The following is a 57396-nucleotide window of genomic DNA, read 5'->3' as shown; positions in this document are numbered from 1 at the left end:
TGGAGGAAGCGCAGCAGCGCACCGGCCTGTCCGACTGGTGCGACGATGGTTTCCCGGAACGCTTCGCCCTAGCCGTGAGCCACATCAACGGCATCGCCATGGACGAGGCAGGCCGCACGGCGGCTGCGGAAAACGTGCTCTGGCTGCTGACCGACCGCCTGCGCTTCTTCGAGGATCGCAAGCTCTACCCGCTGGCCGACGAAGTGATCGACCGCCCCATGTTCGTCAGCGGCGAACCACGTTCGGGCACGACCTTGATGCACGCCCTGCTAGCGGTCGATCCCGGCGCGCGCGCGCTGCGGTTCTGGGAGGTCATGCATCCCTCGCCTCCACCTTGCACTGTCAAGGGCACCGATCCCCGCATCCCGCGCGCTGACGCCGAATGGCGCGAGATCAATGCCAAGATGCCGCGCTGGCTGCACTGCCACCCTTACAACGACATGCTGGGTGACGGCCTGCCGGAGGACGAGCGCACCTGGGCTTTCGACTTCCGGGTGATGACGCCCACCGCATGGTGGCGCGTGCCGATGCAGAACCTTTCCTTCGGCCTGCCCACCGATCCGCCTGCGCAGTACCGCATCCACAAGGCCATGCTGCAAGCACTGCAATACAAGCGCCACACGCGTCACTGGGTGCTGAAGGGCTTCCACACCACGCGGCTGGACGCCTTCTTCGATGCCTATCCCGATGCCTCGCTGGTGTGGCTGCACCGCGATCCGGTGATGGTGGCCGCCAGTTCGACGATGATGATGGCGGACATCATGGACGGTATCGTCGGCAAGATCGATCTGGTGAAGGAAGCCCGCGCCCATCTGGAGCGTGTGCGCTGGTCGATCGGCAATACGATGGCCCATCCGCTGGCGAGCGATCCGCGCATCCATCACGTCCGTTACCGCGATTTCGTGGCCGATCCCATCGGCGTGATCCGCGACTACTACGCCTTCGCCGGCCGCCCATTCACGCCTGAGGCGGAAGGTGCGATGCGGCACTACCTTACCGAGAACAAAGGCGATCGCCACGGCAAGTTCCACTACTCGACGCAAGTGCTGGTCGACGCCGGCTACGATATCGACGCGCTGAACGCCGAGTTCGCCCCGTTCCGCGAACGCTTCGGCGTCGAGATCGAGCGGCGCTGATGCACCGCCGCGTCAGTCTGCACCAGGTGGCGATGGTGGACCGGGAAACCGGCCCATTTCTGGACTTTTGCTGCGAGATCGGGGTGCAGCATGCCACCCTCGTTTCGCCACGACTGCTCCAGGCGGGCGAGCGCCGTGCTGCACGCGAAGCCGTGCAGCATGGCCGCATAAGGATCGGCTGCATCAACCATCCCTTCGCGCTCCATCCCGACCTCGCGCGCGCCACCGGCACCGCCGCGCGCGACCTGATGCGGGTGATCGACATCGCCGCAGACCTCGGCGCGCCTTCGATCTATCTCATCACCGGCGGACGCGGCATGCTGTCGTGGGAGCAGGCGGCCGAGCGCTTCTCCGAACTGCTCGCCCCCTGCCGCGACCATGCGGCGCGGCAGGGCATTGCGCTGCTGGTCGAGAACGCCTCGCCGCTGACGGTGGACATCCACATCGCCCACACCTTGCCCGATGCCCTCCGCCTTGCCCGGCTTGCGCAGATCGGCCTCTGCGTGGACCTCCACGCCTGCTGGGTCGAGGCAGACCTCCGTGAAAAGCTGGCCGAAGTCTTGCCACTCACCGGCCTCCTGCAAGTGAGCGACCACGTCCCCGGCGACCGCACCACGCCCTGCCGCGCCGTACCGGGGGATGGCGCCGTTCCCTTGGAAGCGATCCTGCGCGACGTGCTGGACCTTGGCTACACCGGCCTGTTCGACCTAGAGCTGGTCGGCCAGCGTATCGAGGCGGAAGGCGCCGCCCAAGCCTGCACCCGCGCGGCGCGCACGCTTTCCAACCTCCTCACCCGACTGGGAGCCTGACACGATGGCCTATGGCGATGGACCCGACGACGCAGCGCTCAAGACAGCGTGGGACACGTTTTGCGAACAATTGAAGCACGCCGGCATGTCCGCCTTCAAGGACGCGAACCCAGCCAATCCGCTTCAGCGCGCCGACGCCTTCCGCTTTCTCACGCAGAACCTCGGCCAGGCCTTCGATCTCGCGCTGGAAACCCGCGATCCGGCGTTCCCACAGATCCACTGGTTCACTACGCCGACGATGAAGCTGGGCGGCGACCTGGCCGACTTCACTTACCGGCAGGCATGGATCTCCGGCGACCACGTCTACCGCCTCAGCGGCAAGCGCGGCACCGCCCGCTGGCTCAACGTGACGGCGCAAGGTCCGCGCCCGGAGACAATCCCCGGCACCGACTGGCCCAGCCTGCACGAACCCTTCGGGGACATCCCGGAAGCCAACCTGTTCGGCCACCAGATCCAAACCGATGCCGATGGCCGCTTCGAAGTGACGATTGGCGGCCCGCCGCAGGACAGGAACTGGCTCCCCACCACACCGGGCACGCGCAAGCTTTTCATTCGCGAAGCCTTCGATGCCTGGGGGGAGACGCCAACCACCCTCTCCATAGAGCGGATCGGCATGACCACGCCGCCGCCCCTCCCCTCGCTCGCCATGATGGCGGAAGCGATGGACTGGGCCGGCCAGTTCGTCACAGGCCTGATGCGCGACTGGCCCGAACATGCCTGGCTCACCTCCCGCGGGGTCTGCGATCCTGCCAGCGTGAATGCCTTTCCCGCGGACAAGGCTGCCAACGACGCCAGCGATGCCAAGCGCGGGCGCATGGCCGCGCACATGGTCTGGCACCTCGAAGCCGATGAGGCGCTGATCGTCGAGATGGACTGGCATGAAGGCTTCTGGCTCTTCGGCATGGGCGGTGCGCTAATGGGATCGATGGACTTCCTCTATCGCCCCGTAAGCTACACCCCTGCGCGAACGACAGTGGATGATGATGGCGTAGTCCGCCTGATTCTGTCGCACCGGGATCCGGGCCTTCACAACTGGCTGGACACGCAAGGCTTTTCGGATGGCAACCTCACCTATCGCAACCTGATGAGCCAGCAGCCGGCGACATTCCGCACGCATCTGGTAAAGGCGGCGGACTTGCCCGATCACCTGTCGAAATCCACCGTAAAGGCCGATCCCAACGCCCGTGCGATCATGCTGCGGGAGCGATATCGCGCGATCAAACAGCGCTACGACCTGTGACGGGAGAGAAATCCGAGAATGTTCATGGTCAGTGGTTGCAAAGCCCCTTGCGCGATCCTGCGGCGCTCGTTAAAGGCGCCCCTGCCCATGACCGGCTTGCCGGTTCATACAAGGCATGCCGCTTTAGCTCAGTTGGTAGAGCACATCATTCGTAATGATGGGGTCACGTGTTCGAGTCACGTAAGCGGCACCAGAATTCCCCTTTGTCAAGCGTTTTTTCGCTCAAAAAACCCCCGAAAATCAAGTATAATACGACATCGGCTTTCCGGTGGCGTCCCCCTCTGTCCATCTCCATCCAGATGAATTGGGGGCCTCGAATCGGGGGCCTTTTCGATCCTCTCGATTCGGGGCCCCCAGATGCTGACCACAACCCAGATCAACGCCCTCAAACCCCGCGAAAAAGCTTACAAAGTCGCGGATAGCAAAGGGCTTTACGTCCTCGTCAATCCCAACGGCTCGCTGCTCTGGCGGGTCAAATTCCGGTTCCACGGGATTGAAAAGAAGATGGCGCTTGGACGCTATCCGGATGTCGGCCTCAAGGAGGCCCGGGAAAAGCGAGATGAAGCCCGCGAGCAACTCGAAAGTGGCATCGACCCTGTCGCGGCCCGGACGCAGGCTAGGGTGGAAGCGGAGATCGCCGCTCGCACCACATTCCGTCTGGTGGCCGACGAACTGATCGAAAAGATGGAGTTGGAGGGTAAGGCCGCCTCGACACTCAAGAAGGCCCGTTGGTTCGTGGATGTCCTGGGCCCGGCCATTGGCAACCGCCCAATCGCCGACATAACTGCACATGAGCTACTCAAGGCTCTTAAGAGGCTCGAACGGAAGGGGCATCATGAATCGGCTATCCGCGCCCGATCGTTCGCGGGACGCATTTTTCGATATGCAGTCGCGACCCTGCGAGCTCAGCACAATCCCGCCGACATCCTTCGCGGAGCTCTGATTAACCCCAGGGTAAAGCATCACGCCGCGATTCTGGAGCCGGCTCAGTTTGGCGAGCTCTTGCGCGCAATTGATGGGTATGGCGGAAAGATCGAGACCAAGCTGGCACTACAGTTGCTGCCACATGTCTACCTTCGCCCGGGGGAACTCAGGAAGGCTGAGTGGCCGGAGATCGATTTTGAAGCTGCGGTGTGGCGCGTGCCTGCCGAGAGGACGAAGATGCGCAAGCTGCACACCGTGCCGCTCTCAACTCAGGCTCTCGCCCTCCTGAGACAGCTTAGGGCTTTCGGGAATTCCGGCACCTTTCTATTCCCTGCGAACAAGACCTTTTTGAAGCCTATCTGCGAAAATACCCTCAATGTTGCGCTCCGTCGGTTGGGCTACACCGGCGACCAGATGACCTCGCACGGTTTTCGCGCGACTGCGAGCACATTGCTCAATGAATGCGGGCTCTGGCACCCGGATGCGATCGAGCGGTCCCTTGCACACCGAGAACGCGATCAGGTGCGCGGTGCATATCACCGCGGTGCTCATTGGGAGGAGCGAGTCCGGATGGCGCAATGGTGGTCCGACCATCTCGTGGAGCTCAGGGACGGCGCCGAGGTTCTGCACCTCAAGTTCGGTACGTGATCGCAAGCTTGCTGGTCAGCGAGCGAAGATCCTTCATTGATGGCTGGTGCGCTTCGGTGGGGTAGTACCGCAGCGGCTTTTTCTTTGCGCATCGCTGGCTAGGATGGGCAGGGATCAGCAGCAGGAAACCCTGGATGGCCCGTACCTACTCTCGGCGTGAGTTCTACGATCTAGTCTGGTCCAAGCCCATCACTCACATCGCGAAGGATTTCGCGCTTTCGGATGTTGCGATCCACAAGATCTGTCGCAAGCACGAGATACCGACACCGCCACCCGGCTATTGGGCCAAGAAGAATGCAGGCAAGGCGGCTGTGCAAACCAAGTTGCCGAAGGCGTCGCGATTCACACCCGACAACATCACGATCGCTGCTCCCGAGTTGCGCGGTGAAACAGCTGCGGTAGCAGTGGCCCGAGAAACGGCTCGCGTGCGCGCCAGTGACGAGCCTGTCGGCGCAGTATCGCACCCCATTATTGAGAGAACCCTTGCGGGACTTCGTGCCGCTTCGCCCTCGCACAGGGGCCTCGTGAGCGTTGAAGGCCCTGACGTCATTCATTGCGAGATTTCTCCAGCCTCGATCGATCGCCTGGGTGAGATCCTCAAGCGGATCATGGCGGCGGTGGAGCAGCAGGACTTTCATCTCGAAGTTGGCGAGCGGCGTGCTCGCTTCCATGGAGATGGCGAAACGATCGGGCTGTCAGTCACCGAAACCTTCAAGCGCGAAAAGCATAAGCCGACGGCGGAGGAGGAGGCAGCGGAAGCGGCCTGGAGGCGAAAAACGGAGCGCCGGCGGGGAAACCTTTGGGACTGGGAGCACGTGCCATACCCGACTGTTCCCGAGTGGGATTACATCTGCACCGGGCAACTCGGCATCGAGATGGAAGGTACCTATGTCGCCAGCGGTCAGGAGCCCCGCAAGACCTTTCGAGACGGTAAGGTCCAGAAACTGGAGACCCTCGCAAGCGACATTGCCGTCGCTCTTGCAGTCCTTGCCGTAGTAAAGCGTGAAGGACGCGAGCGCCGTGCCGAAGAGGAGTTGGCGCGGCGGGCAGCCCAGCGAGAGCGAGAGCGGCCCTTTCGCGAGGAGTTCGTCGCCGAGCGGCGACGCGCGTGTCTCGACGGTCTGCTTGAGGATATGGCGCGGCTGGAGAGGCTGCGATCGCTGGAGCAAAGCCTGTCACGAATGGAGGCAAAGCCGGAACACGGCCGCGTCTCCACTTTCGTGCCGTGGGTTCGCGCTGAGATATTGCGGCGAGAAGCCATGCTCTCGCTCGACGGAATGGAGGCACGTTTCCAAGCCGAGCGCATCTTCGGTGAGGATGACGACCACGGTTTTCAGTCCAACACATGGCGGAGCCAATGGTCGGTTTCGGACGTCGGCTGAAGGCACGACCGTAAACTTTTCAATGAGGTAAAGCTGCCCGCACAAAGTCTGATGGGTTCGGGATCTCCACAATTGCAACGACCGGCACCGCGCGGCGTTCGGTCACAAGCACTTCTCCGGCTGCAGATTGTAAAGTCATGAAATGTTTGCAAGCCTGAGACCCACGGCACCGATGACGGTCGGGCGGCGCTCGGAAGAATACATGGACCAAGACATGGTAGAAAACAGGGCTCCCGAAGCAAGTCACTCGGTGCGCGTCTACACGCGGTGGCATCAGCTCGCCGTTCCGTTGGGCTTTTCCCTGGGCATTTTCATAGCAATCTTCGCGGTTTATCAGTACCATTTGGTGTTCGGCGCCATGGGCCTGGCGCTCTTGGGTATCGTTATCCCGCCGATGGTCGCAGGCCTCGGCTTTCCGACCCGCGACAGTCTGACCATCGATTCGCTGGGGCTGGAGTTCGCACGGCGCGGGCCGGTTTCGTTCGCGGCAATATCCGGATGGAGCGCGGAGGACTATCTGAGGCTCGGTCGCAAGAAAGGACCGACGCTGGTCATCGTGGCTCAGGATGCTCCCGCTCGCAGGCGCCTCCACGACGAATTCCGGACCGGGCTGCGACTTTGGCAGACAAGTCTAGCGGCCGGCGCCTCCAAGGCCGGAGAAGAGCGCTTCCATGGCGGTTGGCGCGGACGTGCGGTGGGAGCGGCGATCGTCGCGCTGTCGCTGGCGGTCATCGTGCTGTCGCTGGCGATGCGGGAGCCTGCCTATCACCTCGTCGCGGTCGGCGGTCTGGGCGGGGCATTCGGCGGCGTCATGCTGGCAGGCATCAGGCCTTCCTGAACGAGTTTGTAATAGTCGTTCGCAATAAGAGGGCGCACATGAAACGGGCCCAGATTTTCTCATGACTGCCATCCGAGACGCCGGCCAACATTACTCTGATAGGAATGAGCGGGCGTTGGCGGCCAACTTCAAGACGCTGGATGATCAACGGGCGCCTAGTAGGGAAATGCCGACAACGACCCTCGTCGACTGCCCAAAGGTCGACTTTCACTCGCGAGGTGCAGACCGGCAGCTTTCCCAATTTCAGCGCCCAGCACTGGCCGATTCCGGAAAGGCGGGTTTCGTCTGATCAGTGGAGGATAGCTGCCGGTTGTTAGCCGCCCCAACTAAGGCGTTCCAATGAACATTTGTGCTATCAGAAAGCAGACATGACAAATATGGAAAGGCCTTCCCTTCGTGTAGTCCTCTCTGGCTGCTCAGGCGGGAGTAAATCCACCCTTCTCGCTAAACTTGCGGATGTGGGTTTCAGGACAATTCCCGAGCCCGGTCGCCGCATCGTCGACGAGGCATTGCGCGGTGATGGCACCGCATTGCCTTGGGTAGATCTCGCGGCTTCTGCAAGGCGTGCCATCAACGTGGCCGCCGAGCATCTTCGAGTTGCCCGGGAAGAGAGGGGCTGGACATTCTTCGACCGTGGCCTGGTCGACGCGGCAGTGGCCCTTCAACACGCGACAAGTCGAGCGGCGTCGGTCACGCTCGCCGCGTTTCCACCTTATCATCGACGAGTCTTCTGACCCCTACGTGGCCCGAGATCTTCATTGAAGATCGGGAGCGTCAACAAGATATGGACGAAGCGATCGCTTAATACGAGCGCCTGCTGAACGCATACCGGCACCTAGGGTATGATCCAATCATTATTCCCAAGACCACGGTCAGCGAAAGGGCGCATTTTGTCTTGATTCACTTGAAATAAAGGAGACCGCTGCTTGCGCCTGCTTACTAGCAAAAGGTGTCCGAGAGCTAGCACCCGGAGGCGGATATGCGCGATGTTCCGCTCGCGGCGAATCAGGGTTGCCACACAAACTTGTCGCGGCTCCGAAGCGACCGTCGATAAAGTTCATTCGGTATCAGCGGCTCATTGGGCAGTGACCACCGAACATAGCCATCATGGGTCCGCACCATCCTCAATTCGTCGCCGAATTCACCGTTGAGGCCTTTCCCATCGCATGGCCCGCCGACCAATTTTATCCGGCTCAAAATGAGTTCTCCGCATCCGCGTTCGCTGAATAAAGGGTCAAGTGCTGCAGCGAGGCGAAGGTTGCAATGGGCGCCGTGGCATTTGCCGCCGGCGCCTTTCGGGTTCAATGCTTGCAAGGCTGCCACTCGGCTTCGGGGGTGTGCTCACCATCGCCAGCATAACCCGAGCGGGTGGTAACCGCCTGTCTGCATAAGCGGTGGAAGGGTGCATGCGACCTGTGGTTCGTGGAATACTGTAGGCAGCGACGCGTCCCGCAATGCAGTCGTTCCGTCGCTGGCAGTGGTGTCAAACGACGCCGGGAATTGGGCCGGGGGCAACACGTAAAACTGGGCCCCCTTTTCATACTCAAACGTTAACGGAATCAACCGCAAACTAGAGCTGTCGCCCCGGATGGTGATGACGTGGCTGTGGTGCAGGAGACGGTCGAGAAGGGCGGTAGTGACGGCGGGGTCGCCAAAGACCGTTCCCCATTCTCCCACGCTGCGGTTGGACGTGATCAGCATGGCACTTCGCTCGTAGCGCGAGATACCAGCTGGAAGAACGGGTAAGCAGCGTCGAAAGGCAGATAGCCAAGCTCATCAACGATCAGCAGCTCAGGTTTGGCAAGGAAAGGCAGTCGCTCTTGCAGGCGACCTTCGCCATGGGCCTTTACCAAGGCAGAGACTAGCGCCTTGGCGGTTGTGTACAGACGGTGTAATTCTGCCTGCTTCGGGAACGACATATAGGCCGTGATGTAAGAGGTTTGAGGCGATACACCGTATCCTAGCCCAGACTGCTGTCTTCTGAAATCAGAGCCTCGATCCGTTCGAGCATGGCGAGGATCATTGCCTGTTCCCAGCGCGGCAACCTGTCGAACCCTCGCCCAAAGCGCATCTGCAATGGAAAAGGCATGCTGTTTAACCGCTGAAGGCCTTCTTCGGTCGCCTGGACGAGGATCTGGCGCTTGTCGTTCTCGCTGCGGGTGCGAGTGACGAGACCGGCTGCAACCAGCTTGTCGACGATGTTGGTTATCGTCGCCTGTCCGAACCGGAGCGCGGCTGCGACAGCGCTGGGCGTCACGCTTTTTCCGGATCCGATCTGTCGCAAAACCAGGGCCTGCGACGGGGTCAGTCCGGTTGCCGCGGCCATCCTCCGATTTTCCAGATCCGCAGCGTCGAGAATTTTTCTCAGGGCCGAAAGTGCTGCTGGAGTGAGATCGCTGTCCATGCCCCGACAGCTAGCTTTCCTGCGGCTTTGCGCCAAGCTGCAAGATACTTCCAAATCCGAAATATTTCATTTCAGAGACGCGCATTAAGGGAACATATCTCGCGAAAGGTGGTTGCAATGAACCGCACGATCCGTATGTTATCGCGCAGAAGCAGTCATAACGAGGCAAATGCCAAGCACGCCAATGTGCTTCGGAGGGTGAAGTAATCTTTGATGAAGTCATGAGTAAAGCCGCCTTCTGGACGAATCCCGAGGGCACAATTCCGATGTATAAGACTACCTCGCCGGTCCTGCGCCGGCCCACTGCCGAAGACGGGCCTGCCGTCACTGCGCTGATCGCGGCGTCCGAGCCGCTCGATCCCAACTCGGCCTATTGCAATCTGCTTCAGTGCAGCGACTTCGCCGACACCTGCGTGCTCGCGGAGCGCGACGGCGAGGTTCTCGGGTGGATTTCCGCCTACCGTCCGCCTTCGCATCCGGAGCGCATCTTCGTGTGGCAGGTTGCCGTCGCGGCCTCCGCGCGCGGTGAAGGGCTGGGCGGGCGCATGCTCGACGAACTGGTCTCGCTGCCCGCCGTACAGGGCGCGACCGCGCTGACCACCACGATCACCGAGGCCAATCCGGCTTCCTGGGCGCTGTTCGGCGCCTTCGCGCGCCGCCATGGCGCCAGCCTCTCGAAATCCGAGCGCTTCGAGCGCGCCGCGCACTTCGCGGGGGCACACGACACGGAATGGCAGGCGACCATCGCGCCGCTGCCGTCCGTCCATACCTGAACAGGGGAACTCCCGAAATGACGAAGACTCCCATGCCGAGCGCCACCGCGCCGGATACGAAGATCTATGACCGCCGCGAATCCAGGGTGCGCAGCTATTCGCGTGCGATGCCTCGCCAGTTCGGCAAGGCGCAAGGGCCCTGGCTGCACGACAACGAGGGCGGGCGTTATCTCGATTTCCTGTCGGGCTGCTCCTCGCTGAACTACGGGCACAATCATCCGGTGCTGAAGGCGGCGCTGATGGATTACATCGCCAGCGACGGCGTGACCCACGCACTCGATTTGCACACCGACGCCAAGGCCGCTTTCCTGCGCACATTCGAGGACGTGATCCTTGAGCCGCGCGGGCTGGACTATCGCGCGATGTTCACCGGGCCGACCGGCACCAACGCAGTGGAAGCCGCGATCAAGTTGGCGCGCAAGGTCACGAGCCGCGAGCTGGTGGTCGCCTTCACCAACGGCTTCCACGGCATGACACTGGGCGCGCTGGCCTGCACCGGCAACGCCGGCAAGCGCGGCGGCGCGGGCGTTCCTCTCAGCCACGTCAGCCATGAGCCGTTCGACGGCTATTATGGGGACGAGGTCGATACGGCGGACCTGCTAGAACAGCGTCTTTCCGACCCCTCTAGCGGTCTCGATGCCCCGGCCGCCTTCCTCGTCGAGACGGTCCAGGGCGAAGGCGGGCTCAACGCTGCAAGCCCTGCGTGGCTGCGGCGCATCGCGGCGCTGGCGAAGAAGCACGGCGCGCTGATGATTGTCGACGACATCCAAGCCGGCTGCGGCCGCTCCGGCGGGTTCTTCAGCTTCGAGAACATGGGCTTCACGCCCGATATCGTCACGCTGGCGAAGTCGCTTTCGGGCATGGGCCTGCCTTTCGCGCTGACGCTCATGCGCCCCGACCTTGATGTCTGGAGCCCCGGCGAACACAACGGCACGTTTCGCGGCAACAACCACGCCTTCGTCACCGCCACCGCAGCGCTGCGCGAGTTCTGGGCCGACCCAGCCTTCATCGACGCAGTGGCGCGGCGCGGCGGCATCCTCGAACGGCGGCTTGAACGCATGGCCGAGCGCCATGGCCTGAACACGCGCGGGCGCGGCATGATGCGCGGCATCAATGTCGGCAGCGGCGAGGTCGCATCGCAGATCACGTCGGCCTGCTTCGACGAGGGCCTGATCATAGAGACCAGCGGCGCGCATGACGAGATCGTCAAGGTACTGGCCCCGCTGACCATCGAGGATGCGGTGCTCGAAGCCGGGCTCGACATTCTGGAAGAGGCGGTCGCAGACGCGATCGCCCCGGTGAAGCGGCCTCTGGTCGCCGCTTGAACCTTCCCCCGAATTCAAAGGAATACCCATATGATCGTTCGCAATCTCAACGACATCCGCAAGTCCGACCGTCACGTCGAATCCAATGGCTGGCACTCTGACCGCCTGCTGCTCAAGGACGACAAGATGGGCTTCTCGTTCCACGTCACCACGATGTTCGCGGGCGAGGAGCTGCACATGCATTATCAGAACCATCTCGAAGCGGTGCTGGTTATGCAGGGCGAGGGTACGATCGAGGACCTCGGCACCGGCCTGACGCACGAATTGAAGCCGGGCGTGATGTATGCCCTCAACGCCAACGACAGGCACATCGTGCGCCCGGTGAAGGATATCGTGTGCGCCTGCGTCTTCAACCCGCCGGTGACGGGCCGCGAGGTGCATGACGAGAACGGCGCCTACCCCGCCGATACCAGCGAACCCGCACTCGCGGACTAAGGAGAAAGGGGCACAAGATGCACGACCACTATCCTACCCGCAGCGCGGCCGAACCCCAGCTGTTCCCGCGCAGCGAACCTGTCGCCCGCCGCGCCTGGCAGCCGGGCGCGCCGTTGACCGCAGAGCAGATCGCCCAGTTCGACCGCGACGGCTATCTCGTGCTGAAGGATGTCTTCTCCGAAACGGAGATGGCCGCGCTACAGGCAGAAACCGGGCGCATGCTCGGTGATCCCGAGGGCCTGAAGGACGAGACAGTGATCGCCGAACCCGGCAGCCGCGAGATCCGCTCGATCTTCGAGATTCACGAACAGAGCGACACGATGGCGCGCCTTGCCGCCGACGAACGGCTGGCGGGCGTGGCCGGCTATCTGCTCGACGACGAGGTCTACGTCCACCAGTCCCGGCTAAACTACAAGCCGGGGTTCAAGGGCCGGGAGTTCTACTGGCACTCCGACTTCGAAACCTGGCACGCCGAGGACGGCATGCCGCGCATGCGCGCGCTGTCGATGTCGGTGCTGCTGGCGGAGAATACCCCAAACAACGGCCCGCTGATGGTGATCCCCGGATCGCAGCACGTGTTCATCGCCTGCGTCGGCGAAACACCGGACGACCATTACAGGGCGTCCTTGCGTAATCAGGAATACGGCGTGCCCGACGAGGACACGCTGGCCGAACTGGCGCACCGGCAGGGCATCGTCGCGCCCACCGGCAAGCCGGGCACGGTGATCGTGTTCGACTGCAACACGATGCATGGTTCCAACGGCAACATCACCCCGTTCCCGCGCGCCAATGCCTTCCTCGTCTACAACGCGGTGAGCAACCGGCTGGAGGCGCCGTTCGCCGCTGCCACCCCGCGCCCGGATTTCATCGCCGCGCGCGAGGTCAAGCCGGTGACGCCGGTATCCGGAACCTTCGAAGGAGTAGCCGCATGAAGACCCTGACCACCGGGGCCCATTCCGTGGAAAAGATCGGCGGCACTTCGATGGCTGCCACCTCGACGGTGTTCGACAATGTGCTGATCGCCGGACGCAAAGGCGCGGATCTCTACAACCGTATCTTCGTCGTCTCGGCCTATGCCGGGATGACCGACCTGCTGCTGGAGCACAAGAAGTCGGGCCGGCCCGGCGTCCATGCCCACTTCATCCGCAACGAAGTGCCCGGCGCCTGGCGCTCGGCGCTGGCCGACGTGACGGGCGCGATGTGGGCGCGCAATTCCGAGATGTTTGCGCGCGCCGAAAGCCGCGAGGAGGCCGACGCCTTCGTGGCAAGGCGCATCGCCGCTCTGGAGACCTGCCTCGACGATCTCGACCGGCTGCGCGCACACGGCCGCTTCTGCCTGAAGGAGCAGATGACCACCGTGCGCGAGATGCTGGCGGGTCTGGGCGAGGCGCATTCGGCGCACTCGACCGCCCTGATGCTGCGCGACCGGGGCGTGAACGCGGTCTTCGTCGACCTGACCTTGTGGAACCACGAGGACATGCGCAGCCTCGACGCGCGGATCGAGGAGGCGCTGGCGCCGATTGACCTTGCCACGCAGATGCCGATCATCACCGGCTATGCCGGGTGCGAGGGCGGCATGGTGCGCCGTTATGCGCGCGGATACTCGGAGATGACGTTCTCGCGCATCGCCGTGCTTACCGAGGCGCGCGAGGCGATCATTCACAAGGAATTTCACCTCTCCAGCGCCGACCCGCGCCTTGTCGGCGAGACGGTGGCGCGCAAGATCGGGCGGACCAACTACGACGTGGCCGATCAGCTCGCCAATCTCGGCATGGAGGCGATCCATCCGCGCGCCGGGCGAGGGCTGCGCCAGTCGGGCATTCCGCTCAGGGTGCGCAACACTTTCGACCGGCATGACGGCGGCACGCTGATTTGCGGCAACTACGTCTCCGAAGCCCCGCGCGTGGAGATCGTTACCGGCCTGTCTTCGGTCCAGGCGTTGCAGGTGTTCGAGCAGGACATGGTGGGGGAGAAAGGCTACGACGCCGCGATCCTTGACACCCTGACCCGGCACGGCGCCTGGATCGTCAGCAAGAGCTCCAACGCCAACACCATCACCCACTACCTGTCGGGTACCGACACCGCGCAGATGGCTGCGATCGTGGCGGACATCGAGGTGAAGTGGCCGGGCGCGGCGGTGACGGAGCAGCCGGTGGCGATGGTCTCGGTGATCGGCAGCGATCTGGGCGAGCCGGGTCTCGTCCCCCGCGCGCTCATGGCGCTGGCGGAAGCGGGCATCGGCATGGTCGCGATGCAGCACCAGATCCGCAACGTGGACGTGCAGTTCATCGTCGGCGTCGAGGACTTCGACCCGGCCGTGCGTGTGCTGCACAAGGCGCTGGTTGAAGGCGCGACGGCGTCCCACGAACGCGCGGCGGCCTGACGCCGGTTACACTTCGTCGATGCTGAACGCCATCCTTCCCGTGCGCAGCCTGCTGCTGGCCATCTTCATGCTGATGGCGGGCGGCGGGTTCATGAACACGCTCGTCAGCGTGCGGCTGGAACGCGCAGGAAGTGGCACGCTGGCGATCGGTCTTGTCGGCACCGCCTATTTCGCGGGGCTCGTCGCCGGATCGCTGCGCGCGCCCGCATTGCTGCGCCGGATCGGCCATATCCGCGCCTTCGCCGCCTTCGTCGCCGTTCTGAGCGCCAGCACGCTCGCTTATGCGATCCACCGCGATGTGCTGTTATGGGGCGCGTTGCGCTTTGCCGACGGCCTTTGCCTTGCAGGTATCTACGTCTGCCTCGAAAGCTGGCTGGGCGAGCGGGCCGAAGGAGCCGGACGAGGCAGCGTCCTCGCGGGTTACATGATCGCGCTCTACGGCGGGCAGGCGATCGGGCAGTTCACGCTGAACCTTGGCGGTGGCGGCTCGACCCTGCCGCTACTGGCGGGATCGATCCTGATCTCGCTTGCCGCCGTACCTGTTGTGCTGACCCGCATTGCCGCCCCCGCCCCGAGTGAAGGCGCGTCATTGCGCTTCTGCCAACTCTACGCGGTTTCTCCTCTTGGCATTGTCGGCGCGTTTCTGACGGGCGTGATGCTCGGAGCGTTCTACGCGATGGGTGCGGTCTATGCGCGGCGATCCGGGCTGGACCTGTCTGCGACGGCTCTGTTCATGAGCGTGGTCATCATGGGCGGCGTCGCGCTGCAGTGGCCTCTGGGTCGCCTGTCGGACCGCATGGACCGGCGCAAGGTGATCGTGATGGGTTTTGCCGGAACGCTCATTGCCAGCCTTGCCATCGCGCTGACGAGCGGCACTGCGCCGCTGATGGCGTTCGGTGCGGCGTTTGGCGGCTTGAGTTTCGCTTTGTACCCTTTGTGTGTCGCTCACACCAACGATCACTTGACCTCGGATCAGCGGATTGCTGCCAGTGGGGGGCTGGTGCTTCTCTACTCGCTCGGCGCGGCGATCGGGCCCTCGATGGCGGCTATCGCGATGACTTTTCTGGGAACTTCGGGGCTGTTCCTGTTCGTTGCAGCCTGCGCGGGCACGGCGCTCGTCTTCGGCTTGTGGCGGCAGGCCCGTTCCGAGCCGGTGCCGACCCATCTTCAGGAAACCTACGTCGTGCTGCCGCGAACCACGCCCCTTTCAATCGAAATGTCGGCCACGCCTGACGCCGCCGACGAAAGCACAACTTCATGACCGAACCGACCTCGCCCACCGTCCTCCACCGCGCGATTGCCGCCTCGGCTATCGGCAACGCCACCGAATGGTTCGACTACGGCATCTACGCATATGGCGTGACGTATATCTCCGCCGCGCTTTTCCCGGGGGAAACGGCGGAAGCGACGCTGTTCGCGCTGGCGACCTTCGCGATCTCGTTCCTGATCCGCCCGCTCGGAGGGTTCTTCTGGGGTCCATTGGGAGATCGTTACGGGCGCAAGGCGGTGCTCGGGGTGACGATCGTGATGATGGCGGGCGCGACGGTCCTGGTCGGCCTCATCCCGTCATACGCCGCGATCGGCATGTGGGCACCGGCACTGCTGGTAATCCTGCGCATGGTGCAAGGGTTTTCGACGGGCGGCGAATACGGCGGCGCGGCGATCTTCATGGCCGAATATGCACCCGATGCGAAGCGGGGCTTCTACGGCAGCTTTCTCGAAGTCGGCACGCTGGCAGGCTTCTGTGCGGGGGCAATACTCATGCTCGGGTTCTCGCTGCTGCTGGGCGATGCAGCGATGCGCGAGTGGGCATGGCGTCTGCCGTTCCTGCTTGCCGGGCCGCTCGGTCTCGTGGGCGTCTACTTGCGTTCGCGCATGGAAGAGACCCCGCTTTTCCGGGAGGTGGAGCGACAGGATTCCGCCGCTGTCGCATCCCCCTTGCGCGATCTGCTCACCCGTCACCGTCGATCGCTGCTGGCGATGAGCGGCCTCGTGATCGCGCTCAACGTCGTGAACTATACGCTGCTCAGCTACATGCCGACCTATCTTGAGCGCCGCCTCGGGCTGTCGACCGACGCGGCCCTTGCCGTGCCGCTTGCAGGGATGCTGTTCATGATGGTGCTGCTCCCGTTTGCGGGCGCACTTTCCGATCGCATCGGCAGGAAACCGATGTGGATGGCCTCGCTGATCGGACTCATGCTTGCCGTGGTTCCGCTCTATCATGTGATGGATGCAGGACAGACGAGCGCGGTCATCGGCTATGCCGTTCTGGGAATGCTCTATGTCCCGCAACTCGCGACGATCTCGGCAACGTTTCCGGCATTCTTCCCGACGCCGGTACGCTTTGCGGGCTTTGCGATCGCCTACAACCTCTCGACCTCGCTGTTCGGCGGTACTGCACCGGCCGTCAACGCCTGGCTTATCGACCGGACGGGCGATCCGCTGATGCCTGCCTACGTGATGATCGCCGCATGCGTGTTCGGCCTCATCGCCTTGCGATTTACCGACGAGACTGCGGGCAAGCCACTGCAGGCTGCCTGACATGAATTCTGGGGGACTTTTCGTGTCAATCGATGCCAGCAATGCCCTTGCCCGATTTGCGGGCGATTGGGCGCAAGAACCTTGGGCGCGTACCGTGCTCGGGCTGCTCGTCCTTGCGAGTTCGGCGTGGTTCGCCAACTGGATTGCGCGGCGCATCGTCCTGAACGGGATGATACGCCTGCTTCAGCGCACGCCGTTCGAGGTCGGTGCTGGCCATATCGGTTCAATCGTCTCGCGGCTGTCCAACGTCCTGCCCGCAATTATCGTGCAAGGCGGGATCGGAACCATCCCGGAATTGCCGCCCGCACTCCCGGATCTGGTCCACAGCATTTGCGCCGCAATCATCATCGTCAGTCTCGCGCTGTCGCTGACGGGCGTTCTGACGCTGGCCAACGAGTTGTACCAGCGACGCCCGGAAGCGGGCAACCGACCGATCAAGGGCTATGTCCAGGTGGCCAAGCTGCTCGTCTACGGTGCGACCGCGATCCTGGTCATCGCCGCGCTGATGGACCAGTCCCCCTTGCTGCTGCTTTCGGGTCTTGGCGCGATGGCGGCGGTGCTCATGCTGGTGTTCAAGGATACGATCCTGTCGCTGGTCGCATCCGTCCAGATCACGTCGAACGACATGATACGGGTGGGAGACTGGATCGAGATGCCCAAACTCGATGCCAACGGTGACGTCATCGACATCGCCCTACATACCGTGAAAGTGCAGAACTTCGACAAGACGATCACCACCATACCCACGCACCGCCTGATCACGGACAGCTTCCGCAACTGGCGCGGGATGTCGGAATCGGGCGGCAGGCGGATCATGCGTTCGTTGATGATCGACCAGAACAGCGTGCGGTTCCTTGGCGATGCGGATATCGGGCGACTGTCGCGTTTTGCCGTGCTTCGCGCCTATCTTGATGATCGGCAGGGCAGGGTATCGGCGTGGAACCGTCGTCATGCCGGTAGTGACGGGCTCAATGCGCGCCGTCTGACCAACATCGGAACCTTTCGCGCCTATGTCCTCGCCTATCTGCGCAGTCTCCCCGCCATAGCCGAGGACAAGACCATGCTGGTCCGGCAGCTGGAACCCGGCGAGCATGGCCTGCCCCTGCAGATCTATGCGTTCGCATCGACGACCGTCTGGGCCAGCTACGAGGACACACAGGCCGATATTTTCGACCATCTCATCGCGATCATGCCGGAATTCGGGCTACGCCTTTTCCAGAGGCCGACGGGTCTGGACCTTATGGGCCTCGTCACGCATGGCTCTGATGTGTGTTCATCGGGGCGGCCGGAAGCGGCAGTCCAGCAGAAAGATCCAGTCGGTGCCTGAATTTTCCGACAAAGCCCTCCGCTTCAGGTTACTTGCAGCGCTGGGAGTCGCAACCCTCATTTCGGTGGTGCCTGCCCATGCCCAAACTTCGGCGGCGCCGAGCTACCCGGACCTGGTAGAGTTGTCGAAGCGTGCCGGCATGGTCATCAAGGCCCGAGTTCAGACGGTATCGCGCCTCGACCCAGCTCAGGTCCGCAATCCGACGGCGCTGCATGATCGTTTCTACGCGGAAGCGCAGACCGAGGCCTTGATCTACGGGCGGCAGGGCATTGGCGCTTCGCTACGTTACCTCGTCGATCTGCCGCCAGACCGGCCGGAGCTTTCCGGCCGCGACGTGCTGCTGTTTGCCTGGCGCGTGCCGGACAAGACCGGTGACATCAAGCTCGTCGATCCGACCGCGCAGGTCTTGTGGTCGCCGGTTCAGGAAGCCCGTGTGCGGTCCATCCTGACGGAACTTGTGGTGCCCGGCGCACCTTCACCGGTCACCCGGGTGCGGGAGCTGATGTTCGTACCGGGCAACCTTGCCGGGCAAGGGCAAACACAAATCTTCCTCGATACCAATGGTGGGGGCAGCGCGGCGATCACCGTGCGCCATCAACCGGGATCGGCGCCGAGTTGGGGCGTGTCCTTCTCACAGGTGGCTGCCGGAACCAAAGCGCCGCCGCCGCAGGACAGCCTGGCATGGTATAGCCTGGCATGCTTCCTGCCCGCCTATCCGCCCACAGCCGCGAACGTATCGCGCAGCAGCGCAAAGCAGGAACAGGCGCTGAACGATTATCGCATGGTCGTCTCGTCGCTGGGTACCTGCAACCGCACGCGATGACGGGGCTTATTCCACCAACATTTTGAAGGTTACGGGGACGGGGCAGGAATGACGGTTTTTCCATCGGCAGCGACGCCGCCTGATGGCGCCATTCATGACAGGCTGGAGCATGTCGCGCTCTACCGTTGGTGGCGCCGTGCGATCGTCGCGCGGGTCGATCACGAGGCGGTGATGGCGCGTATCGTCGAGGATAGCGGCTGGACAACGCGCTACGCGTTCATGGTGATGATGTCGGCTGGTATTGCGGTCCTCGGCCTGCTGCTGTCCTCCCCGGCGGTGGTGATCGGCGCGATGCTGATCTCTCCGCTCATGAGTCCGATCCTTGGGTTGGGGTTCAGTCTTGCCCTGTTCGATTTCAAGGAGGTGCGGCGGGCGCTGACGGCGCTCGCGGTCGGTGCAGGTGCGGCGGTGCTGTTCACGGCGCTGATCGTCGCACTCTCGCCGCTCCAGGCACCGACCAGCGAGATCATCGCGCGCACGCGGCCCAATCTGTTCGACCTCGCCGTGGCGCTCTTCGCGGCGCTTGCCGGGACTTTCGCGATCATTCGCGGGCGTGGCGACACGATCGTCGGCGTCGCCATCGCAACGGCGTTGATGCCCCCTCTGGCGGTGGTGGGCTTTGGCCTTGCGACCTGGAACATGCCGGTCCTTGGCGGCGCTTTCGCGCTGTTCGTTACCAACTTCGTGACGATCGCCTTGTCGGCGATGATCATGGCGCGGTTCTACGGGTTCGGGCATTACCTCTCCAGTCAGCAGACCTGGACACAGACCTTTGTCCTGTTGTTCGTCTTCGTCGCAATGGCCATTCCGCTTGGCATCTCCCTCAAGCAGATCGCCGGGGAAGCTGTGACGCTCAACCAGACCCGCTCGTTCCTCTCCGAACGCTTCGGCGCCGATGCACGTGTGACCCAGCTCGACATTGACTTCGATGCGCAGCCGGCAGTGGTTCGCGCTGTGGTCATCACCCCTCGCGACAAGATGAAGCGCACCGCGGCTTTGCAGGACGATCTCACCGCACGGCTCGGGCAGCCGATCAAGCTGCGGCTGGATCAGGTTCTGCTCGAACCGGGTGCCGGTGCGATCGAGGCCCAGCGTGAGGAAATCCGGCAGGCAGGCGATGCCGCCGCCATCGAGACTCAGCGCATCGCGAGCCTTTCACAGATGCTCGCCCTGACCGCTGGCATATCGTCCGACAGCGTGACGATTGATCGCGATCACCATCGTGCAATGGCCAGCGCCGCGCCGCTCCCCGGCGCAACCCTTGCGACATACCGCACCCTGGAGCGGCGGGCTGCTGCTCAGGCCGATGGGTGGGACGTGGTGCTCACTCCGCCGCAGATAGCATACCCGTCGATCAGCTTCACAGGGTCTCAGGATGCGCTCGAACTTCCCGCGCGGGAGGCCGTTCTGGTGACGGCATGGGCCGCCAGGCGCTGGAATGTGCGTGTCCTCGCCGTTCCGGGCCTTCCAGCCGATGCGCCGCAATCTCCCACGCTTGTCCAGCGGCGGGCTATCGGCATTGCCGCACTGCTACGTGAGAACGGCGTCGAAGCGGTGCCCGCTCCGGCCGCAGGAAGCCGTTTTGCCCTAAGAGAAGTTGAAGGAGGCGGGGAACAGCCTTGAGCCCGGCCCTTGTCAGCGCCGTGATCCTGCTGGGTACGCTAGTCCTGTTCGTATCCGAGCGCGTGCGGCATGATCTGGTCGCGTTCCTTGCGCTCATCGCCTGTCTGATGACGGGTCTTGTCGCGCCGGCTGACGCCTTTGCCGGATTTGCCGATCCTGCCGTGATGGCGGTCGCAGCGGTGCTTGTGGTCGGGCGTGCCATCGAGCTTAGCGGAGCGGCGGGTCTCGTCGCCAACCGCGTCATCCCGGTCGATGCGCCGTTCGCGATGCGCCTGGCCGGACTTCTGGTCGTCGGTGCCATGTTGTCGGCCTTCATGAACAATATCGCCGCTCTGGTCATCACCATGCCGATCGCGGCCGAGATCGCGCGCACGGCCCGGCGATCGCCGGCCGCCACCTTGATGCCGCTCGCGTTTGCAACGATTCTGGGCGGAATGACGACGCTGATCGGCACGCCGGCCAACCTCATTCTGTCTTCCGTGCGGGAAGCGAGATTGGGTACGCCCTTCGGCTTCTTCACGATGACGCCCGTCGGGGTGGCGGTGACGGTCGTCGGTCTTGTCTACCTGTGCGTGGTGGGTTGGCGTCTGCTGCCGGTGCGGACGGGCAGTTCCAGCGATGGAAAGCCGCCGTGGCGGGTGTATGAGTTGTCGGTCCTGGATGAGCGTCTGGACGCCGGGGAACTGCGTAGTCGCCTTCGGGCTGCCGGAGCGCGGATGCTCGCCTCGTTCCGGGACATCGCGCCGATAGCCGGGATCGAATATTTTCAGGCGCGGGACCGCCTTCTGGTCGTGTCGCGCAAGAACCAGTGGTCCGTTGCTGCCACGACCGGCCTTGCCAGCGATGTTCCCGCAGACCATGTGCGGGACGCCGTCACCGTCCGCGTCGCGGTGGCACACGGCTCTCCGCTCATCGGGCTTGGATACGACGAAGTGCGAACCCGTAGCCGGCAGCAGCTGCAGGTCGTCGCGGTAGGCCCTCGCGTGGCGAGGGAACGGCGGCAGTTGGTGGACATGCGCATACGGGCTGGCGACCAGCTCTATATCCGCGGTCCTCAGTCAGAGCTTGGCGCCTTCAGCGCCAGTGCCCGTGTCCTGGAAATCGACCGGCACGATCCCGTCCCGACGGCTCACGGCCGCGCAGCCGGTATTCTCGCGATTTTCGCAGCGGCGATTGCCTGCATTGTCGGGCTCGGGCTCTCCCCCGCACTAGCTTTCACCGGTGCCGCCGTCCTGATCGCGGCGTTGCGGCTACTGCCGCCAGAGGAAATCTACCGCTCTATCGACTGGAGCGTGATCGTCCTGCTCGCAGCCATGATCCCGGTGGGGCAGAGCTTCGAGGACAGCGGCGCAGCCGCGATCGCGGCGCAGTGGCTGGGTGAGACGCTGACGGGTCTGCCGCTGGCCGTCGTTCTGGCCGCACTGTGCTCGGTCACCCTGGTGCTATCCATCTTCCTCAACAATGTGGCGACGGCGATCATCATGGGCCCGCTCGCTATCGACGCCGCCAACTTTCTCCACGTCAGTCCAGACGCCGCGTTGCTGGCAGTGCTCATCGGCGCGTCTTCCGATTTTCTGACTCCGATCGGTCATCAGAACAATCTTCTGGTCATGGGTCCGGGCGGCTACCGATTCAGCGATTATGCCCGGATGGGCGCGCCGCTGGTCGTGGCTGTGGTAGCCTGTACGGCGATTACGCTGACGCTGCTGTATGGCTGAACGGGACTTCACGGTGCGCGATGCGCAGCACCAAGAAGCCCAGAATGCCGGAAATCAATGAACCGACGAGAATGCCGACTTTGGCTTCGGACTGAAGGATCGCGTCGCCCGGGAACGCCAGGAGGGCGATGAAAAGGCTCATCGTGAAGCCGATCCCACAGAGCAGGGCTACCCCCAACATCTGCATCCGGCTGGCATGCGCCGGAGCATCCGCCAACCCCAGCTTGGTGGCCAACAGCGACAAGCCAAACACGCCGACCGGCTTGCCGAGGACCAGACCTGCCGCGACGCCAAGCGTCACCGGCGCGAGCAAAGCATTCACCGGCAGGCTGAGAAAGGGCACCCCGGCATTGGCCAGTGCAAACAGCGGAACGATGAGAAAGCCTACCGGGATATGCAGGGCGTGTTCCAGGCGATGGAGAGGGCTGGTGGCGTCGCCGTCCGAGCGACTTGGCGTCACGTCCATGGGTATGGTCAACGCGAGCAACACACCGGCCAGCGTCGCATGGATTCCAGAGCGGAACACGAAGATCCACAGCACCACGCCCAACAGCAAGTAGGGTGTCAGCCGGCGAATTCGTAAACGATTCATCGCCATGAGACCCGCGACGGCCAGCACCGCGCCAAGCAAGTCGGGCCACGAAACCTGGGCGGTGTAGAACACTGCGATGATGATCACCGCACCCAGATCGTCGATGATCGCCAAGGCAGCCAGGAACACGCGCAGAGACGCAGGCACGCGGTCGCCGAGCAATGATATTACGCCAAGGGCGAATGCGATGTCGGTCGCCGCTGGAATTGCCCAACCCCTGGCCGTTTCCCCTGTATTGAATGCGTAAAAGAGCAGTGCCGGAACCGCCATGCCACCAAGAGCCGCAACGCCCGGGAGCATGCGGCGTGGCCATGTGGAAAGTTGGCCGTCGAGCATCTCACGTTTGATCTCAAGGCCAACGAGCAGGAAGAACACCGCCATCAGCGCGTCGTTTATCCAGTGCGCGATCGAGAGCGGCCCGAGATGACTGTGCAGGAGGGCGTCGTAGGTCCCTGCGGCGGGTGAGTTGGCGAGCCCGAGGGCGATGGCAGCCATCGCCATCAGAAAAAGACCCGCAGAGGACTGCCCATGTAGGAAACGGCGAAGGGCGCTGGGGGACTTGAGGCGTGCGAGGACCATCGGGAACTCCGGGCAAAGATCGTCGGGCACCGGCGGCCCGACCGATGCTGCGAAACCTGCCCGCCACACGGCGAACACCCGCCCTACCCTTGGCAGCCCGCACCTGGGGCCGCAACCCCAGTCTGACTTGCCAAGGCCTTGATCTAGCCGGAATCTGCGATCAATCCGTTTGATTATCGTGAGCGATTTCGCGCTCACCTGTCTCCAGTCCCACGTTCGGGTAGTCAGTTAAATTCGGCGGCAATGCTCATTTGCCTGACTGGCTGTGGGGGCATGCCCGGTAGCTCGGTCTTGAGGCTGCTCAGCCTGCCACCTTCAGGAAACGCTGGGAGAGTCCATGATAAAGCTTTTCCTGGCAGACGAACTGCGCGGCGAAATCCGCCACGAGCGCCGAGGCTACCAGCGGCATCATCAGTCCCCGGCTCGCGGTCGTCTCCGAGATGATGATGACCGCAGTGAGCGGAGCTCTCACCACGCCGGTGAAATAGGCCACCATGCCGAGCAGCACGATGGCACCGGGCGAGTAATCCGGAAAGACCGTGCGCAGAAGGTCGCCAATGCCCGCGCCGATCGACAGCGACGGCGCAAAGATGCCGCCCGGCAGACCCGAGACGGCCGTCGCCAGCGTCGTCACGAACTTCGCCGCACCGAACCATGCCGGCACAGCGCGGCCTTCGATGATCCCGTGAGCGGTCTCATAGCCCGTGCCCCAGGTCAGCCCGGTGAAGGCCCCGATCACCGCCACGACCACGCCGCATCCAAGTGCGAACGTCACCGGCCGCGCCCGGAGCCAAGCCATGGGCGCGAAGGACGTCGCGCCTGCGGCCAGCATCAGCCTTGAGAAGATACCGCCCGCAATGCCCCCGACGATCCCGGCGACGGGAGCAGCGATGATCGCCTGCGTCACGCGAAGTGTCTGACGCATTTCCCCGAAGTAGATGTAATCCCCGGCCAGCCCGAGACTCACCATGCCCGCGATCAGGACAGCCGCCATCACCAGCAGCGTCATGCGCTGCTCATACGCCGCGGCCAGTTCCTCTATCGCGAAGGCCACGCCGGCCAGAGGCGTGTTGAACGCCGCCGCCACGCCGGCCGCACCGCCTGCGATATAGACCGACGAGCGGATGGGAATGCGCATCAGCCGGTGCATGCGCCCCATGATCGCCGCCGCGATCTGCACCGTCGGCCCCTCGCGGCCGACCGACGCGCCGAAGACGAGTGCCGCCGCCGTCAGAAAGAACTTGGCGATAGCCGCGCGCGCCGACACGAAGGTCGAAAGAGCAGCTTCGGGATTGCGGGTCGCGGCCATGACTTGCGGGATGCCCGAGCCTCTCGCCAGCGGCGCAAGGCGATTGGTCACCCATACGATGCCCGCGAAGCCTAGAGGCGTCATGAAAAGCGGCAGCCACCAGTATCGGCGGTAAACCGAATGAAAGAGCATATTGGCTCGATCCGCCATGTCGGCGAAAACCAGGGCCACCAGCCCGACCAGCACCGCGCCGCCCAGAATGGCCACACGCCGTCGCCAGATCAGCGCTTCCGGACCATGGCGACGCAGGAGGACGCGAAAGCGCCGGGGGAGGAGGCGGGTAAGCGGCTTCACGGAACGAAAACTCAAACTGCGGACTGGACAAGCTCGCCGAGCCTCATGGGTGTTTCATAAGCCCGAGTCCACCCTCGTTTATCAGGCAGCTGCTGAAGGAAGTACCGTTAGGCCGTATGTGAAATCTTGCAAACTAACAGTCAAAGGGCCGTGATTTTCTTAATTATGGTGCAGTCATCGGCAGGACAGCCAGTGCCATGCTGTTTGCGGCCGCCATTGATATTTTCGGCGAGCGATGGGTAAGCATGGCTGCTTGCTCCTTGTTCTTCGCCTGGTTCAAATTCCGAATGAAGTTGAAAGACCGCTTTCGGGATCCTCGGACAGCGCCTCGAACGGCAAGAATGGTGAAGGGTTTCGGGCGCCGTCAGGCGTACGAAAGCCTCTCATGCAGGAACCCGCGGGCCTATTACGGTGTCTATGGGGATTTCGAGTTTGCGGAGGTGTTCGGCGATGGGGTGATGACGCCCCAGCGGCCGGAGCGCAGGGTTATGCAGGGCCGGGCTTGCGGCTGACGATGGCTTTGAGCGTGGTGCGCCCCTCGTCCCGGCCTGGCTGTTTGCCGCTCGGCCTTTCCAGGCGCGACTTTGTCCGTCTCCTGCGAGGCTGATGCGGGAGGAGAATGTAAGGGCGATCCACGCCGGGTCATGGACAAGGTTCCCGGATCTGCAAGGTTCGCATGGGCGGTGCCCGAGCGCGTTGCCACCGCTCGAAGGTCTCAATGACGTGCATACGACCGCCGCAGCAAGGGCATGGCGGACGCAGGTCTTGGACGTCGTCTGCGTGGCTACGTTCTGGTGGAGGCGCGACCTGTAGCAACGCCCGTGCGAGCGCCAGATTGGCCTGCCGCGCGGATCCGGCAAGCAGGCCATAATGTCGGATGCGATGAAAGCCGCGCGGCAAGACATGGAGCAGGAAGCGGCGGATGAACTCGTAGGGTGCAAGCGTCATGATGCACTGACGCTCAAGGCCGTTGCGGCGATAATCCTTGAAGCGGAATGTCACTCCGGTCTCGTCGAAGGCGAGGATACGCCGGTTCGAGATGGCAACGCGGTGAGTGTAACGCGAGAGATAGGCGAGTACGGCTGCGGGCCCGGCAAAGGGAGGCTTGGCGTAGACCACCCAGCGTTTGCTGCGGGCCGGCTTCAGATGGCGCCGGAAGGCGTGACGTTCCGTCAGGTGCTTCATCGATCCGAAGAAGGAGAGCTTGCCGGCATCGTGGAACTGGTTCAGCCGGGTAAGGAATTGGCGGCGGAACAACTTGCCCAGCACGCGCACCGGCAGGAGGAATGCGGGACGCGAGGCGATCCAGCGGCTCGAGTCCCGCGCGATGCCGCCACCCGGCACGATCATGTGGATGTGGGGATGATGCGTCATGGCCGATCCCCAGGTGTGCAGAACCGCGGTGATGCCGATGCGAGCTCCGAGATGGCGGGGATCGGCAGCGATAGTCATCATCGTCTCCGACGCGGCCCGGAACAGCAGGTCGTAGACGAGAGCCTTGTTCTGGAAGGCAACCTCGGCGACCTCGACCGGCACCGTGAAGACGACGTGGAAGTAGCCGACCGGCAGCAGGTCGGCCTCGCGCTCGGCCAACCAACTGCGCGCGGCGGCGCCCTGACACTTCGGACAATGCCGGTTGCGGCATGAATTGTAGGCGATACGCAAGTGACCGCAGTCCTCGCAGCCTTCGACATGGCCGCCCAGCGCAGCGGTGCGGCAATGCTCGATCGCTGACATGACCTTGAGCTGTGCGAGGCTCAAGTGACCGGCATGGGCCTCGCGATATGCGGGGCCCACTGTGCGGAAGATGTCTGCAACCTCAAGCCCAGCGTACACCGGCTCAGCCGGACGGCGTCTTGCCTTCCATCAGCGCCATCAGCCGATCGAGCGGTCCAGTGACGGCATTGATCGTACGGGTGGAGACCTTGGTGTAGAGCGCGGTGGTATCGAGCTTGCTATGGCCGAGAAGCACCTGGATGACGCGAATATCGACGTCCTGTTCCAGTAGGTGCGTGGCGAAGCTGTGGCGTAAGGTGTGCGGGCTCACACGCTTCCTGATACCGGCGACCTCGGCAGCCTCCTGAACGGCACGATGCAACTGGCGCGACGAAATCGGGTCGGTACGGCTCTGCCCGGGGAACAGCCAGCCATGGGGCAGCATGACGCCGCGCCGTCTGCCCTCACACCACCACAACCGCAGCAGTTCGAGCAATTGCGGGGAGAGCATCGCGTTGCGGTCCTTGCGTCCCTTGCCCTGTTCGACCCGCAACAACATGCGCGTGCTGTCGATATCGTCGACCTTGAGATGGGCGACTTCGGAAACGCGAAGACCCGCGCCGTAGGCGATGCCGAGTGCAGCTTTGTACTTGAGCCCTCGCGCTGCCTCGAGCAAGCGGCCGGCTTCTTCGACGCTGAGCACTTCGGGCAATTTGCGTTGATAACGGAATACCACCAGAGCGCGCGCCAGGTCAGCTCGCCGGAGCGTCACGGTAAACAGGAAGCGCAATGCCGAGACCGCGCCGTTGATCGTTGCTGGACCAATCCCGCTCTCGTGCTGGTGAAGTTGGAAGCGACGGATATCCTCAGGCGTTGCCGTATCGGGAGGCCGCTTCAGGAACGCGGCAAAGCGCCGGACGTGCCGTACATAGTCCTGACGAGTATGAGGGCCCAAGCCGCGCATGAGCATATCGTCGAGCATGCGCTGACGCAGGGGCGAGATCGGTGCGGGAGTAGACAAGGTAGCCATGGCAAGTTCCTCTCGTTGAAGAGGCTTGCATGGTCAGGCGGCGGCTTCCCTTCGCCCAAAACCTATGAATATCACGCGACACCGCAGCCAAGCGACCCTCCCGCGAAGCGGGTTCGTGCATGGGCGCGTAGCAGCCTCTTCCGTGGTCGACCCATTGCAGACTCTCAGTCGCCAATTTTTGATCCCCAGTTGCCGACGGTCTGGTAGGTGTTTGGTCCCAGCATGTGATGGCAGGGTTGGCGATAGATGCGTCCGTCTTGAGTCCGCTTTTGCTAATGCTAGGACAGTTGGGAGGCTGAGTATCGATGGGGGATTTTGAATGTGCCATTGCGGCATCGAGTTGACTTGGCTACCAGCGGTCATCACGTGGTTCTATAACTGGCAGACGTTTATTACCGGCGTTATGGCTCTGGTCGCTGCTGGGTTGGCCGCACGCCCCGTGTTGAAACAGCTTGCCCTGATGCGGACCCAAAATAACGTCATGGTGCGCGAAACCATCGGGCACATGGTGGTAGCTCTAGACGCTCAGCGCGCCAGTATGAACGAGATTATCGCCAAGCCGCTGTCTGAGATTGACGGCGATATCGAGTACCACGAGCAGTACGGTCCACCTCCGTCAATTCATGAATGGTACTCCGCTGCTCATAGCAAAGCGAATGGGCTGTTTCGCCACCTGCGTTCGCTGTTCATCCAATCGCAGGACGCTGAGATTGTCGAGAGAAGCAAGGACGCACTTTTGGAGGCGGCTGAGAAGTTGGCCGCTACGCTCTCAGATATCTGTCAGCCAATCTACGCAACCATCCACGTCACGGAATACGAGTGGACTGAGCAGGAGTTGGCAGAGCGTAATGCAAAGGCTGAGGGTGCTGAGAACCAGCTTGCGGCCGCTGTAGATGCTGTTTCTGCCGCTACTCGCGATCTGCGGGCGGCATACGCCAATCAGCGCGCAGTGCTGGTCCGTCAGCTGCGCGTGATTGACGATGGATTGCTGAATAGCGTAACCCTGAAAGAATCTTGAACTGCAGGGCCTCTGCTATTTCTTGGCTTGCGAAACCCCCGATTTCTGCGGCTTTTCAGGGTATGAAATTGGGCTTTTCGCTTCCAGCTATAGGACGTGGGCCTTGTTCACGCTCGTTATTCGTTATTCTCATCGGCTTCTTCGATGAGGTATGTTTTCACTCGCGACATCATATGGAACAGGAATTCCGTCATGATGAGGGCGTTCAGACTGCTCTTTGCGGTGTTATAGACGATGATACCATGCAGGCTGGCGTGGCGATTAGGAACTGGATCAGCTTCAAAACCAGCGATTGTATCTGGATCCTCACCGACCTTTTCATACAAATGCGATTCCATTTTTTTGAAAAGGTGGTAGCCATAATCGTATGTAGTCACCTCTCCAGCTGGGAGGCTGCCAATATCTTGTCGGATTGTAGGTAGGCTAGTGATGCCTACCGTCTTGCCATCCTTGGTTTTGACTTTTCGCTTACCGTCGTAAAATTCAACAGCAGCTACACGTTCAACCTCTGGGAATAGCGTCCGCGGAACTGTGCGATACAGGCCTAGTTTATGTGCCTTGATAGCCTCTGCGAAACATTCCTTTGCTTCAGCATCGATCTCGTGGTCCGATACAGCTTCAAGAAAATCCGTTTCAATGTTCGACCAGTTCTCTTCATAGAAGCTAGCGATCGCCGCATCGACTTCCTCAGTTGATTGATCCTCATCGATAAGATGAAACGGTGTACTGGAATGGGGTAGCCATCCGCTTGCTTCCACCAACTTAGCTTTTGCAGACTGTTCGGAAAACCTGTTGAAGACGGGCTGGAGTGGGACAAGGACTGACTTCCAAGCCTGTGCTATCTTGGCGGTATTCTCGGCGAGCTGCTGGAGGTGCGCACCGACCGGTGATGGTGGAAGGAAGAAGCGCGGGGCGGCTTGCATCGCTTTCATCGCCTTAGGTTCAACGAAATTGAACGTGCGTCGGGCGGCGGCGATTTTTTCCATGAATTCGTTTGTCGCCGTGACGGAGCGAAGTCGGCTCATGGCTTCGCCAACTTCTGAAGTCCTCGCCAGCTTGCCGGCCTCGTCCATTTTGCGGACCGTTTCGCCGATTTCGACCGTGCGTGATAGCCGCCGAGCAGTTTCGATGCTCTGAGCCAGAGTGCGCCTTGTATTCTCGTCCATGATCCACCTCGCTGGACTGGACATAAGCGTCAATTAATTGAGCGGAAAGGCTATGGGCGGAAAATTCACAGAACCATCATGGCGGCAATTAAGTGAGCCGTAGTGTCAAATATCGTCAGCGTCATTCATCCGACTCCGTCAATGGCCGAATTCTTGCCTTATCTGGTGGAAATCCATGGTCTCAGGCCACGCTAAAACTGAACACGCACATTATGAGTATCCATGCCATCTTAGTCGAACGCCACTGCCTCCTTTTCCGCTAAATATGCTTCGATCGCCCGATTTTGAGCATCAGCAACTTGTTCGGGCCAGCCTTCCGGCAGTTCCAATACGATCTTGAGATTGAACTCGCCGGCAGGGTTAGGCTGCAACAAGATCTCAGAAAGGAAGGCGGGAGCCTTCGCCGCCTCGTCAATTAGATATCCCGCAATGCCCGGAAAAAGTGATAACACTTCATCAAAGATTTCATCGACGCTGGCGAAGCGAACCATCTCTTCCCATTCGAGAGCACAGCGGCACATCTCAGCATACAACCTGGTCGTAGCGACGATCTCCCCCGCATCTCCTGCGACACCAGGAATTCCCCAAGATCTTGCGAACTCTACATTAAACAACTCACCGAACGCCGAGACGATATGAAGGATCTCTTTTATTCTAAGGTCTATCCATCGAAGAAAATCCTCATTCAAAATGCGGTTAAGTGGGCGCATATAAAGACCCCGTTCAAGAGCTCTCCATCGCTGCAATATTGGCGCCATTTCGTATCGAAGCATTTCGCTTGTCAGACGATATTCCCAAAAATCCGTCTTCTGGATTAGCAGGCGTTCTGCTCGATAGCTCAGCTTTCCAAACTCTTCGAGATACCGATCCTCATATTTTCGTCGAACTTCTGCCCCAGCCTTACCAACCATCCGTCCCACCTCCAGTTCATGTTCCTTAACCCACTCGAATAAAAGGCCAGCCGGGAATTTGGCTTCATCGTCATCAACCTGCTTATGGCAGTTACTGCACAACCAAATTGCATTCGCGATGTCGGATCGTGCGGCCGATGCCATCTTTGGATCGTAACGTGCTGAACCAGGATGAGCTCCATAGATATGCGCCGCTTCTCCCACGTTAACTATGCCCGATGCCTTCACTGCAGCTCCGGTGGTGATGGCGCGACAATCAGGATTCGAGCAACGATGCGCGGCCCTTTTTGCGAGGAGAGCAATAACGGGACGTTTGAAACGTTCAGCGGATCTGGTGGCCATGTACCGGAGGTGGCCTGAGAGCCGCAACATAGTCAACAGGATGGAAAAGGGCGCCCCATGTCGCATCTGCACTTACGGCGATCCAAGCGCTACCCTCGCCAATGATAATCTCGATCTTACGCTTGTCGACGTAGTAGATTACCTCGGCGGGCAAGCTGAGGCGGTTAACCGTCGCAGCTAAGCGTGTTCAGCCACCAGAGCGACCCTTCCCGGTCGTTCAGCGCCAGACTTGCGCTCTCCAACACCAGACCGTCAGCTATGCGAGGCAGCCGGCCCGAGTAGGCTATTGCCTGGCGCCGATAGCTATCCCATCCCTACCGGAACCTGTTGATCAAGCTTCTTTGACAAAACCTTGCTCGACATGTGCGCCGATTCAGAGGAAGTGGTGGAGGAGCGGCTTGCCTCCCACCATTCAACTTCTCGTGCTTCGATTAAACTGCTGTCAGTCAATACGAAGGCTTGAACCGTCTCTCAGGATTATTGCCTCGCGGCGACGGGAAGGCGAAACGGCGCGCCCAGCCGATTGAAGGCATTCATAGCGGCAATCACTAACGTAAGATCGACGAGATCCTTCGGCTCAAACACCTCCGCGACTGCTGCATAAGCCTCATCCGATGCATGGGTTTCGCTGAGGTTGGTCACTTCCTCGGCCCACGCCAGTGCGGCGCGATACTGGTCGCTGAAGAGATGAGGAACCTCGTCCCACACCGGCACCAGCACCACTTTGTCGATAGGCATGGTCTTGAGCAAATCACGGGTATGCAGATCGATGCAGTGGGCGCAGCCGTTGATCTGAGATACGCGCAGGAACACGAGGTGGATGAGCTCCTCCGGCAGGCTGGTGCTTTTGGTGATATAGTGGTGGACGCCCATCAAGGCCTTTGCGCCGTCGGGAGCGATTTCAAACCAGTTCAGGCGGTTCATGACATATCCTTTCTATGTCTCGATGTCGTGATGGTGGGAGTGCGGGTCAGTTCTGCTTTGCTGGTGTCGTCAGGACGGCATCGTCAGTGTCGACGATGAAGACCGCGAGCAGCTTGGCCGGCTCGGTCTTGCTGGCGTTGGCGCTGATGTTGTGGAAGTCGCCGGGCAGTTCGGTGAAGTTCTCGCCGGTCTTGAAGGTGCGGATCTCCCCGCCATTCACCTGACTGACGACGGCGCCCTGGATGACGGTGGCATAGATGAGCGCCGAGCGCGCGTGGACATGCGATCCGTTGGAGCCGCCCGGCTGATACTCGACGAGTACGCCCTTGACGCTCTTGCCGGGGACGTCCGGGATCGCATGCTGGTAGACGAGCGTCGCCTTGACGCCCGATGGTGAGGGAGCCGTCTCCCGGGCCGCCGCGTGATCGTGGGCGTGCGCCTGCGCGTGGGCGACTGGGGTAAGTGCCGCGAAGGCGGCGGCGATGGCGAGCGTGGAAATCAGGGTTTTCATGGGACTGTCCTTTCACGAGCGGATTGTGAAGAGTTCGGGCGGCATCAGGCGGTGGGTATGGCCTGCGCGCTCATCCAGGTGGTGAGATCCTGCTTGCCCTGCCGATGGAGACCGAGCGGGACGAGCGAGAGATCGTCGACGCGGCTTCCGAAATAGTCGGCATCGGGATCCCGTTCGACGCGGCGAGCATCGCCCCGCATCTTGAGATAGCGGCCGATGATGAGATCGAAGGGCCTGCGTTCCGGCCCGGCGATCTCGACGATGCCGTTTACAGGTGCCTCCAGCGCGATCGAGGCGAGGTTCGCGGCGACATCGTCGGCAGCGATCGGCTGAAACTGCGCGTCGCTCACCTTTACGACACCATCGGCGGTGTATCCGTCGGCGATGGCGGCCAGGAATTCGAAGAACTGGGCCGAGCGCACGATGGTGTAAGGCAGCCCGGAACCGGCGGCTATCCGCTCCTGGATGAGCTTGCCGTCGAAATAGCCGTTGCCGGGCATGCGGTCGGCACCGACAATGGATAGAACCACATGGTGCTTCACGCCGGCAGCAGCGGCCGCGCGGATGAGGTTCCGGCCGGAGGCGTCGAAGAAAGCGCGCACCTCGGCGGGATCGAACGACATGGCATTCGATACGTCCACGAGGATGTCGGCGCCGGCCAGCGCCTCGTCGAGCCCTAGGCCGGTGACGCTGTTGACCCCGGTGCCGGGTGAGGCCGCGACGACCTCGTGCCCTGCCACCGCGAGCAGCCGGGCCAGCTTCGCCCCGACAAGGCCGGTGCCGCCGATGATCGTGATCTTCTTCCTGTCCATCTTGTCCTCCTGTCGGGCGCGGCATGCGCCTCCTGTGAGAAGAGATGTACGGGATTGCCCGGTTCGCTTCTGTCGCGGGGTTGCGGCGACTGTCGCCAGATTGCGGTTGATGCAGAACGGCGTTCGGATAGTGTCAGGCGACACGCCGAGGATGAACGATGGCCGCTTCCCCGTCCGAGACAGCGAATGTTCCGTCAGCAGGCGAACGCGCGTCCACACGCGCGGAGATGGAGCATATCCTCGATACGCCGCCGGTGCTGGCCGACCAGGATTTGCGCGGCGGCACCCGGCTCACTCGGCCCTGGACCCACGGCGCGCTCCACGCAGCGCTTCCGGGCTTGGATACCCACGTTGTCATGACGTACTACGGCACTGCCCAGCAGGCGACCTGGCGGCAGGGCAGCAAGCGGGTGGAATCGCGCACGCGCCGAGGATCGATCACCCTCATTCCGGAGGGCGAGGACGGGCGCTGGGATGTCGAAGGGCCGATCGAGGTTTCGCACGTTTACCTGCCCGACTGGCGGCTTCAGTCGGCGGCGGAAGCGATGGCGGTGCCACACCGCGTCGAACTGATCGGCCGAAACTGCTTCGACGATCCGACGTCGGCGCAGATCATGGCAATCCTCGGCAAGGAAGCAGCTTCGTCCGATGCCGGGGCCTCGCTTTTCGTGGAGCAAGCGGTGGATCTTCTGTGCACCCAGCTGATTCGCGCGCACTCCAGCTTCGGCGCCGCACAGGCTGTCGCGCCGCGACGGGGGTTGGCGGATTGGCAGATCCGGCGGATCAACGATTACATGATCGCCCATCTCGACCACGCGATCAGCCTCGACGAACTGGCCGGGCTCGTAGAGTTGAGCCGCTTCCATTTTGCCACCTCGTTCCGGCTGGCGACCGGCATGACGCCGCATGAATGGCTCACGTCCTTGCGCATGAACCGCGCCCGGGAGCTGCTGGCCCACACCGAGTTACCGATCATCGCGATCGCGCTCGAGGTGGGGTTTGAGACCCCCTCGGCGTTTAGCGCCAGCTTCCGCAAGTCCGCCAAGATGACACCCAGCGCCTACCGCCGCGAGACGTCGACAAGATGATCGCGACGCGCGGCCCACTGCGAGAACGAGCCGTGGAAACGTGCGCAGCGAGCATGAGGCACAGACGATCCAGGTGACGATGCTGGGGTGAGATCCGCCCTGCGCCGGACGGCTCTTCCATTCTTTCGTGCATCTTTTTGCGATGATCTAGATGGAACGACCCGTCCATCGCGAGGAGACTGACCAGAGGCGCTCAGCGGCTTCATCGTCGATAGCCCAAGGCGCCACGCCTTTGCGGCCGGTTTCTTCGGCATTGATGCCGGCGATGTCGCAATCCTCGCAATAGACGCCGCCCATGCCCTCAAGAAGCGGGCTCGTAGCGCACCAAAGGGCCGTTGCCGCGCCTTGCTCGACGGTCTTCATGCCGCGCGCAGGGTCGATGATCGGCATGCCTTGCGCGTCGAATGCGTCGAACCCTGCCATTTCCTCTTTCGAGAGATGCCGTGCCAGATCGGTTATGATCTGTCCGGGGTGCAGCGAGAAGGCGCGAACTCCCTGCTCCTCGCCCCGCCGGTCCAGAGCACGGGCGAACAGGACGTTAGCCGTCTTGGATTGTCCGTAGGCTACCCATTTGTCATAGGCGCGGCGTTCGAAATCGATGTCCTCGAAATCGACACCGGTAATCTGGTGTCCGCGCGAGGATACGGCAACGACGCGGGCACCCTCGCGCGCCAAGGCAGGCCAGAGATGGCAGGTAAGTAAGAAATGGCCGAGATGGTTTGTCGCGAACTGCGCCTCATGGCCGGCTGCGTCGCGCCGCAAGGGTGTGGCCATGACGCCTGCGCTATTGATCAGCAGGTGAAGCGGCTGCCTGCGAGCGATGAAGGCACTGGCGAAATCGGCAACCGATGCGGCGTCGATCAGGTCCATGGTCGCGATTTCCACCCGCTCAATACCCGCCAGCGCGGCTTCGGCCCGTTCAAGGTCGCGCGCAGGCACGATCACCTCTGCGCCCGCACTGGAGAGCGCTTTTGTCGTAACAAGGCCGAGGCCGGAATAGCCGCCGGTGACAATGGCGGTGCGGCCGGAAAGGTCGAGGCCGGCGATTACATCGCCAGCGGTGGAGGCGGCGCCGAAGGGCGATCCGATGGGTTCTTGCAAGCTCGTCATCAGCCGATTTCTGAAGTAAGCCGATCGGATGATCGACCCTTATTAATCCGGAATCATGTCGTGATCGTCCAGGAACCCCCGGCAGACCCCTTGTCCGATGTGCTTGGTCTGGTGCGAGCGAGCGCGGCATGCACCGTCTGCTTCACCGCGGGCGGAGCATGGGCGCTGCGGTTTTCGCCCACGCACGTCAAGTTCAACGTCATTCGTTCCGGCACCTGCTGGATTTTGGCTGAAGGCTCCGCCCGGCGGTTGTCGGCCGGCGATTGCTTCATGGTCGCGCGCACACCCTTCGTGCTGGCCAGCGATCCAACATTGCAGCCGATCGATGCATCGTTGCTGTTCGAGGATGATGCCACTCGTGGCCAGGTAGGAGCGGCTGCGGAAACAGAGATCCTCGGCGGGAGCGTGAACTTCGACGACGCCCAGGCGGACTTGCTGCTACCGCTGCTACCTGGCCTGTTGCTGATCGATGCCGAGCAGGCCTCCGCAACGCCGATGGGATGGTTGATCGCCCAACTCGACGCCGAATGGCGAAGCAATCTGCCCGGCGCCCGAGCCGCGTGTGACGACATGATCCGCCTGCTCTTCGTGCAGGCCCTTCGCAGCCAACTCAGTGCCAGGACGGAAATCCCCAGCTGGCTTGGCGGCCTGTCGGATCCTCCGGTCGCAAGGGCGCTGCATGACATCCATGCCAATCCGGCACGCCATTGGCGGCTCGACGAACTCGCCTCGCTTGCGGGTCTGTCACGATCGACCTTTGCCGAGCGGTTCGCGCGCCGCGTAGGCATGCCGCCGGTCAGCTATGCCACCAATTGGCGAATGCGGGTGGCCGCGCGCCAGCTTGCCGCAAGCACGACGACCGTCAGCGAGGTGGCAGCACAGGCAGGCTACCTCAGCGACAGCGCCTTCCATGCCGCTTTCCGCCGCGAGATCGGCCTATCGCCTGTTGCATATCGACGAAAACTTCGCCGTTCATAAAGCGTAATTCATTTGCTCGCCCCTATGATTTCCCAGATTGATATGCCTCTGTAGGTGCAGGCTCCATCATCCCGCATACCTCGACAAATCCGCAGGTTTGCAGCAGGCGCGAAAGGATGACGTCGACCCTTTGAAGACATTCAGCGGCTTTAATCTCCGTCTCAACAGCTGACATTCCGCTTTCCCTGCCCTTTCAAGAGCTACGCGTCAGCGCAATGAACGGCTTTGCCGCCTCACTCAGGATTCGGTAGGCACTATCACCCTCCGGCACCACCGTCCCCAGCAGAGTGACATCCTTGTCGAGCAAGGCCCCGCCATGGGCAAAGCCGGCAGGCGAAGTCATGCGTGCACAGACGCCGAGGCCGAAGCTGTTGCCGCTGCTCTCTCCGACAAGCCGCACCAGCGTATGCTTCTCGATGCCAAGGGTTCGGCCCACCTCAATGGCGGCGTGCGCGAGGGCCATGTTAGCTGCCAGCAGCGTGTTGTTGATGAGCTTGGCGTACTGACCCGTGCCGACATCCCCCAGATGCACAATCAGGCGGCCGAAGGTCCTGAACACCGGCATTGCTCGCTCGACCACTGCCTCGTCACCGCCGAGCATCAAGGTCAACGTCCCGGCCCTAGCCGCAGGCTCGCCCCCGCTGACGGGCGCATCGATACAATAGAGGCCGAAGCCCGCAGCCCTCTCCTCCATCTCCCGGCAGGTGTCGGGGTGAATGGTCGAGTGGATGGCGATAGTGGAACCCTGGCGCATGGCCGGGAACAGCCGAGCGCAAACCTCTCGCACGCCAGCATCATCGACGACGCAGATGCCGACATGGGTGGCCGTGGCGCCCAGTTCCTCGACGCTGTCAGCGAATTGGGCGCCAGAGAGCCTGAACGGTTCCAGCGTATCCGCCCGGCGCGCCCACAGCCATGTAGACATGCCCGCGTCGACCATGCGCCGCGCGATCGGCGCGCCCTGGCTGCCGAGACCGATAAAGCCCGCCACCGGCCACGCCGGCGCGCTATCCATCGTTCCCGTCATAGCGACTTCACCATACGGCCGCCATCGACGACGAGGACGTCGCCCGTGTGGAACTTCGATGCATCGGACGCAAGGTAGGCGCCCGGCCCCTCGATATCGTGCGGGTAGCCGGGACGGCCCAGCGGCGTGATGGAGGAGAAACGCTGGATGATGGCGTCGCGCTGGTCGCTCGCCTCGGTCATCTCCGTCATGATGAAGCCGGGCGCAATCATATTCACCCGCACGCCATATTGTCCCATCTCGACGGCCAGTCCCTTCATCATCGCGTTGAGGGCACCCTTGGCCCCTGCATAATGCTCCATCCCTTGCAGGCCGTGGAACATGGACAGGCTGCCGCAGATGGCGATGGAGCCGCCGGGATCGTCGGCCTGCGCCCGCGCGCGCATGTGCCGCGTCGCCTCGCGCAGGGTGTAGAAGGCGCCATGCAGGTTCACGTTGAGCAGTTCGTGATACATTTCACTCGTCATGTCCGGGAAGGATGGCGCGCGTGAACTGAAGCCTGCATTGGCGAACAGGGTGTCCACCCGCCCCATCGCCGCGAGGGTGGACGCGAAGGCCGCCCCCACGGCCGCCTCGTCCCCCACATCGACCGCTTCCTGATGCGTGCGCCCGGCACCGGCATCCCTGAGTTCGGCCAGCGCCGCCTCGTTGCGATCCGCCCGGCGTCCCCACACCACGACGTCAGCGCCCTGCTTGGCGCAGCCCATCAAAAAGCCAAAGCCGATACCACTGTTGGCGCCCACGCCGACGACGACGCGGCCCGACAGGTCGAAGAGGGCGCGGCTCATACCAGCGCCTCCTTCCGGGCGACGGGATGTTCTCGCAGATAGTCCGAGAAATAGGGCATCAGTTCCTCCTTCGACAGGCCCCACTCTCCAAGGGAATAGCTGTGCTTGCCGCGTTTGTTCTGGGGATTATCGGTCAGCCAGCCACGCATTCCCATCTCGCCGGCATGGGTCCATTCGAAGCCGAGCCAGTCATGAATCCTGCGGGCCTGCGCGATGGGATCGGCGACCATGTCGTCATAATAGAGGTGGTAGATGTCATCGGGCCGCTCGTGGGACAGTTCCAGCGGGCGGGCAGCGTGGAGCGCCAGCTGCAACGGGAAATACTGCCGCATATAGTCACGCCCCTCGTCGACCTCGAACATAGGGCGCGACCCGCCGCGCATGCCGAAGGAGGAACCGACCGCTGCAAAGGGGTCGCGATGCGTCCAGATCACCTTCGCATCGGGAAAGGTCCGAAAGATCTGGCGGATGAACAGCGCGTCCGACGGCATCTTGAGAATCCAGCGCCCTGGATTGGTCGTCTGGAGAATCTGGAGCACGCGCTTCCGGTGTTCGAAGGCCGTCGCCATATCCGTGAACAACAGCCAGTCGTGATAGCTGGGCACCGTCGTCGTCACTGCCAGCATCAGCGACCGGAAATCCTGCGCCACGAGGTGGACACATTCCGTCGGGCCGTCGCCGGGCTCGAAATGCGCGGCGGCGACATGGGGGGCGGCCTTCTGAATCATCTCGTCCTTCGCCATCTCGGCAAGGCAACGCGGGTCCGTCTTCAGCGCGCCAGGCGCGGCCGGGGGCGCGGGACTATAGGCTTCCCACCGTAGCATCGAGCGATTGGCCGGATCGGCGTCCAGCATATAGCTGAGCATCGTCGTGCCGGTGCGTGGCAGGCCGAGAATGAACACGGGCGCCTTGACCGGCGTATCGAGTATCGCCGGGTTGCGGCGCAGATAGTCGTCGACCTGCATGCGCGCGGCCAGGATCGTCTCGTAGCGCCCCTGTGTGTTGGCGAGGCCGCGCTCGGTCAGGCGGCCCTGCCGGTTGTGGTCGTGGACGAGGATATCCAGCCCCTCGCGCCAGCTGTCGCTATCCGGGTCCGCACAACCCGCTTTGCGTCGCGCGCCCTCGACAATGTCCTCGAACCTCATGCCCTCATCTCCTCACCCATATCATGAAGCCCCGGATGCAGCGCGCGGTCCCGGCCAGCAACGGCCCGGCTTGTCGGCAAGTCACCAGCCTTGTCTGTGTCCGGCCATATTGCTGCGCCGGCCCAATCCCTGCGCTTGCACTTCACGCCGGCCCTGCCGAAGCGTGGGACGACCCCGGAGGATTAAGGTGGACATGAGCAAGGAAGACAAGCTGTCGTCAAAGGGCCTGCGCGTGGCCGACTTCGTCCAGTCGGGCGAGGGACAGGAAGCCGCCATCGATCGCGGACATGGCATTTTCGAAAGCCGGGGCGTGGGCAACAGCTATCTGGTGACGACGGCGGAGGGTGATGTGCTGGTCAACGCAGGCACGCTGGGCGATGCGCGTATCGGCAGGGACCGCTTCGCCAAAGTCTCCTCCGCGCCCATCCGCAAGATCGTCCTGACCCAGAGCCACGCCAATCAATATGGCGGGCTGGAGGTCTACAAGACGCCGGACAATGAGGTCATCGCACATCATATCTACCCAGAGGACCGCCGCTATTCAAAGGCACTGGACGCGCATTACCGGCGCGGCTCGCGGCGCATCTTCGGGCAGATCACCGGGCGCAGCGACGCCATCGTGCCGACTCAGGAGGTCATGCCCGACTTTCTCATCGACGCGCATCATGCCTTTGCACTGGGCGGCCGTCGGTTCGAGCTGATCTGGACGCCGGGCGGCGAAACCCGCTCCGCGCTTATCGTCTGGCTGCCCGACGACAAGGTGGCGATCGTCGGCAATCTGTTCGGCCCCTTGTTCGGCAACCACCCGAACTTGAATACCATGCGCGGCGACAAGCCTCGTTCAGCGGAGGCATTCATCGCCTCCATCTCTATCGTCCGCGCGCTGGAACCGCAGATGATCCTGACGGGGCACGAGGCGATCATCGGGGGCGATCACATCCGCACGGAGACGACGCGCATCATCGACGCCGTTCAATGGGTGCTGGACCGCACCATGGAGGGCATGAATGCAGGCATCGACCTGCGAACCCTGATGCGGGAGATACGCACGCCACCGGAACTCACGCTCACCGAGGAATATGGCAAGGTTGCGTGGAATGTGCGCGCGATCTGGCATGAATATAGCGGCTGGTTCGACCCGGCACGCAGCACCACCGAACTCTATGCCGTGCCCCCGGCCAGCGTCGCTCCTGCCCTTGCCGAACTGGCGGGCGGTGCGGATCGCATCGTGGCGCGGGCGCGGGACTTCGTCGAGGAAGGCAGACCGCTGGAAGCGCTCCACCTCCTCGACATCGCGCTGGAGGCCGAACCGGACAGCGCGGATGGACGGGAGGCGAAGCGGGCCGCGCTCGAACGGCTGCTCGAGCAGAGCGGCGGCAGCAATCTGTGGGAACGCATGTGGATCGCGGCGGCACTGCGCGACCTCGACTAGACGGATGCCCGCACGAGGCTCTCGCGGAACTGGCCGGGCGTCACCCCCGTCGCGCGGCGGAAGGACTGGGTGAAGCTGGACGGCGAGACGAAACCCAACTGCGCGGCCACCGCCTTGATGCTCTGCCCCTCGGCGATCATCCGCCGGGCATGCTCAACCCGTGCGTCGGCGACATGGTCGGCTATGGAACAACCCCTGCTCGCCCGGAACCCGCGCGTCAGCTGGCGCACCGAGACGCCGCACAGCTGCGCCAGCTCTTCGAGACGCGGCGTATCGAGCCGCTCGGTCAGCCGCTCCTCGATCAAGCGCAACCGCCAGGGCGCGAGGCCACCCTGCGCACGATCATTCTCGATCGCGACGCAATGGCGGCGAAGCTCGACCACCGCCTGCACGGCCAGAGCCTCCAACAGCAGGCCATGGGCAAAACCCGGTTCGCGCAGTTCAGACGCCATGCGGTGCAGCAGCGCCTTCAATTCCGGCGAGCGCAGGTCAAGGCACGCCTCCAGCCGCCGGTCGGTCCATTCCATTTCATCGTCGAACCAGTTGGCAACGGCGGAAGGAGCGAGATGGCAGACGACCGCCGCGCCATGGCCCGGCTCGCTCCGCGCCTGCACTCGTTCGCCTTGCCGGACAAGGAACAGCGGACCGATAGGCTCGAACCGGTGCGATGCCCAACGATCCCGATAACGCCCGCGCGGGCTGCCCGGTCGCGGGTGGAGGGCTAAATCCAACCTGTAGCCTTCGCCCGTGCGCAACACATCGTCCATCGGCTCTGCCAGATGGAACCGGTTTAGCTGAACGCTGAACAAGTCGGAGCGAAACTCCGTTTGCGTGGTCGCGAAATCAGTTGGTTGCAGATGCTGCATATTGCCCACTTACAGCATATATCTATCCAAAGGGAGATCACCTTGAACGACCCTTCTCAGACATCCCGCGCCCGATTTTCAATCCTCAGCAGCGGACCTTCCGCTTTTCCGACGGCTTTCTAGCAGAGTCGGTCGTTCATAAAGTGCGGTGCGACCGGCTGGATCATACAGAAGCTGCCGGACTAAAAGCGCTCCTTGGGCACAGGGGCACGCCCAGCTGACGCCCCGTTCTCCCGCCATTGCTATGAAAACCGGCTTCGTTGCCCGCAATCCGGTGCTAGACGATCCTGATGACCGATGATCCACCGCGCAAGGGTTTCGATATCTCTCAAGCTCTGAAGCCAGCAAAGGCCATGTTGCCGGGGATTGGCGAAGTATCCGTTCGCATCCGTACAGTCTCATTCATTAATTGGTTCGGCGGGGGCGAGCGTACGCGGCGCTGGAAAGACGGGGCGGACTTTCTGCGGATCTTGTTGCGCGAGCGCGTCGCGCCGCCCGAAGATGTGGAGGAAGCGGACAAGCCTGGCTTGGATTCCGCGGTCGTCGACGCGCTGGACTCAGATCAGCTTGAAGCAATTGCCGAGCAGCTGCTGGTCGCGGCGACCCCGATTTTCCGCTCGCTCGGCGGTAGCAGGAAGCGCGATGCCGAGAAACTGAGCGCTCCCGAACCGGTGGAAGCCGGGGATCAGGTAAAACCGAGCGAACGGCTTCTGGCAGGCGCGCGCGGCTACTATCTTGATTTCGAGACCGGCCAGAAGAATGCCGCGCGTCGCATCACCGAAACGCTGGGTGGCGGCTCCGTTATGCGCGAGCTCAACCGCCACAACAAGCTGATGCAGCTGAGTCGCGGTCTCGACAGCCTAGACTTGGGAACGATCGGACAAACGCGCCTCGAACACTTTGCCCGTGGCGACCTACTCGGCCGCGCCTTTCGCGAGCAGACCACGATCGGCAAGTTGTTTGCAGCCAGCTCACAACTCGACACGATCGGTAACCTCTCCAAGGTTCTGGGCCTCACCCAGATGGACCAGGAGCGCTGGACCTCGGCCAGCCGCATTCTCGGCCTCGGCATCTCTAGTTCCGTCCTTGCCGCCGCACAGCGTTTGACGGCATCGTCGATGATGTCGCAGATCGAGCGCGAAGCCGCAGCGATGTATCGCCCAGGCTATCAGTCGCTGGCGTCCCTTGCGCTGGAAGGTGAGATTGCCCTTGGTGCGGCCTCCGACCTTCTTCACCAATATGATGCGGGGACGGGCGAAGCGCCGCTGTTCAGCTCGGTGCTCAATGCGATCGAGGCTCTGGACGATGACGAAGCTTCACCGGAGGACCGGCTTGCCGTTCTAGAATCGGCGATCGACCTTATCCGGGATGCGGGCGGTTGGGCGAAATCTGAAATTCAGAAGGCCGGCGTCGTGGCGTTGATCGCTCTCGTCGTTTCAATTCTCTCTCTTTATCCCGACCTTGTACCTTTTCGTGGCGACGCTGAGCCCAACAAAGAAATCCTGGCGGCAACCGCAGAGATCAGAGCGCTTCGCGAGGACCTTGCGGAGTCGCGCGATGCAGGGAGCCACAAGTACATCCGCTACATCCACGGCCGCGCCAATCTGCGGGTAACGCCCGAACGGCAGGGTTTGGTCATCCGGATCGTTTATCCGGACCAATGGGTGGAAGTGCGGGATGCACGGGGCGATTGGGCACGTGTCGCGGTCTACGATTATGCGTCAGACGCTCCGGTCGAGGGCTGGATCTATCGCGGCAATCTTCGCGTGGCGCCGGAATGACGTCTTAAAGCGCAACCTGCCGCTCCCTCGCATGATCGGAGATGACGGGTTTGTCCCAATTCAGCCAATCCGACCCTTGCCGGACGCTCAGCGCCAGATTTTCGATCCCCGGCAGCAGACGTTCTGCTTTTCCGGCAGCGGTCGACCAGAGCCGGTCGTTCATGTCCCGATGCGAAGGTCTGCATTTGACCGAAGTCGCCAAGCGGACCGTCAGCAAGATCACTCAACGACCAGACACTTGACGCCGGATGCTGAGCACCCGGCAGCCGCTGTTAGTTCAGGCGTCTTGGCGGACAAGGAGACCGTCCTCCTTGCCAGAGGTCGCCGGGTCTATTGTGGAATAGATGGGCAAGTCGGTCTTTCTACAGTCTCGCGGCGCTAAAACGGTATATCGTCGAGATCGCCCAGATCATCGTCGTCCGCCGCGCTCATGGCAGCGGTCGACGCACCGAGCGATCCGAATAAACTTGCCAGTGCGGCATCGTCGAATTTGTCGCTCGGCAGGTTCGCAGCCCCCTTAAAACTCGCCTCAGTGTCCTCAGCCTCTGTCTCGCGCAATTGCGTAGTTCGCTGCTTGAGGGCGGCATGGGCGCGTTCGACGATGCGCGGATCGGCAGGGAATCGGGTGGCGAGCTTTTCGATCGTCTTGCCCCAATCCTCCAGCGTAGATTCCGAATCCATATGGCCGAGATTATCCGGCAGTTCCTCTATCATCCGCTGCGTGGCGCCTTCGATCTCGGCGAAAAGCTCGGGCGGCAGACTACCTTCATGGTCGTCGGCAGCCGCAAGAATGCGTGTTATGTCGTCCGGATCAAGATCGGTCGCGAGCAGACCAGAAACCCCGGCCTGGACAGCGTCGATTAGTTTGGGCGGTGTCGGTTCGCCTAGAGCTTGGGCTGCACGCAATCCCGCTAGAATCTCCGGCAGCTTCCTCCCGTCCTCCCATGCGGAAAGGGCGGCACGACCCTTGTCGGCGATCGTCTGCGCTGCCTCGATGAAAGGCTCGGCGTTTGAAAGCCGCCACCAATTCACGAGAAGGTCCATGCGGTCCGAGTTCGACAGCTCGTACATGCGCGCACGATATGTTTCGCCCGGGATGCGCTTCCACACCTCCACCGTGACGAAGCGCTCGCAGAGTCGAACGAATCTGGAAATGAAGGTGGCAATCCCTTCATTGGTAGCTCTGGGCTGCTTTATGAAATGATCGAAGAGATTGCGCGCACTTCGCAGCGTGGGAACGCCATCGGCAAGCACGGACAGCAATGCCTTGTCACTCAAATAGCGCGCGAGATAGTCCCGAACCGAGGGGTTGACGTAGCGCACCGTCGTTCCCGAAATCACGATGAAGCTTCCTTCCACCGTCCGAAGCGCGCCGTCGAAGTCCTTTGGGTCGTATGGGACACCGAATTTCGCGCACAGAACCGGATGAATCCCAGTGAACACTTCCTCAAGATCTTCGATCTCGGAGCCGTATTCGGACATCAGAAACAGGGTGATAAGCAGGTGCTGCGAGCGCCGCGTAATGTGGGCGCGGAACGCCTTGTCCCAGATGAGATCGGGGTCCGTGAGCGTATCGAGAAACGCTTTGGGATAACTTTCTGGATCGATGTCGGCGATCCGGTCCGCTTCGGTCATGAACTGAATGATGCGGGGATTGTAGTGCTTGTGATCGACGATCTTCTTGATCGCTTTCTGCTCGATCAGCGCAGCGATATGCGCTTCGGACACGCCCGCTACCACCAAATGGTTGTAGAGAATGCGCGCGCGAATGCGTCGTGTGTAGATTCCCACGTCAAGGACGTAGCGCGACACGTTTAGCTTGGTATCGGAAAGCGCTTCCGAAAGAAGCCGCGCCTGTTCGTAGATATAGGCACGCGTCGTTAGGATGAATCGCGCACTAGGCGTTCGCCTAACCCGGCTGATGAAGCGGGCGAGATCGGAGTCCTGCGTCGACAAAGCTCGCTCGTCGAGCGCGATCCTGCCGAGGAAATCATCGAAAAAGAAGATTTGCCGCTTGCTGTCGTCGATACGCGAAAATCCTTCTTCGAGATTGCGGATTGAGACAAGTGCCCATTCTTCCGCGATGTACGCGTAGCACAGCATCTCGGCGAGCGTTGTCTTTCCCACGCCCGGAGGACCCGAAACTATGAGGACGCGTTGATCTTCCAGAATGTCTCGCCCGGACTTGAAACTCGGGTTCTCGGCATAAACCCTTAGCTTCGCCTCGATCTCCTGGCGCGTAATCGTCGTGAAGTTGTGCGACGCTGCATTAAGCACACGGTCGAGCGCACCGGCCCCGGAGAGCCAGAGCTTGACGTGACTGCGTTCAATGTCGGGATATTTGCGGAGCAGGCCGTTCAGATCTTCGCATCCGAAGATATCATCGCTCGATGTTAACGATGGTCCGACGATTTCTGCGAGGACGGCCTTGTTGTCCGGAGTCAGCGGTCGCGACGTCGCGAGGATGTATCGGTCAGGAGCAAGCCGGTCGATCGCGCCGCGTTCCTTCTTCATTACGCGAACGAGCGCCGCCATGTCCGACAGGCGATAATGCTTAGCCTGGAGAATCACCGTCTCGCCGCCGGTCGCATGTCGGCCATCGACGCCGCCATCCGGACCTGGCCCGAACGCTTCGAATCGGACGCCGAGTTCGCAACCAATTAGATCGCGTACGAGATCCTCGAAATCAGCAGGGGAGAGAGTCTCGAAACTGTAGGTCAATTAAGTACAGATCCCGCACGTTGCCATCAGATCTGGCTAGGCGTTACGCGAGCCAGCCACGGGCCCGACTCCTATACGTACCTCGACGTTTTGCATATGGTGCTGCCGGTATCAACGGGGGATGCCATGCTCGACAGTGTCTATATTCTAGAAACGCTTAGCCCGAAGGACTTCTACGAGCGCCGCTTGGATGGCCATGCCGCGAACGAGATCCTGAAAATCCTCGACGTCACCACGGAATATCGGATCGCCTTCACCAAGCCGCTGGTCGAGCGTGCCATCACCGAGGCAGCGAAAAGCAAGGCGCAGATCCTGCACTTCTCCTCGCACGGCAACAGCACGGGAGTTATTCTGACCAATAGAAAGAACATTAGCTGGAAGGCATTCGTCGAACTCATCAAGCCTGCCGCTGGGCCTGACAAGGCGCTTGTGATGGCGACCTGCGGCGGCGGCGATCAACAGCTGACCAAGGCGCTGACTGCGGCCGACGTCGTCTTCGGCTGGGTGTTCGGATCGACCGCCGAGAAGGTCCATTTTTCTGATTCCTGTCTAGCTTGGTCGATCCTTTATAATCGGCTGTACGATCATGGGTTCGACAAGCACGCCTTGATGACCACCCTGAAGGCGATCAACGCGGCGATCGATGGCGACTTCGTCTATCGCCGCTGGACAGGTAAGAAGTACCTCCGCTTTCCAACGGAGAAATAGCGCAAGGGACGCCACCGGCCGGTGGCGCCCACCGCGCCCGGTGCAGCAATCGTGCGATGAGGGATGAATTTTGGGAATCTGGCAGTTCTTCCAGCCACCACTCTACTGGCAACAGTTCGAAGACCTGTGCGCGGCGTTGCTGACCGAAGTCTATGACGTCCCTAATGCGCAGCAAGTCGGTCGACCGGGGCAGGCGCAGCATGGCGTCGATGTCTTCGGCACTTCGAGGCGCTACGGCCGCGTCGGCATCCAGTGCAAACGCCTCGCCGATCTCGACCAGAACGGAAATCCGTATCCGGGCGGATCAATCTCGCGCGCGTTCCTGCGCAACGAAGCAGACGCGGCGCTCGGCTTCACGCCCGACCTCAGCCTGTGGATCCTTGCCACCACCGCACGGCGCGACACCAAGGTGCAGGCTTGGGTTGAGGAGATCAACGACGAGTGGGAACAGGCGAGCCGCCAGCGGATCGCGATCGTCTGGACCTGGGACGAGTGTATCTCCCACCTCAACAGCTATCCCGACTTGCAGCGCCGCTATTATCGCGACGTCATCCAGGTACGCGCGCCCAAGGATCTCGACGAGATCATCCTGCGCACGATTGCAATGGCATTCGCCCGGCCGGCCTTCGAGGTGCCGCTGCATTGCGAAACTCCGAGCGAGTTTTCCCAAGCGTTGAAGGACACGCAGAAGGCGCTGCGCACCGGCGAACTGGTTGATCGCGAAAGCCGCCAGGTCATCCGCAAGGCGATCGGCGGCTATCATGAACTCGACGATGCGGTAGCGCGGAACGGCCTGCGCGACGTCGACCAGAATCTGAAGCTCCTGCGCACGCAGATCGAGCAGGGCTTGAAGGACGGCACGATCGTTGCCGTCGGCACTTGCCTCGATCTACGCCAACCCGCCCTGGCGCGGTATCTCGATGACCTGCGTCAGCGCTGCCTCGATGATTTGAACCGCGTGCTAAGCCATGCGGGCATTCCGCCGATTTAGGTGCTTGTGCGCCCGTTGTGCACCATCGTCATTATTGTGCTGATATTCCGCACGATCCGGCTTGATGTCGCGTTCGATCGTTTTCGCTTCGGTTGAACTTTGTTAGTCTCCCGGTTGACGTAAACGGGCGGCACGGCGTTGGCGCGACCGATTCGCGGACGGGCTGGAGGAGGGGGATTGGTGAACGAGGACGCAGCACCTGAGATTGCGGTGGCGCTCGACATGATGGCGGCTCTTGCGGCTCCGGAAGCGGATGTATTGGAAACGCCCGAAGCGTTTCTGACCGGCGTCGCAGCTGCGCTCAAGGCCTCCGACGATGTTGACGCCGAACTGGCTGCGATCCTGTCGGATCATCTGCTGACGATCACGCCGCACGACAATGTCATCGCCAATGCCAAGGCCGCGATCCTGACGTTGGCCGCCGAGCGCGCGGCTCCGACCGAGGAGCAGGCCGATGGCTGATCCGACGCTGTTCCACTCGCTGACGCTTGAGGGCTTTCGCGCCTATCTCCAGCCCAAGACCTTCGATTTCAGCAAGAAGCTGAGCTTGGCGATCTTCGCGCCCAATGGCCTTGGCAAGTCGAGTGTCATCGATGCGCTCGAATTTCTCTTCTCCGAACATGGCACGCTCGATCGGCTCGGGCAGCGTGCGCTCAATAACCAGGCCGGCCCGTCCGCGCTGGTCCATAATGGCGCGCAGGCGGCAGGGATCGCGCCAGTGGTCAAGTTCACGACCATCACCGGCAAGACCACCACTGCGGGAAGCCGCACTGCGGTGGGCAATCTCCGCCCGATCCATGCAGCAGCCACCGCAATGAAGGCCGGGTTCGTCGTCGCGCCGATCATCCGCGGTTATACGCTGCGGACTTTCGTCGAGGAGCACAAGGCGGAGACCCGCTACAGCGACGTGGTGAGCTGGCTGCAGCTCTCGCCGCTGGTCGAGGTCCAGAAGAATCTCCGGCTGCTGCGCCGCGAGGTCAAGGCCGCTGCCGAGAGCACGACCGAGCAGGTTCGTCTCGCCGGGCAGCTACGCACCGAGACCGCCCAGGCCGTGCAGGCGTGGGACAATGCGGCCGTGCTCGACTTCGTCAACACGAACGTCATTGCGCCGCTCGATCCCGCGCTGACGATGGCGGCGCTCGATGCCGCGGACGCCGGCTATGTCAATATCGGCAAACGCGTCGCGACCGAGGAGAAGAGCGTCGGCCTCGCCGGGCTGAGACAGGTCCGCAACTTGGTTATCGCGCTGTGGCAGAAGATTGTGCTCGAGGACGGCGGCGACCCCGAAAATTCGGGCGCCATTGCCGCCTTCGACGAAGCGCTGGCGGTGCTGGCGGATGCCACGGCCACCGAAGCCGACGAGCGAGACAAAGCGGCGGGCACGGTCTTCCGGTCGGTGTGGAAGGAAGCCGAAAAACTGTTTGCCGACGATGCTGCGGCTCCGGACGAATGTCCGGTCTGCGCGACTGCGATCGGCGATACCGCTGCTGGAAGCGTCCTCGCGATCCGCGATCTTCTGAAGACCCACCTGGACGATCTGCAAAGCTACAACGACGCCAAGACCGCGCTGGACGACGCCGACAAAGCCGCCACCAAGGCGCATAACCAGCTGATCGCGCGGCTTCCCGCGATGATCGATCATCTGTCTGAAGATGATCCCGACGGCTTCAGGGCAGCACTCATCGAGTATCAGGCCGGGGTTGCCGCATGGCCGGCCGCCGCCGCCCCCGCGTCCGCCGCGATCACCGCCGAGCTGGAGGCGCGCCTCGCCGGTCTCGACCAGGACATCGCCGACATCGAGGACAAGCAGGGCGAACATACCTGGGTGAAGGCCAAGGCGAGCATCGACCGGCTGCTGAAGCTCAAGACGGATATGGCGCTGGCGACGCGTACGACCGAGGAACTCACGTCGCTGCACGAGGCGCTCGGCACACAGGCCACGCTCGTCTCGGGCAAGATCAGGGAGAAGGTCCAGTCGCTGCTCGACACGCTCCAGGCGCCGATGAACGAAATCTACAAGGAGATACAGGGCGACAGGGCCAGGCCGATCCGGCTCGAACTGCCCGGCGAGGATGATATTAATCAGCAGCGCATGCAGCTGGTAATCGATTTCTCTGACAATCGTCAGGGCGTCGCGCCGGGCGGCTATCTGAGCGACAGCCAGATCCACTCGGTGGCGCTGGCGCTCCGCCTCGCGGCGATCAAGAAGTTCAACGGCGCCGCCCCGGTAATCGCGCTCGACGACGTCGTCACCTCCTATGACGCCGATCATCGCCGCGCGATCGGCGCGCTGCTCGCAAAGATGTTCACCGACTGCCAGATCATCCTTGTTACCCATGACGAGCGGTTCTTCAATCACCTGAAGGATCAGCTCGCTGCGAAGGACTGGCAGTTTACGCGCATCATCGGGCTGGACCCGGCCTATGGCCCGCGCTTTGCCGACCATAAGGTGACCGACGAGATGATCGCCGATCGCTGGGCGGCGGGAGAATCTGCGGCCAACGAGATGCGTCAGGCCGAGGAGGAATGGCTGCTGAGCATTGGGCGCGGCTTCGGCGTCAACGTGCGCATCCGCCCGCTTGAGAAGGCCTATTCCTACGAACGATCCGAACTGGCCTCGGCGATCGGCGGCTTTCTCAGCGATATCAAATTGACGCCGGCCGACGTGCCCGGTGTCAACAACCGCTTCCTCACCAGCTTGGTAAAAGGCGACATCGAGAATTTCGGCAGCCACTTCCAGGACGCACCCTATGGCGATGGCTCGATCGGAGACGAGAAGACGCGCTGGGAGGAATTCAAAGCATTCTGCGGTCAATTCGAATGCGTGTGTGGCCGCACTAAATATCAGCGGCCGTACGGTCTGAACAAACCGGTCTGCGCACACGATAAGTGTGAGTCCCAGTTTGCCTTCCGGCCGCTCGCCTCGGCAGGGGGCGCTGCCGCGCCTGCGGGAAATGTCTGACGTCGGACCGGTTGGCTCGATCAGGTCAAGTGGAGAGGGAAAGTAGTGCTAAGTTGAGAGCGCCTTGTAGGGTCGGCGACTCTGATCGGCAAGTTTGCCCCGGCCTATCGTCGATGCAGCGATACTGTTGCCGAGGCCGAATACATAGTGGGCCGGAACTGCTGAATGGTCGGTAGGGTTTGTCAATGGCTGCGACCTTTGCGGATGCTCGGCCCCTTCTGTCAAGCTCGCGCAGGCCAGCCGCGACCTCGTCATCCCTCACGTGGCTGCGGCTTCTTGGATTCTGACGGGCCACGCTTGGGTTTGGGCTTCCCGTCGCCGAATACCAAGTAAACGCGCCAGTTCTTCGGAGTGCCAACCTTCTTCATCTCGGCATTGACCTGATCCTGAGAAAGATAGGCGCCCGTCAGGTAGACAAGTCCGATAAAGAACGTGAATTCACTGGCCGCGTAGCCCTTCATATCTTCATAGAGCTCGCCAATCGCTGACTTCGCTTTCTGCTTGTCATCGGCGAACTTTACCTCGACCGCCGTCGCGATGGAGTCAATGCCGAAGTCCGGATGATAGGTCTTGGTCTGCTTGGGGATGGGTGGTTCGCGGATGACGTCGGGGAACACTAGCCGTAGCGCCGGCTGAAGAGCGTCCTGCACGTCTTTTTCCCTAGTCGGTACATTCTTTAACGCATCGAGGTAGTGCGCGGTCTGCCGCAGCATCCGGGCGAGCACGCGTCTCTCGGTCCTTACATCCATCGGAATTTCGAGGAGCGGCGCGATGCGATCAAGTCGCCGACTCACTGCGTCCACTACGACGTTGTTTGCACCGTAATATTCGTCGAAGTATCCGACCTTCGTGAAGTCGGCCGCTTCGAACACAGCGACTTGGTCGTCGAAGTCGATGCGCGTCGCATCGAGGCCGAGCAGCTCAAGCAGGATCCGCAGTGCATCGATGGCCTTCCGGCTGAGGTCCTCCAACTGTGCCGCCATATCCTGCAGATATTCCTCCGGGTCGAATTCGTCGGGGCGGTTCTCATCCGCATCAGCGTAGGCGTTCACCTGCGCATGGCAGTTCTGGACCGCCGCCCGTGCGGCGCCATAAGCCTTGGTAGCGAGTTCGATATTGGTTCTGGTCAGTTGAGTCATAGAAGCGATCTGTTTCGGTTATAGGTATCCGCTTCAGTGTAGGGTGATCGACACCAGTGATCACTGGCTAAATGAAACATTCCGTGACTCGCTATGGTCTATGGCTCGTCATCCGTTGTCGGCCTTACCGGATGACCGGTCCCAACCGTCGGAGGAGGCGTCCGCTATCGCCTAAAGCAGCCGATCAAGGAGGTGATTGCGAACGACGGCTTCGTGCCAGAAACCGCAGATTTCGACCGAGGCTGTTCGAAAATGGCACGATTATATGAGCTTGGTCAGAGTTGGCGCGGGCATGCCGTTCAACTGACAGCGTTGCTGCAGCAGTTGATCGAGGCTGGCCCTTAGCGAAGCACGCCCATCGGCACGCAGCGGACCCAGATGGCGCCGTCGGCCGTTCGGCGGACGCCGCCAGCGGTCATATCCCTTCTCCGCGAAATGATCGCCACCCGAGCCTACCGCATCATCGTACTAGTCCCTGACGCGCCCGCTCCTGCGCTGCTGCATCCCGGAAAAAGGCGAATTCACCGGTCTCCTCGAAGCGCAGATAGGCACTCTCAAGACGGCGCGCGCCATTGATCACGAAACGCCGCATCGGGGCATCGAACGGCCGCTGGTCCACCTTCGCCAACACCATGAATCCACCCACGCCCAACGCATACATGTTGATCGCACCTGACCGGATCCGGATCGGGAGGAAAACGAACTTGCGGGTGTCGAGCTCGACCGACGCGTAGCGAAGAAGGGCAAATTCAAACAAGTGCTGCCCCGCCATGGGCGTGTCGCAGAAGAGCAAGTCGGCGGCGCGATCCTCATGCGGTCCCAGCGCTACACCTGCCCATTCGTTTCGTTGGCTGATCGACGCTCGCCACAGGATCGCAAGCATTGCCCGAGCAAAGCGCTCTCCATCAAAGGTATCATGAATGAAGAGCCTGCCAGTGGGTTCGCTCCGTCCGGGCTGCAAGCCCGCGCAGAAAGCGATGGCATACTCGTCATAGGTGCCAAGCCGCTTGCCGCACGGCGCGCAAAGGATCGCAGTATCGAACGGTCCGTTCGGTTGATTGGCGGGCTTAGAGCCATCAGCTTGCACCGCGCGATTGTGGCCGCCCGGCCCGCTCAACGCGCGCGCGAAACCTTGCGGTACGATATGTGCTCGGCAAAGGTCGGTTGCCGTGCAGGTCGGGGCTTGGCAGACTTGGCCGTTGGCACTGTTCATCTGCCGCTCGCCGGTCGGCTGACCATAGTGACGTTCTTCGGATCTATGACGACATTGGCGCCATGCGTCGTCGCCATTTCGGCTCCATATTCGTCGAGATCTACCACAGCGGGTCGAACATCGAGCAGCGTGAAGCCGGTTGACTTGAAGGCATTCGATCGCTCACCGCTGCGCTCCAGCATGACTTTGGTCGCGAACGTGATGCCGCGCCCTGCAAATTCTACTGTGTTGAAATAGATCGCTTCGAGCCGCTCTTCATCAGTGACGCCGCCGATCGCATCGAATTCGAAGCACGCCGCAGACTGCACGTTGAACATAATGTCGAGCGACATCTGCATAGCGAGAGTCGCCCAGATGTCCTCAAGGCTGAAGGGTTGAGAGTTTACGATCCCGGCTATCTCGAGCGCCTTTCCGAAGCGCTCAACAAATTCGAGGAGACGAGGAAGTTCGTCGAGATAGGGGCCGTCCAGCCCCTCGGGCGTAGGTATGCGGGGTATTCGCGCGCCGCCGAATTCAAGCTCTACGGTAGCATCGCCGCTCGCAAGATAGGTCAGAGCGCGCAGCAACGGGATCCAGGTCGCAAGATCATGCTGGTCCGTCTTGAAGTTGCCAACGCTCTCGAGGTGGAAGTTGCCCTCGAAGAAGAGGAAGTTGAGGGCAGGATGCCGGATCGAGAGCATGGGACCGCCTTGGACCGGGAACGGAACAGCAGTCTCGCACTCGAAGACGGCGGCCGGCGTTAGCGGGCCGGCGCGCACGATAATCGTGCAAGGACCGATGGTCGGCAGGTCGATCGGGAATTCTTCCACGCTTTCGAGAAGCGTGCCCTTATAGGGTACGCGTATGCCGAAACGGCGGTCATAGGCCTGAAGCTGAACAGGCTTGAGCGGCACCTGGCCCGAGATGATCTTGAGGAAGTGATCTTGGTCCTCGATCCAGATCAGCGCGTCGCCCTCCAGCCTCTCCCCATCCTCATAGCCAAGAGTGGCAAGCTGATGGCGCTTCGTCTCGACATAGGCATCAACATCGGCGGGACAGATCGCAGCCAGCGCTTGGCGCAGACCATCGGCGTCGGGCTTGAACTTTCGCCCTTTGCGATAGTCGAAGGACATCCAGATATGGTTGATGTCGGTGCGTCCATCGGCCTCGGCGACCCGCAAGCGGCGCAGGATCTTGGCCAGATCCTTGTTGAGCAGGTGAAGAACATAGCCCATCAACTCGGTGCCGTCGGGACGCATCCGAAAGACGATGATTGCCGCGGGCCCGCGATCCTTGGCGAGGCGTTCCATCGCGGATAGCCGGGCACGCACTGATCCGCTCTCGCCCGCCGTGCATTTGAGTTGCACCATGCAGGCGCGCGGGTCGCGCTGATCGAGCGTCTCGTCCGCTGACGTCTCCATCGGGAACTCGACCCGAAAGTCCCAACCCGCCCTGTCACGGCTAGTTCGGCTGCAGATTAGCTTGGCCTGAGCGCACAGCTTGGCGAACAGATTCTCGCCGGCTTCACCAAGTTCGTCAGGGGTCAGGGCATTGGCCATGGATCGTCAGTTCCGGTTGAGGCCCATCTCGCGGCTCTGGAGCTTCCGCTTCCAGAGCTGCTCGACCGCGATGATCTCGTCATAGCTCGCGGACGAGCTGCTCGCTTCCAGGATGCTGACCTGATAGTCACTCGGCTCGCTGCTCTTGAGACCGATGTTGCCGCCATGGCCATCCTGAGCGTAGCTCTGCCAACGTCCGAAAAAGCCTCCGTCGCCCGTCGCCGATCCGACATATTGCACCCTGGTTTTGGCCGATGTGAGCAGATAGACTCCACGCGCAGCACGCAGGGCCGAAACCCAGGTCGCAGGCAAGGATTGGACTTCGGACACGTTCGCGACGAAGTGGGTATAGCCTGGAAAGGCGTCCTCCTGAAACGTGCGGGTCAGCTCGGCGATCGGCTTATTCTGCCTATCCGGGCGCTGTACCCAGGATCGCGCGCCCGCGCACCACTCGATCCAGAGCCGACCGATATAGTCGGCGAGCGCGTCAATGCGGGCAGTCTCGTAAGTGTCGAGAGCGTCCTGAGTGAGATGAACCCCCGAGACCCCATGGAGGGGATCGATCCACGATGGGTCTGCCATGCCGATGCGTCTGGCCGAGTAGATACCAACGAACAGAGTCCCCCCGGTTGGCGCGACGAAGCTCGCCCAAAAGGCCGCCGCGAGCCCGGCGCGGTTTCCCGCCGTCTGGACGCTTTGATACTCCTCGAATGCCGGGAGATCGTCGCGCCACAGGAGATAGGGTGTTCGGCCATTCGGCGCCTTGGTCTGGTGGCGGAGCAGCCGCACCTTGCCGGCCTCGAAGCTCGCCTGCTCCAGCAAATCGGTGAAGCGCAGCATCAGAACCCCCGGATCTGCTGGACGAGCGTCGGCCTGGGTGGCTGGGTCACTCCAAACACGGCCGCGATCTCGCCCCAGGCAGTATCGAGCGCGCTAAGACGCTCCTCTTCGCCGAGACCGTTCAAGCTGAACTGCGCCTGGGCGCTCGGCTCAAGAGCGATGGGTCGGCCGCCCCAGCGGGTGTCCGAAATCCAGTGGAGCCCCTCCAGGCCCGTCGCGCCGATCATGACGTCATAGGGGCCCTTCGCCCCCTGAGCCTGGAGGACGCTCAAATTTCCATCGAGAAAATCGTTGATGTGCGAAATGAGCGCGTCAGCGAAGAACAGGGCTCGATCCTCATGGTCCGCAATGAAGGGATCGATGCCCCAGAGTTCGCCCGTACTGCGAAATTGCATCACGCAATTAGTGAGCTGGCGCTCGCCGGATGCGCGCAGGCTCCCGCTGTAGACGATAAACCCGCCTCTTGTGGCGCCCCAGCTGTAGCCTTGGGTCGGACCCATGATCTGAGGCCGCACTCCGTCATGGATTGTCTCGCGCGGCGCGATCCAGTGGCGGGGCTTGATCCGCACATAACCATAGGGGCCAGGGGCCAGAGTCTTGGTACCTGGCGAGCCATCTTCGTTGATCGTGAGCGGCTTTGCGGGATCGAACCATAGGGCCGGATCGGCAGGATGGGCTTCCTGCCATGCTGACACACCCTGCTCCGGCAGGGCCGGAGTCGCTACCGCGATCGACGCGCGGAGCGCCTCGCGCAACGCATAGCGGAGCTTTTCGCGCTCAATACGTAGTTCCGCCGTCTCGGCGCGTTCCGGCAAGTGGAAACTCATCGGACCACGCCGACCACGCATGTCGAACGGAAGCTGCTCAATCGTCGCACCCGGATAGGCCGTATTCCACACCGTGATCACGCGCTCGAGTCCGATCGCTCGCTTCGCATAGCCGAGTTCGATCAGAACATTCGGATTGGCCAGGGCCTTCCCGCTGGCTGCGACGGCGATAGGTGTGACATCGCCGACGAACACCTTGGCCGACTCGATTTTGGCGAGGATGGTGGTAACGATATCAGGCGATCCGGCGACGCCTTTCGTGTCCGAGGTCAGCTCATGGCGCTCCTCCAGCTCAGCATCGAGATCATCAATGGCCAGCGCGAGAGCATCGCGGATCAAATTGCGCGTGACGCGAGGCTCGAGATCACTTTGCCATGACCAGAAGACTGTGCTCATTGCCCCTGCGCGCCCTCCGCTGCGACTTTCATATAATGCGGAACACGCCAGATTATAGCGATACGTCCTCTGTAGTCGCCAAATGTGAAACGTCATCGGTCCGAATGCAATGTCCAGCTTTTGATCTGATCCAAAGCGATAGTCCGGCTAGCCGAACGCAGCCACGAGTTCAGCCTGCGGAACGCCGGAGCTCGTCGTTAGGCAGGATCATAGAGTTGCGGAGCAGCGCCCAGTGAATGACAGCTTTGGCGAGAGTAACGCCGTAAGCCGACCGTCGCGAATGTCCCAATCAAGGACGCTCGATCAACCGCCG

Annotated in this window: 51 protein-coding genes, 1 tRNA gene and 1 pseudogene (2 of these 53 cut by a window edge); 29 read left to right on the top strand and 24 right to left on the bottom strand. The window is 62.1% G+C overall.

The genetic code is table 11. The features are described from left to right. From V7066_RS03335 to V7066_RS03300, 8 genes are all read left to right on the top strand, one after another. Positions 1–1136, top strand: the 3' portion of a protein-coding gene (locus V7066_RS03335; protein ID WP_334181820.1) for a sulfotransferase family protein. Its footprint begins 28 nt before the window's first position; only the last 1136 of its 1164 coding nucleotides appear in the window; the start codon falls outside the window, past its left edge; it ends in the stop codon at positions 1134–1136. Continuing rightward, complete coding sequence (locus V7066_RS03330) at positions 1136–1945, top strand: sugar phosphate isomerase/epimerase family protein (RefSeq protein WP_334181819.1); 810 nt, start codon at positions 1136–1138, stop codon at positions 1943–1945. The genes V7066_RS03335 and V7066_RS03330 overlap by 1 nt, the downstream gene beginning before the upstream one ends. 85 nt (positions 1946–2030) lie before the next feature. Then, entirely contained in the window at positions 2031–3185 is a 1155-nt protein-coding gene (locus tag V7066_RS03325; RefSeq protein ID WP_334181818.1) for a DUF1214 domain-containing protein, read from the top strand. 117 nt (positions 3186–3302) lie between these two features. Beyond that, positions 3303–3378, top strand: a tRNA-Thr gene (locus V7066_RS03320). Between the two features lie 164 nt (positions 3379–3542). After that, positions 3543–4757, top strand: coding sequence for a tyrosine-type recombinase/integrase (locus tag V7066_RS03315; protein ID WP_334181817.1), 1215 nt, complete (start codon positions 3543–3545; stop codon positions 4755–4757). Between the two features lie 134 nt (positions 4758–4891). Next, entirely contained in the window at positions 4892–6139 is a 1248-nt protein-coding gene (locus tag V7066_RS03310) for a hypothetical protein (RefSeq protein ID WP_334181816.1), read from the top strand. Positions 6140–6353: 214 nt separating this feature from the next. After that, a complete protein-coding gene (locus tag V7066_RS03305; protein ID WP_334181815.1) occupies positions 6354–6977 on the top strand; it encodes a hypothetical protein in 624 nt (207 codons plus the stop codon). A 368-nt stretch (positions 6978–7345) separates the two neighbouring features. Continuing rightward, positions 7346–7711, top strand: coding sequence for an AAA family ATPase (locus tag V7066_RS03300; protein ID WP_334181814.1), 366 nt, complete (start codon positions 7346–7348; stop codon positions 7709–7711). Positions 7712–8318: 607 nt separating this feature from the next. On the opposite strand, the pseudogene V7066_RS28750 reads toward V7066_RS03300, so the two are convergent. Both V7066_RS28750 and V7066_RS03295 read right to left on the bottom strand, forming a co-directional pair. Next, positions 8319–8896: pseudogene (locus V7066_RS28750) on the bottom strand (ATP-binding protein). 41 nt (positions 8897–8937) lie between these two features. After that, positions 8938–9381 carry a MarR family winged helix-turn-helix transcriptional regulator gene (locus V7066_RS03295; RefSeq protein ID WP_334181813.1) on the bottom strand — a complete coding sequence of 148 codons (444 nt, stop codon included), beginning with the start codon at positions 9379–9381 and terminating at the stop codon, positions 8938–8940. 266 nt (positions 9382–9647) lie between these two features. Here V7066_RS03295 and ectA point away from each other — a divergent pair, with 266 nt between their 5' ends. From ectA to V7066_RS03240, 11 genes are read left to right on the top strand one after another with little or no spacing between them, the layout of a single operon-like run. Beyond that, complete coding sequence (ectA, locus tag V7066_RS03290) at positions 9648–10154, top strand: diaminobutyrate acetyltransferase (RefSeq protein ID WP_334181812.1); 507 nt, start codon at positions 9648–9650, stop codon at positions 10152–10154. Between the two features lie 17 nt (positions 10155–10171). Next, complete coding sequence (gene ectB, locus V7066_RS03285; RefSeq protein ID WP_334181811.1) at positions 10172–11479, top strand: diaminobutyrate--2-oxoglutarate transaminase; 1308 nt, start codon at positions 10172–10174, stop codon at positions 11477–11479. A gap of 30 nt (positions 11480–11509) precedes the next feature. Next, positions 11510–11914 carry an ectoine synthase gene (locus V7066_RS03280; protein WP_334181810.1) on the top strand — a complete coding sequence of 135 codons (405 nt, stop codon included), beginning with the start codon at positions 11510–11512 and terminating at the stop codon, positions 11912–11914. Between the two features lie 17 nt (positions 11915–11931). Further along, positions 11932–12846, top strand: a complete 915-nt coding sequence (gene thpD / locus V7066_RS03275) for an ectoine hydroxylase (RefSeq protein ID WP_334181809.1) — start codon at positions 11932–11934, stop codon at positions 12844–12846. Then, the gene (locus tag V7066_RS03270) at positions 12843–14297 is read left to right on the top strand and encodes an aspartate kinase (protein ID WP_334181808.1); all 1455 of its coding nucleotides are present in this window, start codon (positions 12843–12845) and stop codon (positions 14295–14297) included. Before thpD ends, V7066_RS03270 begins: the two co-directional genes overlap by 4 nt. Positions 14298–14316: 19 nt before the next feature. Beyond that, entirely contained in the window at positions 14317–15558 is a 1242-nt protein-coding gene (locus tag V7066_RS03265; protein ID WP_334181807.1) for an MFS transporter, read from the top strand. Beyond that, on the top strand, positions 15555–16838 hold the full coding sequence (locus V7066_RS03260) for an MFS transporter (protein ID WP_334181806.1): 1284 nt from the start codon (positions 15555–15557) through the stop codon (positions 16836–16838). Before V7066_RS03265 ends, V7066_RS03260 begins: the two co-directional genes overlap by 4 nt. A gap of 22 nt (positions 16839–16860) precedes the next feature. Next, positions 16861–18165, top strand: coding sequence for a mechanosensitive ion channel family protein (locus V7066_RS03255; protein ID WP_334181805.1), 1305 nt, complete (start codon positions 16861–16863; stop codon positions 18163–18165). Continuing rightward, positions 18158–18988, top strand: a complete 831-nt coding sequence (locus tag V7066_RS03250; RefSeq protein ID WP_334181804.1) for a hypothetical protein — start codon at positions 18158–18160, stop codon at positions 18986–18988. The genes V7066_RS03255 and V7066_RS03250 overlap by 8 nt, the downstream gene beginning before the upstream one ends. Before the next feature lie 48 nt (positions 18989–19036). Further along, positions 19037–20611 (top strand): DUF389 domain-containing protein, encoded by a 1575-nt coding sequence (locus V7066_RS03245; protein ID WP_334181803.1) that lies wholly within the window; start codon positions 19037–19039, stop codon positions 20609–20611. Then, positions 20608–22329 carry an SLC13 family permease gene (locus tag V7066_RS03240; protein WP_334181802.1) on the top strand — a complete coding sequence of 574 codons (1722 nt, stop codon included), beginning with the start codon at positions 20608–20610 and terminating at the stop codon, positions 22327–22329. The genes V7066_RS03245 and V7066_RS03240 overlap by 4 nt, the downstream gene beginning before the upstream one ends. Here the strand turns inward: V7066_RS03240 and nhaA are convergent. Further along, a complete protein-coding gene (gene nhaA / locus V7066_RS03235; protein WP_334181966.1) occupies positions 22304–23500 on the bottom strand; it encodes a Na+/H+ antiporter NhaA in 1197 nt (398 codons plus the stop codon). The genes V7066_RS03240 and nhaA overlap by 26 nt on opposite strands. Before the next feature lie 301 nt (positions 23501–23801). Continuing rightward, positions 23802–25103: a chloride channel protein gene (locus V7066_RS03230; protein ID WP_334181801.1), complete on the bottom strand. Its 1302-nt coding sequence runs from the start codon at positions 25101–25103 to the stop codon at positions 23802–23804. 197 nt (positions 25104–25300) lie between these two features. On the opposite strand from V7066_RS03230, the gene V7066_RS03225 reads away from it, so the two are divergent. Beyond that, entirely contained in the window at positions 25301–25615 is a 315-nt protein-coding gene (locus V7066_RS03225) for a hypothetical protein (RefSeq protein ID WP_334181800.1), read from the top strand. 130 nt (positions 25616–25745) lie between these two features. On the opposite strand, the gene V7066_RS03220 is transcribed toward V7066_RS03225, so the two are convergent. Both V7066_RS03220 and V7066_RS03215 read right to left on the bottom strand, forming a co-directional pair. Continuing rightward, positions 25746–26939: an IS91 family transposase gene (locus V7066_RS03220; protein ID WP_442947296.1), complete on the bottom strand. Its 1194-nt coding sequence runs from the start codon at positions 26937–26939 to the stop codon at positions 25746–25748. Positions 26940–26943: 4 nt separating this feature from the next. After that, complete coding sequence (locus tag V7066_RS03215) at positions 26944–27849, bottom strand: tyrosine-type recombinase/integrase (RefSeq protein WP_334181799.1); 906 nt, start codon at positions 27847–27849, stop codon at positions 26944–26946. Positions 27850–28168: 319 nt separating this feature from the next. On the opposite strand from V7066_RS03215, the gene V7066_RS03210 reads away from it, so the two are divergent. Then, positions 28169–28867 (top strand): hypothetical protein, encoded by a 699-nt coding sequence (locus tag V7066_RS03210; protein WP_334181798.1) that lies wholly within the window; start codon positions 28169–28171, stop codon positions 28865–28867. Positions 28868–28983: 116 nt separating this feature from the next. Here V7066_RS03210 and V7066_RS03205 read toward each other — a convergent pair whose 3' ends face one another. The 5 genes from V7066_RS03205 to V7066_RS03185 form a co-directional block, all read right to left on the bottom strand. Beyond that, on the bottom strand, positions 28984–30033 hold the full coding sequence (locus tag V7066_RS03205; protein ID WP_334181797.1) for a hypothetical protein: 1050 nt from the start codon (positions 30031–30033) through the stop codon (positions 28984–28986). Positions 30034–30263: 230 nt separating this feature from the next. Continuing rightward, the gene (locus V7066_RS03200) at positions 30264–31286 is read right to left on the bottom strand and encodes a hypothetical protein (protein WP_334181796.1); all 1023 of its coding nucleotides are present in this window, start codon (positions 31284–31286) and stop codon (positions 30264–30266) included. 477 nt (positions 31287–31763) lie between these two features. After that, positions 31764–32210, bottom strand: a complete 447-nt coding sequence (locus V7066_RS03195) for a carboxymuconolactone decarboxylase family protein (RefSeq protein ID WP_334181795.1) — start codon at positions 32208–32210, stop codon at positions 31764–31766. Positions 32211–32256: 46 nt separating this feature from the next. Next, positions 32257–32721: a cupin domain-containing protein gene (locus V7066_RS03190; RefSeq protein WP_054436080.1), complete on the bottom strand. Its 465-nt coding sequence runs from the start codon at positions 32719–32721 to the stop codon at positions 32257–32259. 44 nt (positions 32722–32765) lie between these two features. Further along, positions 32766–33533, bottom strand: coding sequence for an SDR family oxidoreductase (locus V7066_RS03185; RefSeq protein WP_334181794.1), 768 nt, complete (start codon positions 33531–33533; stop codon positions 32766–32768). Between the two features lie 158 nt (positions 33534–33691). Here V7066_RS03185 and V7066_RS03180 point away from each other — a divergent pair, with 158 nt between their 5' ends. Continuing rightward, positions 33692–34621 (top strand): AraC family transcriptional regulator, encoded by a 930-nt coding sequence (locus V7066_RS03180; RefSeq protein ID WP_334181793.1) that lies wholly within the window; start codon positions 33692–33694, stop codon positions 34619–34621. A gap of 147 nt (positions 34622–34768) precedes the next feature. Here the strand turns inward: V7066_RS03180 and V7066_RS03175 are convergent, their stop codons facing one another. Further along, the gene (locus V7066_RS03175; RefSeq protein ID WP_334181792.1) at positions 34769–35731 is read right to left on the bottom strand and encodes an oxidoreductase; all 963 of its coding nucleotides are present in this window, start codon (positions 35729–35731) and stop codon (positions 34769–34771) included. Positions 35732–35791: 60 nt separating this feature from the next. Between V7066_RS03175 and V7066_RS03170 the strand changes: the two genes are divergently transcribed. Beyond that, entirely contained in the window at positions 35792–36709 is a 918-nt protein-coding gene (locus V7066_RS03170) for an AraC family transcriptional regulator (RefSeq protein ID WP_334181791.1), read from the top strand. Between the two features lie 193 nt (positions 36710–36902). Here the strand turns inward: V7066_RS03170 and V7066_RS03165 are convergent, their stop codons facing one another. Genes V7066_RS03165 through V7066_RS03155 form a run of 3 tightly spaced genes read right to left on the bottom strand, consistent with a single transcriptional unit; the run spans position 36903 to position 39669 of the window. After that, positions 36903–37736, bottom strand: coding sequence for an NAD(P)-dependent oxidoreductase (locus V7066_RS03165; protein WP_324699369.1), 834 nt, complete (start codon positions 37734–37736; stop codon positions 36903–36905). Beyond that, positions 37733–38524 (bottom strand): SDR family NAD(P)-dependent oxidoreductase, encoded by a 792-nt coding sequence (locus V7066_RS03160; protein ID WP_324699370.1) that lies wholly within the window; start codon positions 38522–38524, stop codon positions 37733–37735. Before V7066_RS03160 ends, V7066_RS03165 begins: the two co-directional genes overlap by 4 nt. Then, positions 38521–39669 (bottom strand): sulfotransferase family protein, encoded by a 1149-nt coding sequence (locus V7066_RS03155; protein WP_334181790.1) that lies wholly within the window; start codon positions 39667–39669, stop codon positions 38521–38523. The genes V7066_RS03160 and V7066_RS03155 overlap by 4 nt, the downstream gene beginning before the upstream one ends. 193 nt (positions 39670–39862) lie before the next feature. On the opposite strand from V7066_RS03155, the gene V7066_RS03150 reads away from it, so the two are divergent. Next, positions 39863–41101, top strand: coding sequence for an alkyl sulfatase dimerization domain-containing protein (locus V7066_RS03150; RefSeq protein WP_334181789.1), 1239 nt, complete (start codon positions 39863–39865; stop codon positions 41099–41101). Here the strand turns inward: V7066_RS03150 and V7066_RS03145 are convergent. Then, positions 41098–41967, bottom strand: coding sequence for a helix-turn-helix transcriptional regulator (locus V7066_RS03145; protein ID WP_334181964.1), 870 nt, complete (start codon positions 41965–41967; stop codon positions 41098–41100). The two genes, V7066_RS03150 and V7066_RS03145, sit on opposite strands and share 4 nt — an antisense overlap. A gap of 290 nt (positions 41968–42257) precedes the next feature. Here V7066_RS03145 and V7066_RS03140 point away from each other — a divergent pair, with 290 nt between their 5' ends. After that, positions 42258–43748: an SH3 domain-containing protein gene (locus V7066_RS03140; RefSeq protein ID WP_334181788.1), complete on the top strand. Its 1491-nt coding sequence runs from the start codon at positions 42258–42260 to the stop codon at positions 43746–43748. A 4-nt stretch (positions 43749–43752) separates the two neighbouring features. Here the strand turns inward: V7066_RS03140 and V7066_RS03135 are convergent, their stop codons facing one another. Continuing rightward, positions 43753–43911, bottom strand: coding sequence for a hypothetical protein (locus V7066_RS03135; RefSeq protein WP_334181787.1), 159 nt, complete (start codon positions 43909–43911; stop codon positions 43753–43755). A gap of 215 nt (positions 43912–44126) precedes the next feature. Next, the gene (locus V7066_RS03130) at positions 44127–46469 is read right to left on the bottom strand and encodes a restriction endonuclease (protein ID WP_334181786.1); all 2343 of its coding nucleotides are present in this window, start codon (positions 46467–46469) and stop codon (positions 44127–44129) included. A 126-nt stretch (positions 46470–46595) separates the two neighbouring features. Here V7066_RS03130 and V7066_RS03125 point away from each other — a divergent pair, with 126 nt between their 5' ends. The 4 genes from V7066_RS03125 (at position 46596) to V7066_RS03110 (ending at position 51130) form a co-directional block, all read left to right on the top strand. Next, positions 46596–47177, top strand: a complete 582-nt coding sequence (locus V7066_RS03125) for a hypothetical protein (protein WP_334181785.1) — start codon at positions 46596–46598, stop codon at positions 47175–47177. A gap of 70 nt (positions 47178–47247) precedes the next feature. Further along, entirely contained in the window at positions 47248–48168 is a 921-nt protein-coding gene (locus V7066_RS03120; RefSeq protein WP_334181784.1) for a hypothetical protein, read from the top strand. A gap of 180 nt (positions 48169–48348) precedes the next feature. Further along, positions 48349–48630, top strand: a complete 282-nt coding sequence (locus tag V7066_RS03115) for a hypothetical protein (protein WP_334181783.1) — start codon at positions 48349–48351, stop codon at positions 48628–48630. Beyond that, positions 48623–51130 (top strand): AAA family ATPase, encoded by a 2508-nt coding sequence (locus V7066_RS03110; protein ID WP_334181782.1) that lies wholly within the window; start codon positions 48623–48625, stop codon positions 51128–51130. The genes V7066_RS03115 and V7066_RS03110 overlap by 8 nt, the downstream gene beginning before the upstream one ends. A gap of 251 nt (positions 51131–51381) precedes the next feature. Here the strand turns inward: V7066_RS03110 and V7066_RS03105 are convergent, their stop codons facing one another. The 6 genes from V7066_RS03105 to V7066_RS03080 all read right to left on the bottom strand — a co-directional run. Then, a complete protein-coding gene (locus V7066_RS03105; protein ID WP_334181781.1) occupies positions 51382–52269 on the bottom strand; it encodes a hypothetical protein in 888 nt (295 codons plus the stop codon). A 460-nt stretch (positions 52270–52729) separates the two neighbouring features. After that, positions 52730–53482 (bottom strand): hypothetical protein, encoded by a 753-nt coding sequence (locus V7066_RS03100; protein WP_334181780.1) that lies wholly within the window; start codon positions 53480–53482, stop codon positions 52730–52732. Then, positions 53479–55020, bottom strand: a complete 1542-nt coding sequence (locus V7066_RS03095) for a hypothetical protein (protein WP_334181779.1) — start codon at positions 55018–55020, stop codon at positions 53479–53481. The genes V7066_RS03100 and V7066_RS03095 overlap by 4 nt, the downstream gene beginning before the upstream one ends. 6 nt (positions 55021–55026) lie before the next feature. Continuing rightward, a complete protein-coding gene (locus tag V7066_RS03090; protein ID WP_334181778.1) occupies positions 55027–55860 on the bottom strand; it encodes a GIY-YIG nuclease family protein in 834 nt (277 codons plus the stop codon). Continuing rightward, positions 55860–57083, bottom strand: coding sequence for a hypothetical protein (locus V7066_RS03085; protein WP_334181777.1), 1224 nt, complete (start codon positions 57081–57083; stop codon positions 55860–55862). The genes V7066_RS03090 and V7066_RS03085 overlap by 1 nt, the downstream gene beginning before the upstream one ends. A gap of 289 nt (positions 57084–57372) precedes the next feature. Further along, a protein-coding gene (locus V7066_RS03080; protein ID WP_334181776.1) for a helix-turn-helix domain-containing protein crosses the window boundary here: on the bottom strand, positions 57373–57396 show its 3' portion. The gene runs 198 nt beyond the window's last position; only the last 24 of its 222 coding nucleotides appear in the window; its start codon lies off the right edge, out of view; its stop codon occupies positions 57373–57375.

The organism is Novosphingobium sp. (genome assembly GCF_036820275.1).
GTDB lineage: Bacteria > Pseudomonadota > Alphaproteobacteria > Sphingomonadales > Sphingomonadaceae > Novosphingobium.
Note: the sequence above shows the minus strand (reverse complement) of the source record. Positions and strands in the feature narration are given on the sequence as shown.

Bases quoted from the DNA above. Each gene is read 5' to 3' on its own strand.
- V7066_RS03200 (WP_334181796.1), bottom strand. From the start codon at position 31,286: ATGGCCACCAGATCCGCTGAACGTTTCAAACGTCCCGTTATTGCTCTC.
- V7066_RS03180 (WP_334181793.1), top strand. From the start codon at position 33,692: ATGGCCGCTTCCCCGTCCGAGACAGCGAATGTTCCGTCAGCAGGCGAA.
- V7066_RS03155 (WP_334181790.1), bottom strand. From the start codon at position 39,669: ATGAGGTTCGAGGACATTGTCGAGGGCGCGCGACGCAAAGCGGGTTGT.
- V7066_RS03195 (WP_334181795.1), bottom strand. From the start codon at position 32,210: ATGAACCGCCTGAACTGGTTTGAAATCGCTCCCGACGGCGCAAAGGCC.
- V7066_RS03260 (WP_334181806.1), top strand. From the start codon at position 15,555: ATGACCGAACCGACCTCGCCCACCGTCCTCCACCGCGCGATTGCCGCC.
- V7066_RS03135 (WP_334181787.1), bottom strand. From the start codon at position 43,911: ATGAACGACCGGCTCTGGTCGACCGCTGCCGGAAAAGCAGAACGTCTG.
- V7066_RS03160 (WP_324699370.1), bottom strand. From the start codon at position 38,524: ATGAGCCGCGCCCTCTTCGACCTGTCGGGCCGCGTCGTCGTCGGCGTG.
- V7066_RS03085 (WP_334181777.1), bottom strand. From the start codon at position 57,083: ATGAGCACAGTCTTCTGGTCATGGCAAAGTGATCTCGAGCCTCGCGTC.
- V7066_RS03305 (WP_334181815.1), top strand. From the start codon at position 6,354: ATGGTAGAAAACAGGGCTCCCGAAGCAAGTCACTCGGTGCGCGTCTAC.
- V7066_RS03095 (WP_334181779.1), bottom strand. From the start codon at position 55,020: ATGGCCAATGCCCTGACCCCTGACGAACTTGGTGAAGCCGGCGAGAAT.
- V7066_RS03265 (WP_334181807.1), top strand. From the start codon at position 14,317: ATGCTGAACGCCATCCTTCCCGTGCGCAGCCTGCTGCTGGCCATCTTC.
- V7066_RS03190 (WP_054436080.1), bottom strand. From the start codon at position 32,721: ATGAAAACCCTGATTTCCACGCTCGCCATCGCCGCCGCCTTCGCGGCA.
- V7066_RS03110 (WP_334181782.1), top strand. From the start codon at position 48,623: ATGGCTGATCCGACGCTGTTCCACTCGCTGACGCTTGAGGGCTTTCGC.
- ectA (WP_334181812.1), top strand. From the start codon at position 9,648: ATGTATAAGACTACCTCGCCGGTCCTGCGCCGGCCCACTGCCGAAGAC.
- V7066_RS03145 (WP_334181964.1), bottom strand. From the start codon at position 41,967: ATGCAGCATCTGCAACCAACTGATTTCGCGACCACGCAAACGGAGTTT.
- V7066_RS03125 (WP_334181785.1), top strand. From the start codon at position 46,596: ATGCTCGACAGTGTCTATATTCTAGAAACGCTTAGCCCGAAGGACTTC.
- V7066_RS03105 (WP_334181781.1), bottom strand. From the start codon at position 52,269: ATGACTCAACTGACCAGAACCAATATCGAACTCGCTACCAAGGCTTAT.
- V7066_RS03210 (WP_334181798.1), top strand. From the start codon at position 28,169: ATGTGCCATTGCGGCATCGAGTTGACTTGGCTACCAGCGGTCATCACG.
- V7066_RS03205 (WP_334181797.1), bottom strand. From the start codon at position 30,033: ATGGACGAGAATACAAGGCGCACTCTGGCTCAGAGCATCGAAACTGCT.
- V7066_RS03325 (WP_334181818.1), top strand. From the start codon at position 2,031: ATGTCCGCCTTCAAGGACGCGAACCCAGCCAATCCGCTTCAGCGCGCC.
- V7066_RS03185 (WP_334181794.1), bottom strand. From the start codon at position 33,533: ATGGACAGGAAGAAGATCACGATCATCGGCGGCACCGGCCTTGTCGGG.
- V7066_RS03270 (WP_334181808.1), top strand. From the start codon at position 12,843: ATGAAGACCCTGACCACCGGGGCCCATTCCGTGGAAAAGATCGGCGGC.
- V7066_RS03330 (WP_334181819.1), top strand. From the start codon at position 1,136: ATGCACCGCCGCGTCAGTCTGCACCAGGTGGCGATGGTGGACCGGGAA.
- V7066_RS03215 (WP_334181799.1), bottom strand. From the start codon at position 27,849: ATGGCTACCTTGTCTACTCCCGCACCGATCTCGCCCCTGCGTCAGCGC.
- ectB (WP_334181811.1), top strand. From the start codon at position 10,172: ATGACGAAGACTCCCATGCCGAGCGCCACCGCGCCGGATACGAAGATC.
- V7066_RS03310 (WP_334181816.1), top strand. From the start codon at position 4,892: ATGGCCCGTACCTACTCTCGGCGTGAGTTCTACGATCTAGTCTGGTCC.
- V7066_RS03300 (WP_334181814.1), top strand. From the start codon at position 7,346: ATGACAAATATGGAAAGGCCTTCCCTTCGTGTAGTCCTCTCTGGCTGC.
- V7066_RS03140 (WP_334181788.1), top strand. From the start codon at position 42,258: ATGACCGATGATCCACCGCGCAAGGGTTTCGATATCTCTCAAGCTCTG.
- V7066_RS03280 (WP_334181810.1), top strand. From the start codon at position 11,510: ATGATCGTTCGCAATCTCAACGACATCCGCAAGTCCGACCGTCACGTC.
- V7066_RS03175 (WP_334181792.1), bottom strand. From the start codon at position 35,731: ATGACGAGCTTGCAAGAACCCATCGGATCGCCCTTCGGCGCCGCCTCC.
- V7066_RS03150 (WP_334181789.1), top strand. From the start codon at position 39,863: ATGAGCAAGGAAGACAAGCTGTCGTCAAAGGGCCTGCGCGTGGCCGAC.
- V7066_RS03315 (WP_334181817.1), top strand. From the start codon at position 3,543: ATGCTGACCACAACCCAGATCAACGCCCTCAAACCCCGCGAAAAAGCT.
- thpD (WP_334181809.1), top strand. From the start codon at position 11,932: ATGCACGACCACTATCCTACCCGCAGCGCGGCCGAACCCCAGCTGTTC.
- V7066_RS03245 (WP_334181803.1), top strand. From the start codon at position 19,037: ATGACGGTTTTTCCATCGGCAGCGACGCCGCCTGATGGCGCCATTCAT.
- V7066_RS03090 (WP_334181778.1), bottom strand. From the start codon at position 55,860: ATGCTGCGCTTCACCGATTTGCTGGAGCAGGCGAGCTTCGAGGCCGGC.
- nhaA (WP_334181966.1), bottom strand. From the start codon at position 23,500: ATGGTCCTCGCACGCCTCAAGTCCCCCAGCGCCCTTCGCCGTTTCCTA.
- V7066_RS03225 (WP_334181800.1), top strand. From the start codon at position 25,301: ATGCTGTTTGCGGCCGCCATTGATATTTTCGGCGAGCGATGGGTAAGC.
- V7066_RS03100 (WP_334181780.1), bottom strand. From the start codon at position 53,482: ATGAACAGTGCCAACGGCCAAGTCTGCCAAGCCCCGACCTGCACGGCA.
- V7066_RS03165 (WP_324699369.1), bottom strand. From the start codon at position 37,736: ATGACGGGAACGATGGATAGCGCGCCGGCGTGGCCGGTGGCGGGCTTT.
- V7066_RS03295 (WP_334181813.1), bottom strand. From the start codon at position 9,381: ATGGACAGCGATCTCACTCCAGCAGCACTTTCGGCCCTGAGAAAAATT.